At 53.6% G+C, this 57,671-nt stretch carries 50 protein-coding genes and 1 tRNA gene (1 of these 51 running past the window's edge); 31 read left to right on the top strand and 20 right to left on the bottom strand.

The window, feature by feature from the left end:
* The 3 genes from ACP5D4_RS04120 to proC form a co-directional block, all read left to right on the top strand.
* Positions 1-60 carry the end of a YggS family pyridoxal phosphate-dependent enzyme gene (locus ACP5D4_RS04120; RefSeq protein ID WP_428010359.1) on the top strand. Its footprint begins 618 nt before the window's first position, so the window shows 60 of its 678 coding nt (coding positions 619-678); the start codon falls outside the window, past its left edge; its stop codon occupies positions 58-60.
* Between the two features lie 169 nt (positions 61-229).
* Complete coding sequence (locus ACP5D4_RS04115; RefSeq protein ID WP_428010358.1) at positions 230-877, top strand: cell division protein SepF; 648 nt, start codon at positions 230-232, stop codon at positions 875-877.
* A 43-nt stretch (positions 878-920) separates the two neighbouring features.
* On the top strand, positions 921-1,727 hold the full coding sequence (gene proC, locus ACP5D4_RS04110) for a pyrroline-5-carboxylate reductase (RefSeq protein WP_428010357.1): 807 nt from the start codon (positions 921-923) through the stop codon (positions 1,725-1,727).
* A 9-nt stretch (positions 1,728-1,736) separates the two neighbouring features.
* On the opposite strand, the gene mnmA is transcribed toward proC, so the two are convergent.
* Positions 1,737-2,798, bottom strand: coding sequence for a tRNA 2-thiouridine(34) synthase MnmA (gene mnmA / locus ACP5D4_RS04105; protein WP_428010356.1), 1,062 nt, complete (start codon positions 2,796-2,798; stop codon positions 1,737-1,739).
* A 62-nt stretch (positions 2,799-2,860) separates the two neighbouring features.
* Here mnmA and ACP5D4_RS04100 point away from each other — a divergent pair, with 62 nt between their 5' ends.
* Together ACP5D4_RS04100 and ACP5D4_RS04095 are read left to right on the top strand one after the other, a co-directional pair.
* Complete coding sequence (locus tag ACP5D4_RS04100) at positions 2,861-3,583, top strand: hypothetical protein (protein WP_428010355.1); 723 nt, start codon at positions 2,861-2,863, stop codon at positions 3,581-3,583.
* Positions 3,584-3,929: 346 nt separating this feature from the next.
* Positions 3,930-4,658 (top strand): DUF928 domain-containing protein, encoded by a 729-nt coding sequence (locus ACP5D4_RS04095; RefSeq protein WP_428010354.1) that lies wholly within the window; start codon positions 3,930-3,932, stop codon positions 4,656-4,658.
* Between the two features lie 130 nt (positions 4,659-4,788).
* Here the strand turns inward: ACP5D4_RS04095 and ACP5D4_RS04090 are convergent, their stop codons facing one another.
* Together ACP5D4_RS04090 and ACP5D4_RS04085 are read right to left on the bottom strand one after the other, a co-directional pair.
* The gene (locus ACP5D4_RS04090; RefSeq protein ID WP_428010353.1) at positions 4,789-6,105 is read right to left on the bottom strand and encodes a four-carbon acid sugar kinase family protein; all 1,317 of its coding nucleotides are present in this window, start codon (positions 6,103-6,105) and stop codon (positions 4,789-4,791) included.
* A 68-nt stretch (positions 6,106-6,173) separates the two neighbouring features.
* Positions 6,174-6,845, bottom strand: coding sequence for a hypothetical protein (locus ACP5D4_RS04085; protein ID WP_428010352.1), 672 nt, complete (start codon positions 6,843-6,845; stop codon positions 6,174-6,176).
* A 321-nt stretch (positions 6,846-7,166) separates the two neighbouring features.
* Between ACP5D4_RS04085 and ACP5D4_RS04080 the strand changes: the two genes are divergently transcribed.
* Both ACP5D4_RS04080 and ACP5D4_RS04075 read left to right on the top strand, forming a co-directional pair.
* On the top strand, positions 7,167-7,544 hold the full coding sequence (locus tag ACP5D4_RS04080) for a hypothetical protein (RefSeq protein WP_428010351.1): 378 nt from the start codon (positions 7,167-7,169) through the stop codon (positions 7,542-7,544).
* 252 nt (positions 7,545-7,796) lie between these two features.
* A complete protein-coding gene (locus ACP5D4_RS04075; RefSeq protein WP_428010350.1) occupies positions 7,797-11,387 on the top strand; it encodes an AAA-like domain-containing protein in 3,591 nt (1,196 codons plus the stop codon).
* Positions 11,388-11,396: 9 nt separating this feature from the next.
* Here ACP5D4_RS04075 and ACP5D4_RS04070 read toward each other — a convergent pair whose 3' ends face one another.
* Positions 11,397-12,905, bottom strand: a complete 1,509-nt coding sequence (locus ACP5D4_RS04070) for a sulfatase (RefSeq protein WP_428010349.1) — start codon at positions 12,903-12,905, stop codon at positions 11,397-11,399.
* 129 nt (positions 12,906-13,034) lie between these two features.
* Positions 13,035-13,262, bottom strand: a complete 228-nt coding sequence (locus ACP5D4_RS04065; protein ID WP_428010348.1) for an indolepyruvate ferredoxin oxidoreductase subunit alpha — start codon at positions 13,260-13,262, stop codon at positions 13,035-13,037.
* 218 nt (positions 13,263-13,480) lie between these two features.
* Here ACP5D4_RS04065 and ACP5D4_RS04060 point away from each other — a divergent pair, with 218 nt between their 5' ends.
* From ACP5D4_RS04060 to ACP5D4_RS04025, 8 genes are all read left to right on the top strand, one after another.
* The gene (locus ACP5D4_RS04060) at positions 13,481-14,107 is read left to right on the top strand and encodes a hypothetical protein (RefSeq protein WP_428010347.1); all 627 of its coding nucleotides are present in this window, start codon (positions 13,481-13,483) and stop codon (positions 14,105-14,107) included.
* Positions 14,108-14,182: 75 nt separating this feature from the next.
* Positions 14,183-14,503, top strand: coding sequence for a 2Fe-2S iron-sulfur cluster-binding protein (locus ACP5D4_RS04055; protein ID WP_428010346.1), 321 nt, complete (start codon positions 14,183-14,185; stop codon positions 14,501-14,503).
* Positions 14,504-14,620: 117 nt separating this feature from the next.
* Positions 14,621-14,803, top strand: coding sequence for a hypothetical protein (locus ACP5D4_RS04050; protein ID WP_428010345.1), 183 nt, complete (start codon positions 14,621-14,623; stop codon positions 14,801-14,803).
* Positions 14,804-14,819: 16 nt separating this feature from the next.
* A complete protein-coding gene (locus tag ACP5D4_RS04045; RefSeq protein WP_428010344.1) occupies positions 14,820-15,881 on the top strand; it encodes a DUF3326 domain-containing protein in 1,062 nt (353 codons plus the stop codon).
* 6 nt (positions 15,882-15,887) lie between these two features.
* Positions 15,888-16,475, top strand: coding sequence for a CPBP family intramembrane glutamic endopeptidase (locus ACP5D4_RS04040; RefSeq protein ID WP_428010343.1), 588 nt, complete (start codon positions 15,888-15,890; stop codon positions 16,473-16,475).
* Between the two features lie 62 nt (positions 16,476-16,537).
* On the top strand, positions 16,538-17,401 hold the full coding sequence (locus ACP5D4_RS04035) for an inositol monophosphatase family protein (protein WP_428010342.1): 864 nt from the start codon (positions 16,538-16,540) through the stop codon (positions 17,399-17,401).
* A gap of 69 nt (positions 17,402-17,470) precedes the next feature.
* Positions 17,471-18,406, top strand: a complete 936-nt coding sequence (locus ACP5D4_RS04030; protein WP_428010341.1) for a J domain-containing protein — start codon at positions 17,471-17,473, stop codon at positions 18,404-18,406.
* A 513-nt stretch (positions 18,407-18,919) separates the two neighbouring features.
* Entirely contained in the window at positions 18,920-20,149 is a 1,230-nt protein-coding gene (locus ACP5D4_RS04025) for an ATP phosphoribosyltransferase regulatory subunit (protein WP_428010340.1), read from the top strand.
* Between the two features lie 210 nt (positions 20,150-20,359).
* Here the strand turns inward: ACP5D4_RS04025 and ACP5D4_RS04020 are convergent, their stop codons facing one another.
* The 3 genes from ACP5D4_RS04020 to ACP5D4_RS04010 all read right to left on the bottom strand — a co-directional run bounded on the left by ACP5D4_RS04020 (position 20,360) and on the right by ACP5D4_RS04010 (position 24,954).
* On the bottom strand, positions 20,360-21,808 hold the full coding sequence (locus ACP5D4_RS04020) for an aminotransferase class I/II-fold pyridoxal phosphate-dependent enzyme (RefSeq protein WP_428010339.1): 1,449 nt from the start codon (positions 21,806-21,808) through the stop codon (positions 20,360-20,362).
* A gap of 334 nt (positions 21,809-22,142) precedes the next feature.
* The gene (locus tag ACP5D4_RS04015) at positions 22,143-23,957 is read right to left on the bottom strand and encodes a hypothetical protein (RefSeq protein ID WP_428010338.1); all 1,815 of its coding nucleotides are present in this window, start codon (positions 23,955-23,957) and stop codon (positions 22,143-22,145) included.
* Between the two features lie 43 nt (positions 23,958-24,000).
* Positions 24,001-24,954: a hypothetical protein gene (locus tag ACP5D4_RS04010; RefSeq protein WP_428010337.1), complete on the bottom strand. Its 954-nt coding sequence runs from the start codon at positions 24,952-24,954 to the stop codon at positions 24,001-24,003.
* Between the two features lie 274 nt (positions 24,955-25,228).
* Between ACP5D4_RS04010 and ACP5D4_RS04005 the strand changes: the two genes are divergently transcribed.
* On the top strand, positions 25,229-28,267 hold the full coding sequence (locus ACP5D4_RS04005) for an alpha-mannosidase (RefSeq protein ID WP_428010336.1): 3,039 nt from the start codon (positions 25,229-25,231) through the stop codon (positions 28,265-28,267).
* Positions 28,268-28,428: 161 nt separating this feature from the next.
* Here the strand turns inward: ACP5D4_RS04005 and malQ are convergent, their stop codons facing one another.
* Positions 28,429-29,934 carry a 4-alpha-glucanotransferase gene (gene malQ, locus ACP5D4_RS04000; protein WP_428010335.1) on the bottom strand — a complete coding sequence of 502 codons (1,506 nt, stop codon included), beginning with the start codon at positions 29,932-29,934 and terminating at the stop codon, positions 28,429-28,431.
* 126 nt (positions 29,935-30,060) lie between these two features.
* On the opposite strand from malQ, the gene ACP5D4_RS03995 reads away from it, so the two are divergent.
* Positions 30,061-30,495, top strand: coding sequence for an NUDIX domain-containing protein (locus tag ACP5D4_RS03995; protein WP_428010334.1), 435 nt, complete (start codon positions 30,061-30,063; stop codon positions 30,493-30,495).
* A 137-nt stretch (positions 30,496-30,632) separates the two neighbouring features.
* On the opposite strand, the gene ACP5D4_RS03990 is transcribed toward ACP5D4_RS03995, so the two are convergent.
* Positions 30,633-30,935, bottom strand: a complete 303-nt coding sequence (locus ACP5D4_RS03990) for a hypothetical protein (protein ID WP_428010333.1) — start codon at positions 30,933-30,935, stop codon at positions 30,633-30,635.
* A gap of 93 nt (positions 30,936-31,028) precedes the next feature.
* On the opposite strand from ACP5D4_RS03990, the gene ACP5D4_RS03985 reads away from it, so the two are divergent.
* Positions 31,029-31,514 (top strand): orange carotenoid protein N-terminal domain-containing protein, encoded by a 486-nt coding sequence (locus ACP5D4_RS03985; RefSeq protein WP_428010332.1) that lies wholly within the window; start codon positions 31,029-31,031, stop codon positions 31,512-31,514.
* An 11-nt stretch (positions 31,515-31,525) separates the two neighbouring features.
* On the opposite strand, the gene folP is transcribed toward ACP5D4_RS03985, so the two are convergent.
* The 3 genes from folP to ACP5D4_RS03970 all read right to left on the bottom strand — a co-directional run bounded on the left by folP (position 31,526) and on the right by ACP5D4_RS03970 (position 33,909).
* On the bottom strand, positions 31,526-32,488 hold the full coding sequence (gene folP / locus ACP5D4_RS03980; RefSeq protein WP_428010331.1) for a dihydropteroate synthase: 963 nt from the start codon (positions 32,486-32,488) through the stop codon (positions 31,526-31,528).
* A gap of 88 nt (positions 32,489-32,576) precedes the next feature.
* Positions 32,577-33,077: a ribonuclease HI gene (gene rnhA / locus ACP5D4_RS03975; RefSeq protein WP_428010330.1), complete on the bottom strand. Its 501-nt coding sequence runs from the start codon at positions 33,075-33,077 to the stop codon at positions 32,577-32,579.
* Between the two features lie 211 nt (positions 33,078-33,288).
* Entirely contained in the window at positions 33,289-33,909 is a 621-nt protein-coding gene (locus ACP5D4_RS03970; protein ID WP_428010329.1) for a class I SAM-dependent methyltransferase, read from the bottom strand.
* Between the two features lie 419 nt (positions 33,910-34,328).
* Here ACP5D4_RS03970 and nblR point away from each other — a divergent pair, with 419 nt between their 5' ends.
* Entirely contained in the window at positions 34,329-35,036 is a 708-nt protein-coding gene (gene nblR / locus ACP5D4_RS03965; RefSeq protein WP_428010328.1) for a response regulator transcription factor NblR, read from the top strand.
* Positions 35,037-35,133: 97 nt separating this feature from the next.
* Here the strand turns inward: nblR and ACP5D4_RS03960 are convergent.
* Positions 35,134-35,207, bottom strand: a tRNA-Arg gene (locus ACP5D4_RS03960).
* A 58-nt stretch (positions 35,208-35,265) separates the two neighbouring features.
* On the opposite strand from ACP5D4_RS03960, the gene moaC reads away from it, so the two are divergent.
* The 7 genes from moaC (at position 35,266) to ACP5D4_RS03925 (ending at position 43,257) form a co-directional block, all read left to right on the top strand.
* A complete protein-coding gene (gene moaC, locus ACP5D4_RS03955) occupies positions 35,266-35,763 on the top strand; it encodes a cyclic pyranopterin monophosphate synthase MoaC (RefSeq protein ID WP_428010327.1) in 498 nt (165 codons plus the stop codon).
* A gap of 42 nt (positions 35,764-35,805) precedes the next feature.
* Positions 35,806-36,708, top strand: a complete 903-nt coding sequence (locus tag ACP5D4_RS03950; protein WP_428010326.1) for an alpha/beta fold hydrolase — start codon at positions 35,806-35,808, stop codon at positions 36,706-36,708.
* Positions 36,709-36,786: 78 nt separating this feature from the next.
* Positions 36,787-37,944: an S-layer homology domain-containing protein gene (locus ACP5D4_RS03945; RefSeq protein WP_428010325.1), complete on the top strand. Its 1,158-nt coding sequence runs from the start codon at positions 36,787-36,789 to the stop codon at positions 37,942-37,944.
* A gap of 221 nt (positions 37,945-38,165) precedes the next feature.
* Entirely contained in the window at positions 38,166-38,423 is a 258-nt protein-coding gene (gene acpP, locus ACP5D4_RS03940) for an acyl carrier protein (protein ID WP_428010324.1), read from the top strand.
* Positions 38,424-38,568: 145 nt separating this feature from the next.
* The gene (gene fabF, locus ACP5D4_RS03935; RefSeq protein WP_428010323.1) at positions 38,569-39,822 is read left to right on the top strand and encodes a beta-ketoacyl-ACP synthase II; all 1,254 of its coding nucleotides are present in this window, start codon (positions 38,569-38,571) and stop codon (positions 39,820-39,822) included.
* Positions 39,823-40,334: 512 nt separating this feature from the next.
* Positions 40,335-42,341: a transketolase gene (gene tkt / locus ACP5D4_RS03930; protein WP_428010322.1), complete on the top strand. Its 2,007-nt coding sequence runs from the start codon at positions 40,335-40,337 to the stop codon at positions 42,339-42,341.
* 574 nt (positions 42,342-42,915) lie between these two features.
* Positions 42,916-43,257 (top strand): translation initiation factor, encoded by a 342-nt coding sequence (locus tag ACP5D4_RS03925; protein WP_428010321.1) that lies wholly within the window; start codon positions 42,916-42,918, stop codon positions 43,255-43,257.
* Positions 43,258-43,263: 6 nt separating this feature from the next.
* On the opposite strand, the gene ACP5D4_RS03920 is transcribed toward ACP5D4_RS03925, so the two are convergent.
* Positions 43,264-43,803 (bottom strand): tetratricopeptide repeat protein, encoded by a 540-nt coding sequence (locus ACP5D4_RS03920; RefSeq protein ID WP_428010320.1) that lies wholly within the window; start codon positions 43,801-43,803, stop codon positions 43,264-43,266.
* Positions 43,804-44,312: 509 nt separating this feature from the next.
* Between ACP5D4_RS03920 and ACP5D4_RS03915 the strand changes: the two genes are divergently transcribed.
* From ACP5D4_RS03915 to ACP5D4_RS03905, 3 genes are all read left to right on the top strand, one after another.
* On the top strand, positions 44,313-45,839 hold the full coding sequence (locus tag ACP5D4_RS03915) for a YifB family Mg chelatase-like AAA ATPase (RefSeq protein ID WP_428010319.1): 1,527 nt from the start codon (positions 44,313-44,315) through the stop codon (positions 45,837-45,839).
* Positions 45,840-45,987: 148 nt separating this feature from the next.
* Positions 45,988-46,467 (top strand): J domain-containing protein, encoded by a 480-nt coding sequence (locus ACP5D4_RS03910; protein ID WP_428010318.1) that lies wholly within the window; start codon positions 45,988-45,990, stop codon positions 46,465-46,467.
* 36 nt (positions 46,468-46,503) lie between these two features.
* Positions 46,504-46,767 carry a DUF3143 domain-containing protein gene (locus ACP5D4_RS03905; RefSeq protein WP_428010317.1) on the top strand — a complete coding sequence of 88 codons (264 nt, stop codon included), beginning with the start codon at positions 46,504-46,506 and terminating at the stop codon, positions 46,765-46,767.
* Here the strand turns inward: ACP5D4_RS03905 and ACP5D4_RS03900 are convergent.
* The 3 genes from ACP5D4_RS03900 to ACP5D4_RS03890 all read right to left on the bottom strand — a co-directional run bounded on the left by ACP5D4_RS03900 (position 46,764) and on the right by ACP5D4_RS03890 (position 49,538).
* Positions 46,764-47,774: a DnaJ C-terminal domain-containing protein gene (locus tag ACP5D4_RS03900; RefSeq protein WP_428010316.1), complete on the bottom strand. Its 1,011-nt coding sequence runs from the start codon at positions 47,772-47,774 to the stop codon at positions 46,764-46,766. The two genes, ACP5D4_RS03905 and ACP5D4_RS03900, sit on opposite strands and share 4 nt — an antisense overlap.
* Positions 47,775-47,973: 199 nt before the next feature.
* Complete coding sequence (locus tag ACP5D4_RS03895; RefSeq protein ID WP_428010315.1) at positions 47,974-49,263, bottom strand: glucose-1-phosphate adenylyltransferase; 1,290 nt, start codon at positions 49,261-49,263, stop codon at positions 47,974-47,976.
* 95 nt (positions 49,264-49,358) lie between these two features.
* Positions 49,359-49,538 carry an RHS repeat domain-containing protein gene (locus ACP5D4_RS03890; RefSeq protein WP_428010314.1) on the bottom strand — a complete coding sequence of 60 codons (180 nt, stop codon included), beginning with the start codon at positions 49,536-49,538 and terminating at the stop codon, positions 49,359-49,361.
* A gap of 56 nt (positions 49,539-49,594) precedes the next feature.
* Between ACP5D4_RS03890 and ACP5D4_RS03885 the strand changes: the two genes are divergently transcribed.
* Complete coding sequence (locus tag ACP5D4_RS03885) at positions 49,595-51,043, top strand: MFS transporter (RefSeq protein ID WP_428010313.1); 1,449 nt, start codon at positions 49,595-49,597, stop codon at positions 51,041-51,043.
* A 227-nt stretch (positions 51,044-51,270) separates the two neighbouring features.
* Here ACP5D4_RS03885 and ACP5D4_RS03880 read toward each other — a convergent pair whose 3' ends face one another.
* Positions 51,271-54,012, bottom strand: a complete 2,742-nt coding sequence (locus tag ACP5D4_RS03880; RefSeq protein WP_428010312.1) for a GAF domain-containing protein — start codon at positions 54,010-54,012, stop codon at positions 51,271-51,273.
* 210 nt (positions 54,013-54,222) lie between these two features.
* On the opposite strand from ACP5D4_RS03880, the gene ACP5D4_RS03875 reads away from it, so the two are divergent.
* Entirely contained in the window at positions 54,223-55,437 is a 1,215-nt protein-coding gene (locus ACP5D4_RS03875; RefSeq protein ID WP_428010311.1) for a TPM domain-containing protein, read from the top strand.
* A gap of 680 nt (positions 55,438-56,117) precedes the next feature.
* Here ACP5D4_RS03875 and ACP5D4_RS03870 read toward each other — a convergent pair.
* On the bottom strand, positions 56,118-57,671 hold a 1,554-nt coding region (locus ACP5D4_RS03870; protein WP_428010310.1), incomplete at its 5' end, for an iron uptake porin.

Raw genomic sequence — 57,671 nt, 5'->3', positions numbered from 1 at the left:
GAATGCGGTGCAACAATGGTTCGCTTGGGGCGCGTAATTTTTGGCGAACGACGCCCGTAATTCCTTTCGCGACAATGCTAGTATGAATGCACTCAACCAGTCGATATCGGATAGGTTGCCTCGTCGCCACCTGCCGATACAATGAGGTCGAACCGTCCGAGTTTCGGCGAGGAACGGATAAGCCGCCTGCTGAGTTTGAGTTTAAATTGGGTTTCCCACAAAAGCCGCTATGAGTAATATTTTTTCCAAACTACGGGATTTCGTAAGTTGGAGCGAACCCGTCGATTACGAATACGAATACGACGAGATGGAGGGGGGCAACTACCAAAACCTCTATCCCGCCGAAACGGCCGCTCCGTCTCCGACCGATTCGAGTGTCGATCGCACTCACTTACGCGATCGCTCCGTTCCCAGCAGCTCCGCTGCATCCTTCAGTTCTACCCCCACCGAACCGGGGGCCAGTGTGAATTCAACTTTAAACAACGTGATTGGATTACCCGGCGCTACAAACGGCATTTCCGAAGTCGTGGTCATGGAACCCCGTTCCTTTGAAGAAATGCCCCAAGCGATTCAAGCTCTCCGAGAACGCAAATCCGTCGTTCTCAACCTGACCGTGATGGACCCCGACCAAGCTCAACGGGCGGTAGATTTCATCGCTGGAGGCACTTTCGCCCTCGACGGCCATCAAGAACGCATTGGCGAAAGCATTTTCCTGTTTACGCCCAGTTGCGTGCAAGTCAGCACCCAATCCGGCGTGGTTCGCGATGTGATGCAGCCGCACCTCCGCGCCCCCCGTCAAACGCCCCCCGCACCGGGAACGGGAACTGCCGCCGCGCCGAGTTGGCCGACGGATTTGGGCCGCATGGCACAGTCCTAGACTGCAACTCTACCGTTCTGCGTAACGTTATTTCCAAGAAACCTTGTCCGAGTCACTAGGAATTATCGGAGGGGGAGCGATGGCCGAAGCCATCCTCTCGCGCCTCCTGACCCAACAGGTGTATCACCCGTCTGAGGTTTGGGTCGGCGAACCCAAGCCTCAGCGTCGCCGCGATCTGGCCGAAACCTACGGTGTCCGCACCAGCGACGACAACCGCCAGGTCGCCGAGAACGCCGACGTTCTCTTACTCGCTATCAAACCTCAAGTATTCGAGGCCGTCGCCGCCGACCTCCGAGCAGCCGAAACCGCTGCATCTACTCTCGTGCTGTCGATTTTGGCCGGCGTACCGTTACAAAAACTCGAAGCCGCCTTTCCCCAACATCCTGTAGTGCGCGTGATGCCCAACACCCCGGCTTTGGTGGGGGCGGGAACCAGCGCCTTGGCGGCGGGTCGTTTCGCGACGGATGAAACCTTGGAAACCGCCAAACGCATTCTCGGCGCGGTGGGATCGGTGGTAGAAGTCTCCGAATCCCTGATGGATGCCGTAACGGGACTGTCTGGGTCGGGGCCGGGATACGTCGCCCTCGTGGTGGAAGCCCTGGCCGATGGCGGTGTGGCGGCCGGACTTCCCCGCGACGCGGCCACTCAATTGGCGATCGAGACGGTGCGCGGTACCGCCCAGCTTTTGAGCGAAACCGGACTGCACCCCGCCCAACTGAAAGACCGCGTGACCAGTCCCGGCGGCACGACCATTACCGGAATTGCCGAACTGGAAGCCAAAGGCTTGCGATCGGCGTTGATTTCGGCGGTTCGCGCGGCGGCCGAGCGATCGCGCCAACTCGGGAGTTAAGTTCGAGCGTCAGTCTTTCGCTTCCGGTTCGATGAGGCCGCCCCCTAAGAGGATGTCGCCGTCGTACCACACCGCCGCCTGTCCTGGCGTAATGCCGAACTGGGGTTCGTCGAAGACCACTTTCGCCCGGCCGCCGTCGAGGGGAACGATACTCGCTTCGACGGGACGGGTGCGGTAGCGGACTTGTACTTGAGCGCGAATTGGTGCGTTGGGGGGCGCGATCGATACCCAGTTCACCCGTTGTACCGTACAGTCGGGGCTGTGAACGCTGGCGCGATCGCCGACCACCACTTGATTGCGTCCGGCGTCGATGGACACCACGTAAAGCGGGTGTGCGGCGGCGATACCCAACCCTTTACGCTGGCCGATGGTGTAGTTGTGGATGCCCTTGTGTTGTCCGAGAACGCGGCCGTCCACGTGGACGATATCCCCGGGTTTCGGTGCTAAGTATTTTTCTAGGAACGTCTTCATCGACCCGTGAGATTCCACTAAACAGAGGTCTTGACTTTCCGGTTTCTCTGCTGTTTGTAAGTTAAATTCGGTGGCGACCCGGCGCGTTTCGCTTTTCGGATAACGGCCGAGGGGAAACAGACAATGGGCTAGAACCTCTTGTTCGAGATCGTAGAGAAAATAGGTTTGGTCTTTACGGCGATCGACCGCCCGTCGTAACTGATAGCGACCCGTGGTCTCGTCGAATTCCACCTGGGCGTAATGACCCGTGGCAATATAATCGATACCGAGTTCCGTTTGGGCGTAGCGCAACATGGGGCCGAACTTCACGGCTTTGTTGCACTGCGAACAGGGGAGCGGCGTCACCCCCGAACCGTATCCCGAGACTAAATAATCGACGATGTATTTCTCGAAAACGTCTCGACTATCGACAATATAATGGGGTACGCTGAGCTGTTCGCAGATGCCCGCTGCATCCACCATCCCTTCCGAGCAGCATTGACCCTTACCCTTCATCAACCAAAGGGTCAATCCCACCACATCGTATCCTTCGTGGTGCAAAATGGCGGCAGATGTCGAGCTATCGACCCCACCGGACAGACCGACAACGACTTTCTTCATGACTCTCAAATGTCGAGACGCTTGCGACTAAAACAACATGACCCGTTCTTATATGCTAAACGATGACTCTCGAAACTACAGGGGTCTCGATCGAACGGTTTGCCAACCCCAGCCTATCGTCTAACTACAATCGGAGTACCATGCTATCTCAGATCGCCCGTACCGTCGCCTCTCTGTTCGGCTCGATCGCCGCTATGGCGAGCGCCGCGCCTCTGTTCGCTCAAACCATCGACGTACCACCGCCGATTGATGTACCGCCGCCGCCTCCCCCTCAGTCGAATTTCGGCTATCCTGAGAGCGATACGGTTCCCACCGAACAGTATCTCGTGTACGTTCTCAGTGGCGACGATAGCGTGTTGAGACGGGTTCGAGCCATCGACGCTAACGCCGCCTACGGACTGTTTCAGGGACAGCAAATTATCCAAGCGGGGCTGTTTCCCTCTCGCACCGCTGCTGAAGAACGCGCTCGTCTTCTGGCGGGTCAAGGGATCAGTTCTGCGATCGCCCTCGTCGTCGTTCAAAGTCCGAGGGGATCGTCTTCCGATACGGCTTCTGAGGACGCCCCTTATTACGTGGTCGTTCCTGGCGATCGCGACGACCTCAGCCAGTCTGTCAACAGTGTTCGAGCTGTGGTCAGTCCCAACGTTCCCGTTGTCTTGCGCGATCGACCCCTCGGACCTCACATTGCTATCGGCCCGTTTTCCGATCGAGATGATGCTGAAGACCTCTCGAGAGAACTCCGCCGCCGAGGACTGCGGAACGCCCGCGTTTATTACGATCGATGATGTTGTTTTGACGAGTCGATCGCACCTTGGCGGTATCTCAAGATTGCTTCGTCTCAGCATTGACACCCGATTTTTCAAGTTTCGCACCCTACGGATACCTTCTTTGGAAAACAAGTGTTGATTAAAAAATCAACTAGTTTCGCATATTTCCATTATATTAAAATACATTTATGATATCGCAAACAACCCTCTTGAGTCAACCCTCAAAAATCGCCGTTGATTTTTTAGTCAACATCTTAAATAAAATAGAAAATATAGATAAATTGTAACTGCCGATCTTTGTCGGGAACCGATCGATCGAGCCAGTAGATCGTATAACCAATAGAAGTTCTACGAGTTGGGTATTATGTTTCGATCGTTTCGTTTTCTCATTTTAGCGGGAATGGCGCTCTCGACCCTGCTGTTGACGGGGTTGTTATCGATCGAGCCAGCGCGATCGATCGATTTTACACCGCCCGATCGCGGCGCACCGGAACGAGTTGACGCGGGAGGAACCCGCTACGCCGAGTTTGAAATTCCTGGAGAACGTCACACTCCAGTTGTCGTCAACGGCGAACCCCTCGAATGTCCGCTAACGGCGATCGTTCCGCAGCAAAACTACGGTTTGACGCTGCGGGAATATCCCACGATTTACGTCCACGTTCCCGATTTACCGGGGGCTAACCTGCGCTTTACCTTGCGCGACGACAAGGACGAAGTTCTCTATCAAAGCCGTTTTCGTCTCGGACACCGTCACGGAACCTTTGGGATTTCCTTACCCGAACGCGCCAATTTCGATCCCTTAGAACTGTATCGTTCCTATCGGTGGACGGTGGAGTTAGTCGAGGGTGACGAAAGCGTATCTGGTGCGATCGTGCGCGTGTCGCCAACGGAGGAATTTCAAAACCAGATCGATCGCGCCACTCCCGAAGAACAGCTACAACTGTACGCCGACACGGGAATTTGGTACGACGCCATCGACAGCCTCGCCGCCTTACATCGCAACCATCCCGAAGATTCCCAATGGATGGAGGCTTGGCGAGAAATTACTGAATCCGTCGAATTAATGAAAGTCGGAAACAAACCGTTACTTTGAGGTGAGGGGATGAAGGGATGATGGGATGATGAGGTGAATTTCTCCGTAGCGACGTTGCATCAACGCCGCTACGGGATGTCACTTCAATCGCGCGATCGACGAACAATTCTCAATTAACAATTATCAATTATCAATTGACAAATCGTTGGTACACTGTGACCAAACCCTCTGCATCGCCGACGTTACCGGGAAACAGAACCACGGGGAGATTGGGGAACTGCGGGTGCGTTTCGGGAGTGCGAACCACAGAACATCCGGCGAGGATTTGTCCCAGCAACCGCGCCGTTTGTAAGGCCAATCCCGTACTCAAAACGTCGTTGGAGGTAATCCCCCCTTTACTGATTAAGAAACCGATATCCTTCGGTAAACCGCGTACCACGTCCATCAACAGGGAGGAAACGCCGATTCCAAAGCGCAGTCGCGTCGGCGTGTCGGGGAACTGCAATTCTTCGCGACTGGTGTAGATGGCGGGGGTTTTTCCGGAATTCCAAATGTCGTGAGTTTTGGCCAACACCGACTCTAACAAGGCGTTGCGTTGTTCCTGAGAATCTTGGAGGAGGTGCGTCACGTCCACTTCAACCCCTTCAATTCCCGGTTCTTGTAGCAACCGTTCCAGTTGTTGGGTACTTTTTTTAACGTGAGATCCCACCAACACCGCACCGGGTTTTCCGCCTCGGACGTATTGCGCCATATCTTCAGCGGCGATGGGTTGTTTTCCTAAATTAGCGAGGGAAGTGAGTAAACTCGCCGCACTGCGGAAGAGGAAGCGTTTCCCGTGGCTGGCGGCTTCGCGAACGTCGGCGGCGAAGCGATCGAGATCGGCTTGGGTTTCCGCATCTACGACGCCGCAGCGGTTGTTGGTCAGATGTTGCAGACGATCGAGACAACCCGATCGCAGGTCGTCGAGAAGGAACCGTTCCACCTGGTCAGTTTTAATGCGTCCCTGGGTTTTTTCTTCCACGTAATCGGGAAGATAGCTGTGATGGTAGCCGAATACCGAGTCTTTGGCGAATTCCGTTTCGTGAACCGGAGTTTCGACGCCATCGACGAGGAGATAGTGAACGCTGTCGCGGGTGAAGCGTCCTCCTTCAAAAAAGGCGGGGGTGAGGAAGTGAGCGTCGAAGGAACCGAGTTCTTCAGCGATCGCGTCGGTTTCGATGGGATAATGTCCCCGCAACGTCGAATCCGATCGACTCACCACGAGAAAATCGTCGATTCCCGTTTCATCGATCGCCTGTTTGAGATTTTGGCAGACTTCCCGCGTAATTTGGGCGGCGTCTTCGGGGGTACGGGCGCGAGTGTTGGTAAGAACGAAGAAAATCGGCGCGTCGTCTTGGAGTCCGATTTTGAGGGTATCGACATCCCATTTCGTCAGTAACAAGCAGCTATGGACGGTTTGGGAACCGGTGGGATCGTCATCGAGAACAATGATTTTCGGCTGACTCATATTAATAAGGATTGCGATCGTTGTCTCCAACTCCCATCATCCCATCATCCCCTCACCCCATCACCCCATCATCCCATCACCTCATCATCCTGTTGCAATTTCTCCATTTCCTCGCGGATACCGATCCCGATTTGTAGGGTGTCGTAGAGGAAGCGGGCGTATTCTCCCGCTTGGTGGTTGGTTTGAATGGCTTTGAGGGCGGTTAGGTTGTTGATGAAGAGTTCGGGGCGGTTCGCCAGGAAATCGCGGTTTTCGCGGAGGATGCGCTCGGTTTTGAGGGCGCGACAGATATCGTCGCGGGTGAGTTTTAAGGCGCGGAGGAGGGCTTGGCGTTCTGGGTTATCTTGGGGCGGTGCGTCGGAGAGACGATCGCTGATATCGATGGCTTTGAGGGTGGCGTGGTAGCGATCGACATCTTCGAGGAGTGCCACGAGGGTCTCGGGAGTGGTAGACTGTCGCCACAGCCAGCGTCCTCCCACGATGAGGAAGGGCATGACCAGCAAACAGGCGATCGCTGCGGTGAGGGAGTCCCCCAGGGCGGGACGGATGAGGAACAGATAGACGAATCCCACCAGCAACGGGGTGAGGGCGAGTCCGGTGAGGAGTTCTTGCAGGAAAAATTGGAGTCTCGTGTGGCGATTCTGAAACAGGCTCGCTTGAAAGACTTCTGAGGGATCGATACCGCTTAAACGTTTGAGTTCTCCATAACTGAGTTCCAAGCCTTCTAAGTCTGACTGCACGGCGGTTTGGTCTCTCCTGGGGCGGTACTGTGGATTTTCTTCATTTTAGCCGCCGCCGTTTCCGCAGGATTTCTCGGTCGATGTCGGCTGTTTTTTACAAAATTTAATAAATTGTATTAATTCTTAATTTAAAATCTACCGGGGTAGCTGTCGATGGAATCCGGTTGAAAACCGCAATCTTTGGTAAACGAGGCGGTTTGGTCAATTGTGACCCGAGGGGGCGATCGATAACGCGATCGCATTTATGAGTTTACAAAGCGCAATCTTTGTTATTATTTATATAACGTAATAAAAACACACAAAGCTGGGTAGGGTACGCAAATGACTGGATTCATTCGCGGGCTGTTTGGTCGCAAAAAGGAACAGCCCGAACAACAAACAGTAAAATCGGAAGGCTCCTCTCAAGCCTATTTCCTGAACCAGGACGACGCGAAAACCTTGGGAGACATCGACTATATGCGGAAATCGCGGCAAATTCGCCGCACCTTCCCCAAAGTTGAAGGAGCCCCTAGCGAGCGCGTCCGTCAAGTGTCGGCGATGGAAGAGCGGGATTACACGAGCGAACCCCAATCCTCCACGGGAACGAGTCAAACGAGTTCCACCTCGAGCAGTTCCTCAGATTTCCAACGGCGCACCGCCAACACCGACACGAACATGGATATGTTCCGGAACATGGCGAAAAATATCAAAGGCCGCTAAAACGGCTTTTGGCGCGATAGCTGGACTGCGATTCTTGTAGCTGCAACACAGTTATCAATACGGTTATCTCAAAAATAGCAGGGGTGGTAGGTTTGTTTTTGGCTAAAAAAAACAAACCTGCCGCTTTTTGGTGTCGGAAAACGGTAACGTTGAGGGGAGAAAACAGACGACGATAGAAAAGAGAATCTCTGTCGGTTGTTTCGATCGCCAAAGAAAAAAAGAAAAAGCATTCCCACGCCACCCCAGTTCAGAATGTCTTGGAGTTCCGATCCCTACCAAGTTGGTGGAAGTCTCGTCGCCAACGCCCCCTGTTACGTCGAGCGTCAAGCGGACAGCCAACTCTACAACGCCCTAAAAAACGGCGAATTTTGCTACGTTCTCAACAGCCGTCAAATGGGCAAATCCTCCCTACTCGTGCGGACGCGCCACCGCCTAGAACAACAAGGATGTCGCTGCGTCACCGTCGATTTAACGCGACTGGGGAGCCATAGCGTGACGCCGCTGCAATGGTACAAAGGCTTCGTCACCGAACTTTGGCGCGGCTTGGGACTCATCGGCAAATTCAACCTCAAAGCCTGGTGGCGGGAGGTAGAAGATTTACCCTTACCGCAACGGTTGAGTCGGTTTTTCGAGCATTTATTGCATTTACCCGAAATAGACGATCGACTGTTTATCTTTATCGACGAAATCGACAGCGTATTGAGTGTACCCTTTTCCGCCGACGACTTCTTCGCCGTAATTCGCCACTGCTACAACCAACGCACCGTCGATCCCGCTTACAAACGCCTCGCCTTCGCCATTTTCGGCGTCGCCACCCCCTCCGATCTCATCGGCGATCGCAGCCGAACCCCCTTCAACATCGGCACCGCCATCGACCTAGCGGGGTTCCGACGCGAAGACTTAGCGCCTCTGCAAGCCGGATTGAAGCTGCGACAGGGGAACGAAACCGCCGTATTGCAGGAAATTTTTAACTGGACCAAGGGACAACCCTTTTTAACCCAAAAACTCTGTCGCCTAGTACAAGAAGAATCTTGTAACCGGGAAACCGGAGACTGTGAAATTCCCCCAGCAGAAGAGGCGGCGTGGGTGGCGGCGGTAGTGCGAGAGCGGATTTTGACCCATTGGGAAAGCCAAGACGAACCCGAACACCTGCGAACCATTCGCGATCGACTGCTCTACGACAAACAGCGAGCCGGACGAGTCATCGGCTTATATCAACGGCTGTTGCAGGGACAAGCGGTGGGACGGGACGAGAGCCGCGAATGCGTGGATTTGTTGCTCTCGGGAGTGGCGATCGACTCAACGGGTCAGTTGGCGGTAAAAAACCCCATTTACCGAGCTGTCTTCAACCTAGACTGGACGACGCAGCAACTGCGACAACTGCGGCCCTATTCCGAAGCCTTAGAAGCGTGGTTGGACTCAGGAAAAACCGACGAATCGCGCCTGTTGCGGGGACGAGCCTTGCAGGACGCGCGGAGTTGGGCGAAAGAGAAAAGCCTCAGCGATGTAGACTATCAATTTCTCGCCGCCAGTGCCGATCTCGATCGCCGAGAGATGCAACAGCGACTCGAAGCCGAACGCAGTTGCGCCATCGAAGAAAAACTCGAAGCCCAACAACTCAACGCCCAACGACAGAAATGGTTTATTGGAGGATTGAGCAGTGCCTTGGCGGTGACAGTGGCGTTAGGAAGCATTTCCCTGTGGCAGTTTTCCAAAGCTGTGGAAAGCGAACGCCAGGCCAGACTCCGAGAAGTCCGGGCCTTGGTGGCCTCCTCAGACGGTCAGTTCGCGTCCTATCAGCGTCTCGATGCCATGTTAACTGCCATCAAAGCGCGTCGTCAGTTCGCCTGTACCCAAAGGCGTAAGATAAACCTCTGTCCCGACCATCTAAAATCCGAGATCGATCGCGTTTTGCGACAGGCCATGTTCGGCACCCAAGAAATCAACCGCCTCGAAGGTCATCGCGGTTGGGTGTTGGGCATTAGCGTCAGTCCAGACGGTCAGCTAATCGCCACCGGGAGCAACGATCGAACCGTCAAACTCTGGAAACCGGACGGAACCCTACTGCAAAAGTTGCCCCACAGCGATACCGTCTACAGCCTCGATTTCAGCGGAGACGGACAAACCCTCGTCACCGCTAGTTTAGACGGCACAATTTACCTCTGGAACCGTGACGGCATCTTGTTAAATCAGTTTCAAGGACAGGAGGGAGCGATTTGGGAGGTGGCCTTCAGTGGTAATGGAAGCCAAATTCTCGGGGGAGGTTCGGACGGCACCGTACACCTGTGGAATCGCGACGGCGATGAGGTAGTAACCCTGAACGAGTTTGCCGTTGCAGTACGAGGAGTTGCCTTCGACCCAAAGGGTCGGTTTTTTGCGGCCGGTAGCATGGATGGAGCGATTGCCATTTGGACGCCAGAGGGCCGATTAGAGCGGAAATTTGCGGCACATGACAGTTCGATTTGGAACCTGAAGATCGCACCGTTAACCATCAACGGAAATCGCGAAACCGTCGTCATCACTGCGGGTGCTGATGGAACTGTCAAACTGTTTCGCCCTGACGGAACGCTGCTGAATATCCTTACAGGTCATACGGCGGAAGTATTTGAAATTTCCGTAAAGACTGCCGACAATACGATCGCTTCTAGTAGCGGCGATCGAACCGTTCGGGTGTGGCAACCAGACGGAACGCTATTACAGGTTTTGCGAGGACATCGATCGGCAATTCGCGGTGTCGCCTTCGTTCCCCACACTGGGCAGATCGTCTCGGTCAGCGACGACAATACCACTCGCCTCTGGGAACTCGAGAATCCTTTCGTGAAAGTTCTTCAAGCACATCAAAGCACCGTTTGGGATGTAGATTTCAGCGATGACGGTCAGCAGTTTTTGAGTGTTGGGGAGCATACAAAGGTGTGGTCGCCATCGGGACAGTTGCAGATGTCCGTCTCTGAAACATCGATCGTGATGGGCGCGACCTTTGTTAACCTGCTGCCCACCTCTGGCGAACCGCCTTCGGAAACTGACCGAAGACCGATCTTGGTTTCGGGGGGAAACGGCGGACAGATAACGTTGTGGAACGAAGACGGAACCGTTCGCCGTCGCTTCACCGATCGATCGCCCCTGGTCTGGGATGCGACCTTGAGTCCCGACGCTGGAATTTTAGCGTCGGCGGGCGAGGATACAACAGTCAAACTCTGGAGCCTCGACGGGAGGTTACAGCACACCCTGCGAGGTCATCGATCGCGGGTGTACGACGTTGATTTCAGCCCCGACGGAAGCTATCTCGGGTCTACCAGCGAAGACGGCTATTTAAACTTATGGACGCTCGAGGGGCAGTTGTTCTCTTCGATTCCCAGTCACCAAAACGGCGTTTGGGAACTGGATTTCAGTCCCGACGGTGGAACCATCGCCACCGCCAGTTTGGACGATACCATCAAGTTTTGGACGCCGGAGGGGGAACTGCTGCAAACCCTCGTCGGTCGTAGCGGCGGCATGACCTCAGTAGATTTCAGTCCTGACGGTCGGTTTGTCGTCGGCGGCGGCGCTTTCGGTTACGTGCAACTCTGGCACCGGGACGGCAGGCCGTTGATGACCTTGGGCGGCCACGAGAGCGTTGTTTGGGACGTGAGCTTTAGTCCTGACAGTAAACTTATCCTGTCCGGCAGCGACGATCGCACCGTGAGACTGTGGAATTGGGAACGCATTCTACAAACCGATCCGTTGGTCTACGGCTGCAATTGGATAGGGGATTATTTAGCCACGAATCCCCATCTCAGCGACGAAGAGCGTCAGTTGTGCGATGGCATCGAACCGGATTCGCCAGCAGCGACGCCGGAACCCTAAATCCCTTGGCTACGCTGTGGGTTGAAACGCCGACCAACCCTGTTGGAGTTTTTCGCTCAACTCGGCGACAATATCGGCCATTTCCGGCTGTTCGGCGATATTGACATTTTCGCCGGGGTCTTCAACGTGGTCGTACAGCATTCTGGCGTTGAGGTTGCCTTGATTGTTTCGCCACTCCGTATAGCGATAGCGATCGCTCTTAATCGATTCGCCGCTGTTATACCGACTGAAGACCGCTTCTTTCCAGGGTAAATCGGGGTTTTGAAATAAGGGAACGAAACTCGCTCCTTCAAGGTGGTCGGGGCGATCGATACCGCACAAATCGCACAGGGAGGGATAGATATCCACGAATTCCACCAAGGCTCTCGTCCGTTGTCCGGGGGGAACGCCGGGACCGCGAACCAACAGCGGCGAGTGTAGGGACGTCTCGAAGTTGGCGTGTTTGCACCACAGACTATGTTCGCCCAGTTGCCAGCCGTGGTCGCCCCACAATACGACGATGGTATTGTCGCTCAAACCCATGTCGTCGAGAGCGTCGAGAACTTGACCGATTTGAGCGTCAACGTAGCTGGTACAGGCGTAGTAGCCGTGGATGAGGGTTCGCGCCGTTTCGTCGGAAACGGGGCCTTCTTGGGGAATACCGGAGTAGGAGCGCAGTTCGCCCCAGTTGTGGAGGGCTTTATCGGGGGCGCCTTTGGGTCGAAAGGGGTTGTCGGCCAGGTCGATTTCGTCGCGATCGTAGAGATCCCAGTATCGTTTGGGAGCGTTGAAGGGAAGGTGGGGTTTGAAGAAGCCGACGCCCAGGAAAAAGGGTTTGGGTTTGTCTTTGAGGCGATCGAGGGTTTTGATGGTGCGATCGGCAATTTTGCCGTCAGCATAAACGTTATCGGCGACTTCGGCCATTTCGACGGGGGGACCGAAGGGGCCGCCGTTGGCGATCGCAATTTCTTGATTTTCTTGTTTGACGTAGGCGTCTTTTCCCCACATTCCCCAGGGACGCCAGGAAGGCTCTACCCAACTCTCGCTATCGTCGTTTTGCGTGTGGTATACCTTGCCGTAGGAAATCGTCCGATACCCGTTCCGTTTGAAGGTCATCGGCCAACTGGGGACGTCGGGCAAATCTTCGTCTTTGCGGGCTTTGTAGGTGACGAAGCGGGTGTCTGTGGGACGCGCCCCGGCCAGGGTGCTGGCTCTCGATGCGCCGCAGACGGGAACTTGGCAATAGGCTCGCTCGAACAGCATTCCTCCGGCGGCCAGGCGATCGATATTCGGCGAAATCATCTGTTGGTGGCCGTAGCAGTTGAGTTGGGGGCGCAAGTCGTCTACGACGATGGCTAGGACGTTCGGCGGTTTGTTGGCTTTGTTGGGTCTAGAAGTCCCACTGGGTCGGTTTTCACATCCCGCAAGCCAACGGGTACTCGCTCCGAATGCTGCGGTTGCGAACAATCCTTGTAGTAACCGACGCCGCGATATAGAAGAAGGAGAGCGATCGCCTTGCATTTCCCACCAATTGAACACGACTCACCCGATTTTAGCGGTTTTTTACCCAATTGACGTTTTCTCCCACCCATGCCAGATCCCCGGCATCTCCAAGATGCCGGGGATCTTTGCGAGGATGTTTACAGGGAATTTTCGAGGTTTTGGGATCTACTGGGGCGTTCTTTGCAGATCGGGACGTTCTTCGTCCACGATCGCCCCTTCCACCGGGCAAACTTGCAGGCAGATGCCACAGTCGATACAGGTGGCAAAATCGATCCAGTACCAATCGGTACCTTTGGTGTTTTTGCCGGGGCCTTCGTGAATGCAGGCCACGGGGCAGGCTTCTACGCAGTCGGCAATGCCTTCGCAGGTGTTGGTGACGATGGTATGTGGCATGAGGTCTTCCTAACGTTCGATCGCTACTAGAATGTAAAGCGTTCTTTACATTCTAACGGTTGTCGCCTCTCGGCTACAGGGAAGAAACGGGCATTTTCTGCTAAAATTCCCTTTTTTTTATGGATTTATTTCTATTTTTTTGTAGCTTTTAATAAAAAACTAGCGAGATTGATTTGCTTTTTATTGATAATTTAAAATATCTTGTACAGCAGAAAAGCATGACATATAAATACAGATTTCTCCAAAAAACCGCCTTAATTATATTACTGCCCCCCCTAGCCTCGAACTTTTTCGGCTGTATTCGCTCCCCTCTCAGAACTGTCAACCAAGAAGGCGTTTACGAATATCGTAGCCTGCACAGTTCCGACGGTATTGGTAAATTTTACATAGGTCGAGAAATCGCCAAAGTCATGGAACATTCCGAAATGTTGTGGCTCGAACGACTCGATCGCCAACGACAAGAACGCCCCGATCTCGCGATGAACTCTGTCGAAAACCTCCAACCCGTTTTAGGAACTGCCACTCATCCCAATTTGCCCGTTTCCAGTTTAGTCCTGGGGTTGAGGGTGGACGCCCACCACGAATTCGAGTGGCCGCGAGAGATGATGGAACGAGCGGTGCAGTCCCTCAAACCAGACGGGCGCGTGGTCTGGGTAGAGTATCGCGGCGAAAATCCCTTGATTCCCCTCACAGGACTGCATAAAATGACCAAAAAGCAAGTCAAACAGGAAATGGCAGCCGTGGGATTGCCGTGGCGATCGACCGACAACGGCCTCCCCAACCAAGATTTAATGGTATTCTTCCGTGCCAACGCCCTCGCAAATCTGAATTTTGTGAAAGAATAAAAGACTGTATCCATTACTCAATCGCGATAAAGATTCCCCGCGCCGAAACCTTGTCAAGGAGGATCGCACCGAACTATGCCTAAGACTTACACTGTCGAAATCCTGCACGAAGGTCAAACCCACACGATCGAAGTTCCGGAAAACGTCACCGTTCTCCAAGCCGCTCACGACGCCGATATCGATCTCCCCAGTTCCTGCTATTCCGGGGTTTGCACCACCTGCGCCGCAAAAATCGTTGAAGGCAGCGTCGAACAGGGAGACGGAATGGGCATCAGCCCGGAACTACAAGAAGAAGGATACGCCCTGCTGTGCGTGGCTTATCCGCGATCGAATCTGAAAGTCGAAACCAACAAAGAAGACGAAGTGTATCAACGCCAGTTCTCTCAACCCGCTTAGTTTGGGGTGATGGTGCGATCGGGGTGATAGGGGAATGGGGAGAAACTGTCAACTGTTCCCCGTTCCCGATTCCCCGTTCCCTGTCTTCAATGTTGACTGTTCACTGTTGAAAAAGCCATGACTACCCATTTCATTACCGCAGAAATCGATTTAACAGAATCTCCCAAACAACTGCACCAGAACATCGAAGCCGAACTCGAAAAACGCGGCGAACCGCTGCGCTGGGCGGTGACGGAAACCCACCCCGAAACGGGTAAAGCGAAGGTCGAAGCGGTGGTCACGCAAGACCAAAACCCTTAACGCAACGCTTAAGTTCGTGACCCGACCGTATACCGTTGTCGCTCTCGTTCCGACGGGAATCGGTGCTGATATCGGCGGCTATGCTGGTGATGCCATTCCCGTCGCCCGGGCGATCGCTCAGGTGTGCGATCGCCTGATTACTCACCCCAACGTCCTCAACGGCGCTCAACTGTACTGGCCGCAACCGAATATCTTCTACGTAGAAGGTTACGGGTTAGACCAGTTCGCCGCCGGACGTTGGGGACTGCGCCCGGTGCGTCAAAATCGGGTGGGGCTGATTTTAGATAAAGCCATCGAACCGGAACTGCGGCTGCGCCACGTTCAAGCTGCTGACGCCACCCGCGCGACCTTGGGACTGGATTTAACCGATTACGTGGTGACGGACAAGCCTCTCGGCGTCAGTCTCCGCACCTCTGACGCCGGGGCGAGTTGGGGAACGCTCGATCGCCCCGATAGCTTGCTGCGGGCCGCGGAAGTCTTAATCGATCGCGCCGGTGCCGAAGCGATCGCGATCGTTGCCCGCTTCCCCGACGAAAGCGGCGAAGCCCTGGAGAATTACCGCAGCGGACAAGGGGTCGATCCCATCGCTGGGGCTGAAGCGGTTATCAGTCATTTAGTGGTGCGTCAGTTCCGCATTCCCGCCGCTCACGCTCCCGCCCTCTCGCCGCTTCCCGCTGACCCCAGCCTGTCCCCTCGGGCGGCGGCCGAAGAACTCGGCTATACTTTTTTACCCTGCGTGTTGGTGGGTTTGAGTGGCGCTCCGCAGTTTTCGGAGGTGTCTGATATTTCCGACGGGTCTGAAAACGGTACGATGCGATCGCGCGATGTGGATGCCGTCGTGGTTCCCGAAACCGCCTGCGGGGGCAGTGCTATCCTGAGTTTGAGTCAAACTGCCGCGCGAATCCTGGCCGTTCGCGACAATCGCACGAAGATGCGGGTTCCGCCGGCCGCTCTGGGAATTTCAGCAATTACGGTAAATTCATATTTAGAGGCGTTGGGGGTTTTAGTCGCGCATCGGGCGGGAATTAGTCCCGCCGCCCTGAGTCCCCATCTGCCTCCGAGCCGTCAACTTTCTTAATCTAGCGTGACCGATCGTCCTCCTCCGCCCGAGACCGAATCCCTCACTCGCACCCAAATTTTAATCGCGATGGGCATTACGGCCATCGTCTTGCTGGGCGTGGCCAAATTGTGGTTGCGATTTGGGACTGTCGAGTTGTTACCTCTATACTGGAATCCGAACGCTATCCTTTGGGGCGCTGCTCTGAGCTTGGCGATCGTTGCGGCCAGTTCGCTGCTCTATCGCCTGTGGCCGGCTTACCGCGAAAGCGCCCAATTTTATTTAGAACTGGTCATCGCGCCCTTGGCTTGGCCGGATTTGCTCTGGTTGGGTCTGCTGCCGGGGATGAGCGAGGAACTGCTGTTTCGCGGCGTCATGTTGCCCGCCTTGGGCTTAAATCCGTTTGGATTAGCTCTCTCGAGCGTCTGTTTCGGGGCGCTGCATTTGAGTAATGCCAAGCAATGGCCCTATACGATTTGGGCGACGGTCGTGGGAGGGCTGTTAGGGGCCAGTGCGTGGCTCAGCGGTAATCTTTTGGTTCCGATCGTGGTTCACGTGCTGACCAACTGGATGTCTGCCTGTTTGTGGAAGTTTCGCCAGTTTCAGGGCAGCTAAATGACGGGTCTCTTGAGAAGGATTTTTAAGCACTGTAAATTATTCGCGAACGCTAAAGTCTGATGAGTTCTAATCGTTTCGATCGCCTGCCCGTTCTGCTCGATATCGCTACGGAAGCTGCTTTGGCTGGAGGCGCGGTGTTGAAAGCCTATTGGGGCAAACTCGATGGCGTGGAGGAAAAAGGCCGTTCGGGGGATTTGGTCACGGCGGCCGATAAAGCGGCTGAAGCCCGCGTTCTCGAGGTGCTGAACCGTCACGTTCCCGAACACGGTATTTTGGCAGAGGAATCGGGCAACCTGGGACAACAGGAAAGTCCCTTTCTCTGGGCGATCGATCCCCTCGACGGAACCACTAACTACGCTCACCAATATCCCCTGTTTGCGGTGTCGGTGGGGCTGTTAATTGAGGGAACTCCGGCGGTGGGCGTGGTCTACAATCCCGCGACGGAGGAACTGTTTCGGGCGGCGAAGGGATTGGGGGCAACCCGCAATCGCGTGCCGATGCGGGTTTCGACCACCGGATCGCTCGATCGCAGTCTCTTGGTAACGGGCTTTGCATACGATCGACGGGAAAGGGACGATAATAATTACGCGGAATTTTGTTATTTGACCCATCTCACGCAAGGGGTTCGACGCAGCGGCTCGGCGTCGGTGGATTTGGCTCACGTGGCTTGCGGTCGTCTCGATGGCTATTGGGAACGGGGTCTCTCCCCCTGGGACATTACTGCTGGCATCGTTCTGGTGGAGGAAGCGGGCGGGCGCGTCACGGCTTACGACGGTTCGCCCCTGGACGTGACCTCGGGGCGACTTCTGGCCACAAACGGACGAATTCACCAGGAAACGAGCGATCGACTGCTGGAAGTGCAGCCCCTGGCGGACCTGCCGGGGGTCGGACACTTAACTGGACGCTCCCCCGTCTCCAATTAAAAGGTCTAGAGTATAGAAAGATAACACCAGATAAGTATTGATAATCGTAACGGAGGTGGTGACGACACGATGTCGTTGTCTTTTGAGATCGAACGCGGACTGTTTCACTTCGACTTTACCGACCACCACGCCATTTTGGGAATTTCCCTCGACGCTGAGCCGAAAGCGATTCGCAAACGCTATCTCAGCATCGCGCGGCGGTTGCATCCGGACGTCTGTAAAGCCGACAATCGAGAACTCGCGCAAGCGGTTCTCTCGAAATTAGTCAACCCGGCTTACGCCAAACTGTCCAACGAGCGGGAATTGAACGATTACGGGGTCTTGTTGCGGATGACCGCCAAACGACTGCTGCAAGAACATCAGTCGGTGACGCTACAGAGCGAACAGGCTCGGGCGCTCATGGCAGGGGACGGATATGAAGCTCAGTATCGTGCGGCGGTGGCACAACTGGCTCAGGGCCAGTACGAGAACTTGGAAACGGTGGCCGACACCATCAGCGAACTGAGCGAACTCAATTTCGCCTATTTGTTTCGCCGGGAACAACAAAATAAAGGCTGGCCGAAATCTAAGGAGAGTCGGGCCGACCGGCCGGCGCCGCCGCCTCCTCCCCCTCGCTCTTCGACGGATGCGTTGGTGGACAAGTATTTTCAACGGGCGCAGTCGCTTTTGGAGAAAAATCTTTGCCCCCAAGCTCGCAAGGAACTGCAAGACGCGATTAAACTCGACCCCAACAGCAGCCGCTGTCACGGTTTGATGGCGTTGGTTTACGTCAAACAACAGGAGAAACAACCCTCCAGCCTTAATTTGCGGATGGCGAACAATCATTTGACGAAGGCGTTGAAACTTGACCCCAAAGACCCTACCGCCCTCGAAGCACGCAAGCAGATTACTCATATCATGGCGCGATCGGGAGAGGGTAAGGGCAAACCGAAAACGAAACCGCCGAAAAAATCCGATCGCGGCGGCGGTGGGTTGTTCGGACTCTTTGGGGGGAAGAAAAAATAACCCAATCTTAACTTGCTTTCGTGACCAAAGATTGAGGGTTTCAAGCCCCGCCCTTTTAGGGCGGCATTTGAATGCTAAACTGAAGTCAGTCCGGTGCCGGGTGATTCGTCGGTAGCCCAGCCCGTAAAGGGTCTTTAACGACCATTGCGACACCGGTGCTGAGGTGCGAGAGACCTCTTTAAAAACGCAAGCACTCAAAAGAGTCGCGAGACCCGAAAAGTCGAGCATTTGCTCAAATACTTTCTAACGTACCGTGGGGCGCACGGAAACGTAAAGCCTGGGGAGATCAGACCTCTGGGGTCTTCAGCCATTGTCTTAAAAGCATCCAGTCGGAGAGTTGAAGGGGAATGGGTTCGAGTCAGCAAGTTGGCTTCTGGAGATTTAAAGGTGGATCGACGAACCAGGAATCCTCCTGCCTTCAGGCGGGGGAGAACGTCAACCTCCACCCCTGAGAATAAAGATCGACCAATTTCACGATTGCGTCGGATTTGGCAATTGCAACGGCGAACCAACATGACCGTACACCAACCTCCGGCCGGGGCGCGGGATTTACTGCCCCTCGATGTTACACAGAAACAGTGGATCGAACGACGCCTACAGGACGCTTTTCGGCGTTGGGGCTATCATCGGATTATTACTTCGACCCTGGAACGACTCGATACGCTTATGGCAGGGGGCGCCATCGACCGCTCGACGGTGATGCAGTTCCCCGACCCCGACGATGAAATGTTGGGGCTGCGTCCGGAGTTGACGGCTTCGATCGCTCGGGCTGCGGTGACGCGGATGGCGGAGTTATCTCTCCCGCAACGACTTTATTACAACGCCAACGTTTTTCGCCGCAATCGCTCTAAGGCTTACGGCGGACAGCAGGAATTCTATCAAGCCGGGGTCGAACTCCTCGGCATTGATGGGGCGATGGCTGATGTGGAAGTGTTGCTATTGCTGGTTGACTGTTTGCGAAGTGTGGGGTTGCAACGCTGGACGCTGGTGTTGGGAGAGGCGGAACTGACACGATCGCTCCTCGACCCGTTTCCGGAGGCTCAACGCGATCGCGTGCGCGAGGCCATCGCTGGGCTCGATCGCGTGGCGGTGGAAACGATGGACTTGTCGCCGCAATTGCGCGATCGCGCTCTGATGTTGTTCGATTTGCGCGGACGTCCCAAGGATGTTTTACAGCGCTTGGCGACCCTCGACCTCGACGACGACCGACGCCGCGTCCTCGATAATCTTAAGTCGATCGTCTCCCTCGTTGAAGCGATCGACCCAAAACTTCTCGAGTCGGTGGTTCTCGATTTGAGCCTCATCGAAACCTTTAATTACTACACGGGGATCGTCTTTGAGGTGGTCTGCGAGTGCGACTCGGGAACTCGCCTCCTCGGTAAAGGCGGACGCTACGATCGCCTTTTGGAACTCTACGACCCCCAAAATCGCCGCTGTCCCGGTATCGGCTTTTCTCTCAATTTGGAAGATTTACAACAAACGCTGTTGACGGGCGATCGGCTCCCTACAAACACCCCCGCCAGCGATTGGTTGGTCGTCCCTTCGACTCCCAGAGCGCAAGGGACGGCTTTCTCCTGCGCTCGCCAGTTGCGGCAAGACTCCCAGGTGGTACGGGTGGAGTTACTCCTTGAGGACTTCTCTGACAGCGATGAGGTGCGAGAGTACGCTCGCCGTCGCCGTATTTCCCATTTGGCTTGGGTCACGGAACAGGGTGAGGTACAGCGAGAAACTCTCGAGCCTTGACATCGGGAGGGCGTTAGGCGATGAGGGCGTAACGGGGTTGCTATTCACCCCGTTACGCCCTCGAATTGTTCTAGATTTAAAATGTTGACTAAAAAATCAAGTAAGTTGATATATTTTTATTATCCTAGATTACTCTCAAAGTATCAGAAAAATTCACCGAAGTCAAGTTTTAAAAATGCCGCGAGCGACTCGGATTCGCCACAGAGAGCGTTAGGCGACGACGGTTAAACGGGGTTCGGTTCCCGCTGCTAACCCCGTTATGCTGCCGCCGAACTTGACAATTTTCTCAATATATGATATAGAGGCAGCAGAAATTCGCTCTCCTGGTATTAAGGCGGGAATTCCAGGGGGGTAGGGACAAACGATTTCAGCACAAATGCGATCGATACTATGTTGTAACGGAACGGTTTCGGTGGCGGAAAAATGCGCGTCTCGGGGGGATAACGCCAACAGCGGAATCGGTGGAAACGTCACGGAAGAGACGGGTTCGGTGTTGTGGGGAAGGCGACGGAGTGAGTCGAATCCCCTGACGAGTCGATCGATATCTTCGAGGCTATTTCCTAGAGTAATAGCAAAGGTCAAATGTTGCAGTTCGGGGAGTTCGCAGGTGACGCCGAACTGTTCGTGAAGGGATTCGTCGGCGGTATATCCGGTAAATCCCCAGTTGGCGACGCTGACGGTGAGGCGAGTGGTGTCGAAGGGTGGGGAAGTCTCGAAAATCTCTAAATCGGGAAGTTGCGACAGTCGTTGTCTGGCGAGTTTGGCGAGGGTTAAAGTCTGTTGGAGTAAGTCGAATCCTTCGGTGGCGATTTGATGTCTGGCGGTGTCGAGACTGGCTAGAAGTAAGGCGTTGGGACTGGTAGATTGGACGAAGGATAACGCGCGATCGATCCGTTTGGCTTCGACACGATTTCCCTTCAAGTGCAACATCGACGCCTGAGACAGCGCACTGAGGGTTTTATGGGTCGATTGAACCACGATATCGGCGTCGGCGTCGAGAGCGGATTTCGGGAAATTTGGGTGAAAGTGGAAATGTGCGCCGTGCGCTTCGTCTACGATCAGGGGGAGGTTACGGCGGTGACAGAGTTGAGAAATTGCTTCGATATCGCTACAAACGCCGTGATAGGTAGGAGAAACAACTAAAACGGCGCAGATGTCGGAATGTTGGTTTAAGGCAAATTCTAGAGTTTCTGGAGTCGTTTTGAGGGCGATATTCCAATGGGGATGGTATTCGGTTTCGACGAATATCGGAACCGCTCCCGCGAGAATCGTTCCCGAAATCACCGATTTGTGAACGTTGCGGGGGAGAAGGATTTTATCGCCAGGGGAACAGGTGGCGAGGATAGCGGCGATAATTCCGGTGGTAGAACCGTTGGCGAGAAACCAGGTTTGAGATGCACCGAAGGCGTCGGCGGCGAGATGTTGCGCCTCTTGGATGACGCCGTCGGGATTGAAGAGGTTATCGAGTTCGGGAAGTTCGGGTAAGTCGGCTTGGAAAACAGTGTTTCCCCACCAGTTTTTAAGGAGTTTGGAAATTCCCCTTCCCTGTTTGTGTCCTGGTAGGTAAAAGGCGGCGTTGAGACGTTGAGATTGTTGTTTTAAGGCGTTAAGAAATGGGGTTTGGTGTTGCACGCTGTCCGGATTTTTGAGGTTTTTCAATCTCGAGTTATTAAATTATGTCAAGCAATCGGTATAATCCGAAATTTTAGTTATAAAAGATATAGCAATCCTAAGTCAATTGTGGCAATTCATAGAAGTGAAACTCAAGATCGAACGAAGATCGGATTGTCTCTAGATCTGTCTCTAGATCCCCGGCATCTTGGAGATGCCGGGGATCTCGCACAGCCCTGGATCGATCGGGGATTTGGCCACGAATCATTTCCTATGGCTATAGAAACACCCGATTGCAACAAGTAACTTTAGGTTGTTTTTTTAATCCTAGAGTTTTAAAAGTTACTTTTTGCAGCCAAACTTGAAGATTTTCTAACCTGATTTATTTCAGCCGCTCGAACAGCCAATTCCAGAGTTTCCCAATCCACAATTCAACTTTCAACATCACTCGATCGAGCCATTCTAACACTACTTCTAACGGGTGTTTCACATAACTGGAATCTTCCACTTGCGCCTCGAGCCAATCGGGATGGAATTCTGGCGCGTTGGAAGCCTTAGCGTTAGCAGAATTGATAGAGTCTCGAGTTCGAGACACTGTCGCTGTTTTCGGGGATTCGATCGCTCCCGTTTCCGTTTGACGCCGAACTTGACGCGATTGGCGAGTTTGGAGATTTCTCGATATGGAGGTTTGAGTTTTGGAATTGTGAAAGTTCGAGGTTTGAGTGTTTGAATTTTTCAATTGGGGAGTTTTAAATTTCGACGGTTGCGTTGGGAGACTTCTCGATTTCGCACCGTTCGATGGGGAAACTTGAGATTGACGAGAAGGAGATTGAGGCGATGCTACGGATTTCGGCGTCAATTCTGCTGTTTCCGTCGTCGAAATCGTCGTTTCGCGATTCGGGAACGAGGGTTTTGTCAGAGAACCTGTCGCCATCCAACGATCGATCTGTTGGGAAATCTGACGGAATGGATTTGACGGTTTTCCTTCCGGTAACGCCGTCGGGGATTCCACTTGGGAAAATTCGGCTTCTCGAGAGGAAGAAACTGACGTTTCGGAACTTTCAATTTCAAAATTCCAGGGATCGGGTACTGGAGACGCCGTCGGAGTGGCGAAGGATTTTCGCGGCGGTTGGCTGGGAACGTTTAAAGGATCGTCGAAATTGAAGAAGTAGGCGATCGCAGCTTCGATAAGGGCGCCTACTCGTTCGTATACGGTAGACTCGTCTAAGGTGGAATCGTCAAGTCTCAAGTTAAAGGTTGGAATTTGGGAAGGTTGAGATGCGATCGCACGGGTTCCGGGTAAGGCTGCGGTTTCGGAAAAACCCGACAGCCAAGGATCGACTTCTGAAAACTCTGGATTTTGGGGATTGAGAAACTTCCGATTTTCTGACGGCGAATTCAGAGTCTCTTCAACACCCAATTCGGAACTTCGGAATTTGCCCTCGCCGAAAAAGTAATCGATCGCCGCTTTGAGGATATGACGCAACTTCTCCAACGGCGGTTCGGGAGATTCGGCGATGGGGAGGAAATACTCGCTTTCTAAGGTGGCGAGACGACGATCGATCTCGTACACTGCCTGAGATGAAACGATCGCTCGGGTGTCGGAGTTTGTAAATTCTGAATTTACGGTTGTCGCCGGAAGTGCAGCTTCGTTAAACCAATTGAGACGACGGGCGATCGCACTCCCTCGAACCCACGTCATCAGTCGATCGAAGTTGTTTCTAGATTTTGATTTGACGGGTGGCGAAGACAGCGACGGCGACAACTGCGGAATTCGAGACAGTTCTGCTACAACGCAGTTCTCGAGTTGTTGTTGTTTTTCCGGGGAGAGAGGTTCGAGAATGCGATTTTCTGCGGCGACGAGAACCAGTTTTCCGTCTTGGCGAGAACTGGCAATTCCGCAAACGGGCGTTTCGCTAACTTCTAATCGATCGAGGGTTTCTAAAACGCTACGAACCGGGGTGTCGGATTGTGGTAACGCCTCCGCCGTCGCCGCCGAACCCGACGCTACTTGTCGATCGCTACCTCTGGCGGTTTGGAAAATGGCGTAAACCGGATACAGCAGGGTTTGTGTGGCGGTTTGTACGGCGAACTTGGCGTGACGAAAGGCTTTGGCTGCGGCGTCGCCAAATCGCAAGGTGCGATCGGCGATAAAGTTAAACAGGCGACTTTGGTAAGGACCGGTGTAAGCAGACACGATTCCGACTCCCCGTAGTTCGGTTATCCCTTTATTTTACCGTTCAACGGGAACCTTCGGAACGCAAGGCATTGGGAGAGTCCGGTAAAACACCCGCTTCGATATCGTCGCCGAAAATCTCGAAGGTGTACTCCCATAGCTGAGGGTTGCTGATTAAGTGTCGATAGTGGGGATCGTCGGCGAACTGTTTCCAGCGATGGCGTACTTTCATTTTGGAGGGGTTTCCGTGATGTTGAAGTCCGTCGAAGGAACTTCCGCCGCCGCAACCACTCACTTGGTTTAATCCGCGATCGCAAAATTTCAATCCCAAACGTTCGGCGATATGTTTTCGGTACGCCCTATTTTTCGTCCAGCGATTGTAATTGATACAGACTTTTTGAGAACTGAGATAGTTCGTTTCTCCCCTGAATTCTCGAGCGTGTTCGATCCATAAATCGACTAAGGTTTTTTGACGATCGCGCAGCGATAGCATATTGCTTTTGAATCGACTAGCCAACCAATTAAATGGGTCTCGCAAAATCAAAACATCCTGTCGGACGTTGCTTTTGCCTACATATAAGTCTCTATTTTTCTCGAACCGGGGATGGCAAATTTTAGGAAGGCTACAATCTTCATGGTTGTACACTAACAACGCTTTGGGCGTGAAGTTGCCAATATATTCTCCTTTATACCGTTGGATGGCGTCTTGGTATTCAGGAAAATGCTCCTCAAGATTTTGATATTTGTTCCGATAGGGATTTTCTCCAGGTTCTACGTTGTTGAGATGCCACACTTCCCCTTCGACTTGCGATCGCAGCCAGTTGATGATGGCGTGGTTGCCAATTCGACGCAAACCTACAACGCGAATTTCGGTTTGGTTGACGATGGGAGCGGTTTCCCTTTGGTATGCAAGGCGACACAGTTGGTCTTCGAGATGATTTCTGACGAGACGTTTCGTTCGTCGAAATGCCAGTCCGGGCTTTTGAATGGCTTTGATAACGAGAGGGCGATCGGACATGATTTTACAAAGCTATACAGCAATATTTTTTAGCGGTTACATTCTGTTTTTATCCAAATCAAACCGTTATCATCAATGAAATCAGAGCGATTCTAGCTTAAGTATACTCAATTTTTCTGGATTCAGACAGGAATTTTGCCTCGCTTAAAAATTGAGGACATCGCTGAATTTTCAACTTGTTATGACGGGCAAGGGTGACGAAGCGATCGTATTTGAAGTTCCCGTCTGTTTCGCGATAGGATACAATCGACTCGAAATTTGATGGAAACAGCCAGTGGAAAGACTCGCACAGGCGATCGCGCGGTTAAAACAACTTTGTCGCCTCGATATTTTAGAGAATTGGCGATTTTGCGATACCGATATCCAAACCGAACGAGCAGTTCGTCCGGAAACTTGGCAAAATTGGCATCCCGTCACCTTGAATTCCCGGCGACATATTCCCTGGAAACGAGGAAAACGGGTTTTGTGGCTGAGTCAAACCCTCGTCGTCCCCGACTTTTTAAACGATTACGACGTGACGGGCTTGGCGTTGCGGTTGTCGCTGCGCTGGTGGGCGGAAGACGCCCAAATTTTCGTCAACAAAAGATTGGTTCGAGAAGGAGATTTGTTCGACTGTTTCGGACGAGTGTTGCTAAAGGAATCTGTCAAACCGGGCGACTGTTTTAATCTGGCGATTCGTCTCGTCAGTCCCGGTCACGACGACGGCGCCTTAGTCACCTCCGAGTTAATATACGAAGCGGAGGAAATCGACCCCGGATTTGTCGCCGACGAACTGGCCGTTTGGGGAATTTTCCAGCGAGAGGTTCGAGATTTCTCTATATATATAGATGTCATCGACTGGGAGTCATTACCGGGCGATCGCGATCGCTTCCATCGTTCTCTCTCTCGACTTCGCCAAATCCTCGAAACTGAATTTCCCAAACCTCCCCTGACAATCTCTCTTCTCGGACACGCTCACCTAGACATGGCTTGGTTGTGGCCGATATCAGAAACCTGGGACGCCGCCCAACGAACCTTCGAGTCCGTCTTGTCCCTTCAACAAGACTTTTCAGACCTGATTTTTTGCCATTCCTCCCCGGCATTGTACGATTGGATCGAAACCCACCGCCCTGACTTGTTCGCCGAAATTCAAAACCGCGTTAAATCGGGAGTTTGGGAAATTGCAGCGGGATTGTGGGTCGAACCGGAATTCAATCTCGTCAGCGGCGAATCCATCGTCCGTCAAATTCTCTACGGACAGCAATATACCCGAGAGAAATTCGGCGAAATTTCTCGCGTGGCTTGGCTTCCCGACAGCTTCGGCTTTTGCTGGCAGCTTCCCCAACTCCTCAAAGCTGGGGGAATCGACTATTTCGTGACTCAGAAACTGCGCTGGAACGATACCACTGAATTTCCTTACGAGTGGTTTCGCTGGCAGTCTCCCGATGGGTCGGAAATCCTCAGTTGGATGAGTTCTCCCATCGGACAGGATATCGACCCCCAGCAAATCGCCCGCTACGCCAAAACTTGGCAGGAGAAAACGGGATTGTCTGAAGCCCTTTGGTTGCCGGGAGTGGGCGACCACGGCGGCGGTCCGACTCGGGATATGCTAGAAGTGGCGAGACGCTGGCAGCGATCGCCCCAATTTCCCCAACTCCAGTTTTCCAAAGCCACCGATTTCCTCGATCGCCTCGCCGCCGCTTCCCCTCAACCCCCCGTTTGGCGAGACGAACTCTATCTCGAATACCATCGCGGCTGTTACACCTCTCACGGCGATCGCAAACTCGCCAACCGTCGCGGCGAAGGCGGTTTGTACCAAGCAGAGATGTTAGCCTCCGTCGCGTCGAGATTGGCGAAAGTCCCCTATCCCAAAGCCCAACTCGATCGTGCTTGGAAACTCCTGCTCTTCGACCAGTTTCACGATATTCTCCCCGGTTCCGCTATTCCCGAAGTTTTCCGAGACGCCGATCGCGCCACGCAGGAGATCGATCGCACCGTCGCTGAGGTTGTCGAAACCTCCCTAAACTCCCTCACCCAACTCCTGAAACTCCCACCACCACCGCATTCTGAGGCTGTCCCGGTATATTGTGTTAACGTCGCGGGAGGCGATCGCTCTGAAGTGGTGGTTATACAGGTTATCGACCCCAGTAAAACCTGGATAGCTCGAGATATCGAGGGTAAAACGCTGCAAAGTATATCGTTTCGCGATACATTGCGAGTTTATATTCCCAAATTACCGGAAATGGGAATTACGACCCTCTGGATCGAGCCATCCTCACTTCCGGCGCGGAATTATGACATACCCAATTATGTCATAAAACTTCAAAACACACAAATTCGCGTAAAAATTGACAAAATTACCGGAAATTTAGCTTCAATCTTTCACGTCGAAACTCAACAGGAAATCCTGAACAGTTCCGGAGGCGATCGATTACAATTCTTTGAAGATAAAGGACAATATTGGGATGCTTGGAACATCGACCCCAACTATAAAGAAAAGCCTCTCGAAGCCGCTACCTTAGAATCGATAACCTGTCTAGAATACAGCGAAATCCGTCAGCGAGTGCGTGTCGTCCAGCGATTTCGCAACTCCCGCTTTATCCGCGACTACATCCTCGACATCGACTCCCCCATCCTCAAAATCGAAACTCGCGTCGATTGGCGAGAACCCCACGTCCTCGTCAAAACCGCCTTTGGCTTGAATCTCAACGCCGAAAGCTTCACCACCGAAATGCCCTTCGGAGCGATCGCACGTCCGACGCGACCCCAAACCGAGGCCGAAAAAGCCAAATGGGAAGTTCCCGCCTTCCAATGGGCGGATCTATCGGGAGACCGATTCGGCGTCAGTCTCCTCAACAATTACAAACAGGGTTACGACGCCAAACCGAACCAATTACGACTGACCCTATTACGGGGTTCCACTTGGCCAGACCCCGACGCCGACTTCGGCGAACATCGATTTTCCTACGCCATCTATCCCCATCGTGGCGATTGGCGAGACGCCGAAACCGTCCGATGGGGATATCGCTTCAACCAACCCGTTTTCGTCCGTCTCGGAAATTCCCAAACCTCCAGCGGACATCTTCCCCCATCAATGTCTTGGTTGACCGTCAAACCCAAACACTTCATCGTCACAGCGTTCAAACAAGCTGAAGATACCTCTCGGGGCTGGATTCTGCGAGGATACGACAGTATTGGAAACGCCGCCAAAGTCGAATTCGACGGTGTTTTAGGCGGTGCGATCGCCTCTCGCGTCGATGGTTTAGAACGGGATATCGAGGGAAGCGAAAACCTCAAACCCTGGCAAGTAGCCAGTTTCCGAATCCAGCTTTAAGACTTGCTTGAATTCTAGGTTTGAAAAGATTTGCTCCTCAAAACCCCGGCATTTTCGAGATACCGGGGTTCAGATATGAGAATGACAGAACCTCTGTGTTCTCTGCGTCTGGTGTGGTGAAAATTGAAACGCTCAAAAACCGATTTTCAACTTCCCAAAAACTACGGATTGCGACCGTAAACGCAGGTATAAAACAGCAATCGATCGCGCAACTCCTCCGTCAACATTTCCGGGTCGTACCGCCATTCCCAGTTTCCTTCCGCCTTACTGGGTTCGTTCATCCTGGCATCTGCCCCGAGTCCGAACAAATCCTGTAACGGAAACACCGCTTGATTGGCGTTCGTACTCATGGCCAAGCGAATCAAATCCCAGTTGAAACCTTCGCCGCGACTACAGCCGATATAGTCCCAAACCCGTTGGTTTTCGTCCTCAGAACGCGCCTCGTACCACCCAATTGTCGTATTGTTATCGTGGGTTCCCGTATAGACCACGAAATTTTTAGAATCGTAATTAAACGGTAAATAGGGATTGTCGCGACCGGAATCGAAGGCGAAGTGTAAAATCTTCATTCCGGGGAATTTAAAATGGTCTCGCAAGGCTTCCACTTCCGGGGTAATAATCCCCAAATCTTCGGCAACGATGGGCAGTTCTCCCAACTCCTCTTTCAATCGATCGAAAAATTCGTACCCCGGCGCTTCGACCCATTCCCCGTTCATCGCCGTCTCTTCGTCGCCAGGAACCGCCCAATAGGCTTCAAATCCTCGGAAATGGTCGATACGAATCAAATCCAAGCGATCGAGAACCGCGTGGAACCGTTGCATCCACCAGCGAAAATTGGTTTTCTTCAACGCCTCCCAATCGTAAATAGGATTTCCCCAGAGTTGACCCGTCGCACTGAAATAATCTGGCGGAACCCCTGCCATCAACGAAGGTTTTCCCGTTTCCTCGTCCAAACAAAAGATATCCCGATGGGCCCAAACATCGGCACTATCGTGAGCCACGTAAAACGGAATATCGCCGAACATTTGAATGTTGCGTTCGTTGGCATATTCCTTCAACGCCGACCACTGCCGGAAAAACTCGAATTGTAGGTATTTCCGAAACTCAATTTCTGGGTGAAGCTCTTCCCGCCACTTCTTCAACGCCTGGGGATCGCGTTTCGATACCTCGTCGTCCCAGGTATTCCAACTCGTTCCGTTGTAAACCTGGGTTTTGAGGGAAATAAATAGAGCGTAATCATCGAGCCAGTGGGCTTTATCCTTGCAAAACTCGACGAATTCCTTCTGCTGGTCGGTGGTGGCGACGCTGCGGAAATTGCGGTACGACTTTTGTAACAGCGGAGTTTTCACCTGTTCGACGCGATCGTAATCCACGCGATCGCTCTCGAATTCGGGAACCTCCGCCAAATCCTCTGGTGAGAGTAACCCATCGTCACACAGCCGTTCCAAACTAATCAGCAGCGGATTTCCCGCCATCGCCGAATAGGACAAATAGGGAGAATTCCCGTATCCCGTCGGTCCGAGGGGTAAAATTTGCCAGAGTTGCTGTCCGCTTCCGGCGAGGAAATCCACGAAGCGATAGGCTTCCTGTCCTAAATCGCCGATTCCAAACCGGCCGGGAAGGGAAGTCGGGTGCAGTAAAATTCCACTAGATCTCGGAAACGGCATAACTCTCGCCACTTGCTACAAGGTTGAATTTAACACGGGATTTCTCCAGTCCGGTCAATTTTTCGGCTTAAGTTCAACATTGACGCCGTCGCAGCGTCTTTCAACTCCCGGTTCATTTCTTCATTTATGACTTACCGCAACCCCGTCCCGACTGTCGATATTTTGATTGAATTGGTCGATCGCCCTCCCGGTGCGATCGTCCTCGTCGAACGCAAAAACCCCCCTCACGGCTGGGCCATACCTGGCGGTTTCGTCGATTACGGGGAAACCGTCGAAACGGCGGCGATTCGCGAAGCCAAGGAAGAAACGGGGTTAGACGTAGAACTTATCGAACAGTTTCACGTTTACTCGAATCCCAAACGAGACCCTCGCAAACATACCCTCAGCGTCGTGTTTCTCGCCACCGCTACGGGAAACCCCCAAGCGGGAGACGACGCCAAGCATTTAGAGGTGTTTTCGGTGTGGGAACTTCCCCAAACTCTCTGTTTCGACCACGATCGCATTTTGAAGGACTATCGCCACTATCGCTTTTACGGAAAACGTCCGAGTTTGGAGGTTTGAACCCAAAAATAGCGACGTCCAAACCCCCACCTCGAAACAGGTGGAGATCGGTCAAGGACTGCAATGTAATTGTCTCGGGAAGCGAAACCCTAAAACTTCTGTGTTTTCTGTGCTTCTAGGCTGAACGTTCTCGACAATTACCTCGGTTCGGGAATCGGTTGCGGAACCGGAGTCGGTGTCGGTTGAGGTGACGGTGTGGGAATCGGTTGCGGAACCGGAGTCGGTGTCGGTTGAGGCGACGGTGTGGGAATCGGTTCAGTCGGAATGGGAGGTTTTGGCGGTTTTGGCGTGGTGATGGCGTAACACATAAAACGGGGGAGTTGTGGCGGCTTAACTCCACCTCTATCGAATCCATCGCAGTCCTGGCGTCTCTCTGTCGATAGAGATGTCGCAATTTCCCATTCCCCCTCAATCGTTAGATGTTGTCGGGCGATCTCCATTGTTAAGTTTTATAACAGAAGCGACCGTTACGACGTTACGACTACGACATCGTAAAACCTCGCTAAATTGACGCCACTCAAAGGAGTTTATTTATGGTTACGTTTGCAGAAATCGACACCAATCTCGACGCGGCGATCGAACAATTTTATCGACTTCAAACCGACCAACAATTAGCCTTACTGTGGTTTATTTATAAGGAAATGGGCGATTCGATTACCCCCGCCGCTCCCGCCACAGCCTCTCGCGATATCGCTGGAGGACTGTACGAACAAGTTCAAGCCACGCCCCAGGAAGAACAACTACAAATTATGCGGGATATTGCGAGAAAATCCAGTACGCGATTCAGTCGAGAATACGGGGCGTTAAGTGCGAATACGAAACTAGCGTTTTGGTATTACTTAGCCCAAGGAATGGACGAGGGAAGCGTTATTCCCATGCCGAAAAACTATCAACTTTCTGACCAAGCCCAAGAGTTATTTAACGCCATAGTTCGGCTGGAATTTCAACAGCAAATCACCATTTTACGGAACGCTGTGGTGAATATGGGAAGCGAACCTGCCGAAGGCGCCGCCGTGTAATCGATGGGTCGTTACACCTGGGTTGCATTCAGATTTAACACCCGTTCTTCTCGGGGAGTAGAGGCGTTTTCTGTAACGTCTCTACTCTCGTCTTTTTGTTCTTGAGAAATCGGTTTTCGAGAAATGGGTTCTCGAAACATGGCATCGGCGACGCGAGCGACATCTCTCATTTCTGCGACGTCGTGAACTCGTAAAATATCTGCTAAATTGGCGATGGCAGCGGTACAAGCCGCCGCCGTTCCCCAAACCCGATCTTTGGGATTTTGACGATCGAGGATTTTTCCGATGAAACTTTTTCGAGATACTCCTACTAACAGGGGATAGCCTAACTCGCGAAATTCCGGAAGTCGGCGCAGCAATTCCAAATTCTGCTCGTGTGTTTTGGCAAAACCAATCCCCGGATCGAGTAGAATGCGATCGGGCGATATACCGCAGGCGGTGGCTGCCGTGACGTGACGGTTTAACACTCGGCAAATTTCCCCGACTAAATCCTCGTACTGCGTTAAAGTTTGCATGGTTTTCGGGGTACCGCGCATGTGCATTAAAACGATCGGAACCTGTCGTTCTCCCACCAGGGGAAACATTTCCGAATCGGCGATTCCTCCGGTGACGTCGTTGACGATATCCGCCCCCGCATCGAGTGCGGCTTGCGCCACGTCTGCACGGTAGGTATCGATGGAAATGGGAATCGAACTGCGCGATCGCACCGCTTCGATAACGGGAACCACGCGATCGATTTCTTCCCTGACAGCCACCTCTTTCGCCCCTGGACGAGTCGATTGTCCGCCGATGTCTAAAATGTCTGCCCCCGCCGTTTCTAGCTGCTTCGCCTGGGACATCGCCGCTTCGAGATTGTCGAAATCTCCGCCGTCGCTGAAACTGTCGGGGGTGACGTTGAGAACCCCCATGATATAGGTGCGATCGCCCCAAACGAACCGACGATCGCGGACTTGCAAAACTGAACTCACTTCCATTTCTTGACTTTTCTAACCTACTTATCTAAACTTTTGGAAAGATAAGTTGTATTTTGGGTTTAAATAACAACGAATTAAATTAATATTACTAACTTAAGGGCGATTTCGTAGAACGATCCCAAACTTTTTCGTACTCTGTATCGACCCGTAACTCGTTCTGTTGGGACGCCGCCACCGCCAATCGATCGCAGCGTTCGTTTTCCGGATGTCCCGCGTGTCCTTTGACCCAGAAAAACTCAACTTGATGGCGATCGCACAACTCAAGTAACTGTTGCCACAAATCGGGATTTTTCGCCATTTCCTTCTTATTGCGCCGCCAACCGTTAGCTTTCCAGCGTTTCGCCCATCCTTGCTTCATCGCATCGACGAGATATTTCGAGTCCGAATACAGCGACACTTGACAAGGTTGTTTGAGGGCTTGCAATCCTACAATGGCGGCCATCATTTCCATGCGGTTGTTGGTGGTTTTTCGGAATCCGGCCGACAGTTCCTTCTGATGTTCGCCGTAAATCAAAAGCGTACCGTATCCGCCAACACCGGGGTTGCCGCTACAGGCGCCATCGGTGTAAATCGTAACGTGCTTGTTCATAGGTATTGTGTAAGGGTGTCGCCAAAGTTGCGAGCATCTGGTTCGTGAGAAGGTCTCTTATCAGAATGCCGATTTCTGAAAGAGCCACCCCCCGAAACCGAGTCTATCTCAGATAGCAGCTTTTTCGACTTAATTTTCCCGGTCAGCCCCTCCCAACCCCAATCTTATCGAGATCCCGAGTTTTTCGGACGGCTTCTCTAATTTTCCGGCTTTAATGTTCCGGCTTAGAAAATATCGTCAAAACGATCCGAAACAGTAGGTGATGGTGTCCCTGACACCGCCAACCGATGGGTTTGGCGAAATCTTCCCGCTGCAACTTTGTATACAACCGCAAGCCACCGGGAGACACCGGATAGATAGAATTGTCGCCGAAGCCTGGAAAGGGAAGATAATCGACCCAATAAAACCGTCCCCCGGGTTTCAACAGGCGATCGATTTCCGCGATCGCCACCTCGGGGCGAGGATAGTGCAGAAAGCTGACGGTACAAAATACCGCGTCGAACTGTTCGGCGTCAAAGGGGAGACGTTCGACGTTTCCCACCTCGAAGTCAAGGCGATCGCCAAAGGCGTTTCGCTTCCGGGCTTGTTGTATCATTTCCGAAGACAGATCGAGTCCCGTTCCCTGCAAATCGGGATAGGTTCTCGCGAGGCGATCGAGCAATCGTCCCGTTCCGCATCCCAAATCCAGAACCCGAGGCGACGGCGGAAGTTCGACAAACTCCAACAGTCGTTGGTGAACCGCCTGATACACCACCGTCGTCAGCAAAAAATCGTAATTAGACGCCCAGATATCGAAGAACTGACGTTTTCCCTCGAAGAACGAAGAAGTCATCCAAATTTCCGTTCGATAGAGTTAAACGAACCCAAATTCACGCAGGTTTCCTGTCTCTATTTTAAGTCGAAGCGGTCAGCAACGGCAGCACGGTAACAGTTGGCGACGGTTCTCGAAAATTTTGAGTCCTTTGCCCCGCCCGAGAAGGGCGGCTTTAACTTAACATGGTAGACTCGAACGGGGTGGGAAAACGAACTCACGAAAAGCCAGTTAGTCAGTTTGCCTAACACTCCAATCGACTTGAACTTTTGGCGGTGGGACACACCGTTTCAGTCTGTGGAGCGAACATGAGACTTGAAAGGCATTGTGACCTCGAAAGCAGTTGCGAAAAACCCGCAAGGGACAGAAGCAGGAACCCAGAGCGTGAGGTTTGGGAATCACTGTCCTTCCCGGGCGGTGAGGAGGTTAAGGATACTGCTTTGCTCGATCGCCTCGATTCAACCGGATTCGGCTGTCAGTCTTGCGTGTTAGTCGTCGAATCGGACGTCACCCTCGCCCAACGGATCGCCCTAGACTTGAAAGAGGGAGGATACAATCCGATTGTCGCCCACGACGCCAACAGCGGTTTGACGCAAGCGGACGAGGTGCAACCGGGACTGATCGCCATCGATCGCATTTTACCGGGAAATTCCGGGCTGTGGCTGTGCAAACACCTTCGCAGTACGGGACATCGCGTTCCCATTTTGATGCTTCTCGCCAGCGATACCGTCGACGATCGCGTGGCTTGTTTGGAAGCGGGGGCGGACGATTACGTGATGAAACCCTATTCCGGCGAGAAATTCCTCGGCATGGTGGAATTTTACTTGAAACCGGAACGTCAGGATACCAACCAATTGCGATTTGTCGATTTGGTTTTGGATTTATCCTCTCGTCAAGCCATGAGAGGCGGACGGGCGATCGATCTCACCATGAAGGAATTCGAGTTACTCAAGTTTCTCATGGAGCATCCCCGAGAAGTTCTCACCCGAGAGCAAATCCTCGAAAACGTCTGGGGATACGAATTCATGGGCGAGTCGAACGTGATTGAAGTGTATATTCGCTATCTCCGCCTAAAAATCGAGAACGAAGGCGAAAAACGCCTCATCCAAACCGTTCGCGGCGTCGGTTACGTCTTGCGAGACAGCTAACGGAGTTGATGAGGTGAGGGGATGAGGGAGAAACTGTTACCTGTTCGCTGTAAAAAAGGAGTCGTTCCGAAACGGAACGACTCCTTTACAATTAAAACGGGCTAGGAGGGATTCGAACCCCCGACACCGTGGTCCGTAGCCACGTGCTCTAGTCCACTGAGCTACAAGCCCTTTCGTGAGGCGCAAGCAGCGCTCGTCACTAGATTTACATCTTAACAGAGATTTCTGGATGAGACAACCCCCCGAACCCAAAAAAAATCTAACGCATCTCGACGAGGGCGGAGACGCCCGCATGGTGGACGTTTCAGAGAAATGGCCGACGGTCAGAGAAGCGATCGCCGCCGGAGTCATTCGCATGAAGCGGGAAACCCTCGAGGCGATCGAATCGGGAAACGCCCCCAAAGGAGACGTTCTCACCACCGCCAAACTGGCCGGAATCCTCGGTGCCAAACAAACGGCTCAACTGATTCCCCTGTGTCATCCGCTTCCGTTGACGAAAATTGACGTGCGAATTACCCCCGATTGGGAAATTCCGGGGTATCGCCTCGAAGCCACCGTCAAAACCAAAGCGGAAACGGGGGTAGAGATGGAAGCCCTCACCGCCGTCTCCGTCGCCGCCCTCACGCTGTACGATATGGCCAAAGCCCTGGAAAAAACGATGGAAATTGAAGGGATTCGTTTAGTGAAGAAAACTGGCGGAAGGGGAGAGGGGGGGATGATGAGGTGATGGGGGGATGAGACCGTTGTTATCAAGGTTTAAGGGTCAATTATGTTAATTCCACCTGGATTCGAGCAAAAATCGATCGAAACGTCCCTCGGACGTATGGCGTATTACACGGCGACGGGGGAAATGTGGGCGATCGCACAGTCGGAAACCGCCTCGCCCACCCTCGTGTTTCTCCACGGTTTGGGGGGCGGTTCTTCGGCTTACGAATGGTCGAAAGTCTATCCCGCCTTTGCGTCGCGATATCGGATTCTCGCGCCGGATTTGATTGGCTGGGGGCGATCGAACCACCCGGAACGAGACTATAAGCCAGAAGATTACATTAAAACCATCGGTGAGTTTTTAGAACAAACCTGTGAGGAACCCGTGACCGTTATCGCCTCCTCCTTAACGGCGGCGTTTACCATCCGGGCGGCGATCGATCGTCCCGAACTCTTTAAATCCCTGATTCTCACCAATCCCAGCGGCTTGTCCGATTTCGGCAACGACTACAAAAACAGCTTTTTCGCCCAACTGGTGAAAACCCCCATACTCGATCGACTCCTGTATACCACGGCGATCGCCACTCCCGGCGGAATCCAGTCGTTTCTCGAACAACGTCAGTTCGCCCAACCCAAGCGAATTTACAACGAAATCGTCGAAGCCTATCTCGAATCCGCCACGCAGCCAAACGCCGAATACGCCGCCTTGTCCTTCGTTCGCGGTGACTGCTGCTTCGACTTAGCCCGATATATGCCTCAACTCACCGTTCCCACCGCCATGCTCTGGGGCAAACAAACCCAGTTCGTCAGTTACGAGGTGGGGAAACGTCTGGCCGACCAAGCCCGCGACGCCGTTCAACAGTTTGAAGTCCTCGAAGACGTGGGTTTGACGCCCCAGCTAGAACTACCCGCCGTTACCATTGGAATCATCGAGGGATTTTTGCAGGAGTTGGCAACGAATTCTTAACAATGGTCGATCGACGAGCGATTTTGGAGTCTCGCTGATAGTATCGTAGGAAGACGGAAGCAAGAGAAGGCGATCGGCATGGTCAATCCCACTCCCCCCGAACCTCCCTCCTCCCGGCGCGTCACTCGCGACGAGTGGATGGCGATTTTTATCGCTCTCGGCGTCATGGGTGGTATTGGAGCTTGGGTCGCCAATCGGGGCGATCGCGCCTGGACGATCGACCGGTCTCCCTCACAGGCGATCGAAACGGCGACCGAATCGCTCCAGACGGGAGCGTTAGAGAGTCAATCCGACGCCGAGGCGGAAACGGGGCTGTTTTCCTTCGATTTCGCCGGTGAGTCCTCCGAAGCCCCCAACGGCGAAACGGAGGCCCGAGTCGAGCGGGAAACCGCCTCAGCGGCTTCGCTCGAGCCGGTCGATGGCGAACCTTCTTCGACTCCCGTCTCCGACCGGAGGACTGTTCGAGAAGCCATCAGCGAGAGGGAGGACGAAACCGACGAAACCGCTCGCGAGACCGAACCCGCCGCGACCGCATCTCCGACGCCGGCCACAGGCGAGACGACCGAACCCGCCGCGACCGCATCTCCAACGCCGGCCACAGCCCCCCCGCCTCCAGCCCGAGTCGATCCGAACTTACCGGAAGCCGAAACCCCGGTAAACTTTACAGACGTTCCCGAAGGCTACTGGGCGAAACCCTACATCGACGCCATGTCCGCCCGGAACCTCGTCGAAGGCGTCGAAGGAAATCTCTTTCTTCCCGAAACAGCCGTCACCCGAGCGCAGTTCGCCGCCTTAGTCGAACAAGTCTTTGAAGAACGGAACGCCACCCGAGACCCCATTGACTTTAACGACATCTCTAACCAATACTGGGCGGTCGATGCCATTAACGAAGCCGTGCGACTGGGATTTCTAAAAGGCTATCCCGGTCAGAAGTTCCAACCGGACAAACCCGTGACGCGCTTTGAAGTGTTGCTGTCGTTGAGTTCCGGATTAGGGTTCGAGACCCCGGAAAATCCCGACGCCGTTTTAGCCGCCTACGCCGATGGGGATACCGTTCCCCAGTGGGCGAAAACCGCCGTGGCCGCCGCCGCCAACGCCGGATTGCTGGACGCCTATCCCAACCAAGGCCAGCTCGATCTCGATCGCAGTGCTACCCGAGCCGACGTCACAGCCATGACCTACCGCGCCCTCGTACAAGCCGGAGAAGCCGAACCGCTCGACTCGGCGAATCCTTGAATCCGTAGTCAGATCGGGAATCGTGCCGAATTTTACAGAATCGATCGAGATCGACACTGCGTATCCCGTCGCGCTTTCCGATAATATAGGACAGGACTAGCGCGAGCCAGTCCGAGTCAAACGGTTGTGTCGGTTGTCTGAAACGGGGAACCCACCGAATACTCGGAAGTGCCTCAGTTGAGTTCGGACTGTGGCTGCGCCAACTATCGAGGACGTAACAGATGAGTCAAGAAACAGTTTTTGAAAAAGTAAAAAGCATTGTCGCCGAGCAACTCGAAATCGACGATTCCGACAGCATTAAACCCGAATCCCACTTCGCCAACGATTTGGGAGCCGATTCCCTCGACGTCGTAGAATTGGTGATGGCGTTAGAAGAAGAATTCGATATCGAAATCCCTGACGAAGACGCCGAAAAAATGGAAACCATCCAAGCTGCCGTCGATTACCTCTGCGAAAAATCCCCCGCAGCCAAAGCCTAAAAACAACGGTTGTCCGCGATCGCCAGGGCTGAGTTCTAAGGAGTTGCTGTCCCGACTCGTCTCAGTTCTCGATCGCTCCTCTGTTTTCCCCTTTTGGGTACAAGGAATTTGTTGGGTGTAAAATCCCTCGACACTGACTGACATCATGACAAACTTCAAACCGAAACGTGTTGTGGTAACAGGTCTCGGTGCTATCACGCCGATTGGCAACACTGCTGAAGAATTTTGGCAGGCGGCGATCGATGGGCGTAACGGCATCGGGCCGATTACCCATTTCGACCCCTCCAAACACGCTTGTCGCATCGCCGGAGAAGTCAAAGGGTACGACCCCCACGACTATATCGATCGAAAAGAGGCGAAACGCATGGCGCGTTTCGCTCAGTTTGCGGTGTCAGCCAGTCAGCAAGCACTTGCCGACGCAAACTTCACCATCGACGACTTGAACGCCGAACAAATCGGCGTCATCATCGGCACCGGCGTCGGCGGGCTGAAAGTGATGGAAGACCAGCAGGAAACCTACCTCAACCGCGGTCCTTCTCGCGTCAGCCCCTTCACCGTTCCCATGATGATCGCCAACATGGCCGCCGGACTGACTGCTATTCACACCGGCGCCAAAGGTCCGAACTCCTGCCCCGTGACTGCCTGTGCCGCTGGTTCCAACGCCGTGGGAGACGCATTTCGTCTGATTCAGCAAGGCTACGCCCAAGCCATGTTGTGCGGCGGAACCGAAGCCGCCGTGACCCCGCTGGCGGTGGCCGGATTTGCCTCGGCTAAAGCCCTCTCGACGCGCAACGACGATCCCAGTCGCGCCAGCCGTCCCTTCGATGCGGAACGCGACGGATTCGTGATAGGCGAAGGATCGGGAATTCTTCTGCTCGAAGAACTCGAGTTCGCCTTGAGTCGAGGTGCGAAGATTTACGGCGAAATCGTCGGCTACGGTATGACCTGCGACGCCTATCACATGACTTCCCCCGTTCCTGGCGGTGCCGGCGCCGCTCGCGCGATTCAGTTGGCCCTCAAAGATGCCGGACTGACTCCCGAACAAGTCAGCTACGTGAACGCTCACGGAACGAGTACCGCTGCCAACGATCGCACCGAAACCGCTGCGATGAAAACCGCCCTCGGAGAAGAATGCGCTCGTCGAATTGTCGTCAGTTCCAGCAAGTCCATGACCGGACACCTGTTAGGGGGCGCTGGCGGTATCGAAGCGGTTCTGTCCGTGTTGAGCGTCGCCCGCGATCGCGTGCCGCCGACGATCAACCTGGAAAATCCAGACCCCGACTGCGATCTCGACTACGTTGCTAACCAAAGTCGATCGCAAACGGTGAACGTAGCCCTGTCGAACTCTTTCGGCTTCGGCGGACACAACGTCACCCTCGTGTTTAAAAAATACGAATAAGATCGCCGCAACCGGTGCAGCAGACTCGTTTCGAGTTGCCTCTTGCCCCTCGATCCCCATAATGGGATGATGGGGACGATAGAACTTTGTCCGGTATCGCGATCGAGTTCGTTGAGACCGCCCGCTCGGGCTTTAGCGATGCGATCGCAGCGGCGAAACCTCGAAACCGTTTAATCGAACTTTCGTGCGAAACGGCACGTCGAATCGGTGTATCGCTGGCGACTCGAAACCGCACGGAGCGCCCTCGGAATCTCGGAAATGTCTCGAATTTCGATCGCCCCAGCGGTGGCGAACGTCCTGCCAGCCTTATCAATAAAACTGCGAGATCGAATCGATGTGAAATCGGGAAAGGTCTTGGGGAGTTTTGGGGAAAACCGGGCGCCCATGCCTGAAAAAAACCCGAAAACCTCTCCCAAACCGACAGACCTGCATCCCATTTTTCATAACTCTTAGGAACCAACAAACGGGTCGTACCCAGCCTCGAGCAAACCGTTGTCAAGAAGATAGAAACTATGGCCGTAGCCACCCAATCCCTCGAAGAACTCTGCATTAACGCCATTCGCTTTCTCGCCATCGACGCCGTGGAGAAAGCGAAATCCGGCCACCCCGGTTTACCGATGGGCGCAGCGCCCATGGCCTTCGTGCTGTGGGATCGCTTCATGCGGTTCAACCCCAAAAACCCTCAGTGGTTCAACCGCGATCGGTTCGTCCTCTCCGCCGGTCACGGCTGTATGCTGCAATACGCCCTGCTCTACCTGACGGGCTACGATAGCGTCGGCCTCGACGATCTCAAATGCTTCCGTCAGTGGGGATCGGCCACGCCGGGACACCCGGAAAACTTTGAAACCCCCGGCGTAGAAGTCACCACCGGCCCCTTGGGACAGGGGATCGCTAACGCGGTGGGTCTGGCCATGGCTGAAGCGCACCTGGCCGCTCGCTTCAACAAACCCGATTGCCCAATTGTCGATCACTACACCTACGTCATCCTCGGCGACGGCTGCAACATGGAAGGCGTCTCCGGCGAAGCTTGCTCTCTGGCCGGACACTTAGGGCTGGGCAAACTGATCGCCCTCTACGACGACAACCACATCTCCATCGACGGTTCTACCGATATCGCCTTCACCGAAGACGTATCGAAACGCTTTGAGGCTTACGGCTGGCACGTTCAGCACGTGGAAAACGGCAACACCGACCTCGATGCCATCGACAAAGCCATCGAAGCCGCCAAACAAGTGACGGACAAACCGTCCTTGATTAAAGTCACCACCACCATCGGCTACGGCTCTCCCAACAAAGCCGACACCGCTGGCGTCCACGGGGCTGCCTTGGGGTCTGACGAAGTGGCCGCGACTCGCGAAAACCTCGGTTGGGATCGCGAACCCTTCGACGTTCCCGAAGACGTACTGTCTCACTTCCGCAAAGCGGTCGATCGCGGCGCCAACGCCGAGCAAGAGTGGAACCAACTGCTCGAAACCTATCGCAGCAAGTACGCCAACGACGCCGCCGAATTCGAGCGGATGCTGCGCGGCGAACTGCCTCAAGGATGGGATGCCGACCTGCCCAGCTTCACCCCCGACGACAAAGGTATGGCAACCCGCAAGCACTCTCAAGCTTGCCTCAACGCCATCGCCCCCAACCTGCCGGAACTCGTTGGCGGTTCGGCAGACTTGACCCACTCCAACCTCACTGAACTTAAGTGTTCCGGTAACTTCCAAAAAGGTCAGTACGAAAACCGCAACCTGCGTTTCGGCGTGCGGGAACATGGCATGGGTGCCATCTGTAACGGTATCGCCCTGCACAACTCCGGCTTGATTCCCTACTGCGCCACCTTCTTGGTCTTCGCTGACTATATGCGGGCGGCGATTCGCCTGTCGGCGTTGTCCGAAGCCGGTGTGGTTTACGTGATGACCCACGATTCCATCGCTCTGGGCGAAGACGGTCCGACTCACCAACCCGTCGAAACTCTGGCGTCCCTGCGGGCAATCCCCAACCTGGTGGTGATTCGTCCGGCAGATGGTAACGAAACCTCTGGCGCCTACAAAGTGGCCGTAGCCAACCGCAAGCGTCCGACGCTGATGGCGTTCACCCGTCAAGGACTGCCCAACTTGGCGGGAAGTTCTGCCGACCAAGTGGCTAAGGGCGCTTACGTCCTCTCCGATTGCCAAGGTACTCCCGATCTGATTCTGATCGGTACTGGTAGTGAAGTCTCGCTCTGCGTGGAAGCGGCTGAGAAACTGACCGCTGAAGGTAAGAAAGTGCGCGTCGTCTCTATGCCCTCCTGCGAACTGTTCGAGGAGCAAGAGGAAGCCTATCGCGAATCCGTGCTGCCGAAAGCGGTCACCAAGCGTCTCGTGGTGGAAGCGGCAACCCGCTTCGGTTGGGAACGCTACATTGGTGCTGAAGGCGACATGGTGAGCATCGATCGTTTCGGTGCGTCCGCTCCCGGCGGCACTGTGATGGAGAAATTCGGCTACACCGTCGATAACGTTCTCGCTAAAGCGAAAGCTGTTTTAGGATAAGTTTCCTTGGCGGCTAGAGTTCTGGTGAAGTACCCGACGCTGATGCTTTGCATACAGCGCGGGCTTCCAGTTTCACCGGCCAGTGCCGCCACCGAGCGAACCCAGTTTTGGACTTACCCAGCCTCTGAAGGTTTGGCTTGCCGCAAGCGACAGCCCTGACTCCCGTAACGCATCGCGTTACCCTGGCAGCAACCCGTCTTCCACAGGTCGATATTTGTTGCTTGTTTCCTTTTGGGCTTACGGATACCGGCCAGTTGAAGGAAACCGCTTTCCCGAGCTGCCGATCTATCTGCGGCAAGAGTCCAAGCTCTACTTTGAAGTTAGCCTGTCTGTTCGATACGGTCGGGCGGGTGCACCGCACCACCTCGATTATACCTTGCCGCTCGGCTATCCCAAGCGTCGCCGACCCTATCGGCTACGGCGCGGGGCTTCCCGCCGAGGGAGCTAAAAGCCCCGGTATCTTCGCGATACTGGGGCTTTTGCCGCGAACAGCCAACAGTTGCTTCCCTATCACCTCCTCATCCCATCACCTCTCTTGCGTTAGTCTGGGTGTAGATTGAATTCGACTGTTTCAATGGCCAAACGTAAATCTAATCGCGATCGCCTGGTGTATTCGGAGTTCGGTAACGACGCCACGGCTCGAGTACCGGATGAGGTGCGGGAACTGCCCCCGCAACAGCAAAATTTGCGCGTGCAGGCGACGCGCAAGGGACGTAAGGGAAAAACGGTTACTGTGGTGACGGGGTTTCAGGCGAAACCGGAAACGTTGAAGGCGCTGTCGAAAGACCTCAAGAGTAAGTGCGGGGCTGGGGGTGCGGTGAAAGATGACACGATCGAAATTCAAGGAGAGTTGGTCGATCGCGTCGTGGCCTTTTTGAAAGAGAAAGGCTATCCGGCTAAGCGCAGCGGCGGTTGACACCCGTTAAAATTCCAGCATTTCCCGCAGTAAATCTGCTTGTTTTTGAGCTTGCGTGTCGTTGGGATTCAAGCGAGCCGCTTCTTCAAAGGCTTCTAATGCCTGTTGGTATCGGTTGAGTTTGACGAAGACGATGCCCATGTTATACCAAATGTTGTAGTCGTTGGGTTGCAACTGCGAGGCGTAGCGCAGTACCGTCAGGGCGTCTTCGTAGCGTCCGACTTGTTCGAGGACGGCGCCGAGATTATCGAGAAGGATAGCGCATTCGGGAGCGCGATCGACCTCTTGGCTGCCTTCGTGACAGCCTCGCATCTGAACCGCCAGGGAACAGGCGTCGATCGCATCAACGGGGTTGGCGGTCGAACATAAATCCGCCAGTTCTTCAAAGTCGAGATTTTGCAATTCCGGGGCGATGTCTTGCCGCTCTAGCGCACTGAAGTACTTCGATAAATCCACAGTCCAAGCGGCTGTGGTCAAACTCGAACACCATACAGCTAATGAGGGAATCAAAACGCGAACGATTTGAGTTTTGAGAAAACCGTTCATGGTCAACTGAATAAGTAAAACTTCAGGGGATAAGAGATTCAAGTGAGTTTGATTTAACTTCCAACTTCCTACGATTGATAAAAAAGAGGCGGGTTGGGGGACTATCGATCGAAGCTCCGACAGTACGATACTTAACTTCTAATTAATAGTTTACTGCGATATTTTTTCGGATAAAACCGTATCCATACAGAATATTATACCCGTGAATTTACTGAAATATGTCTTTGGGGGGATGATAATTGAGAAAAAATGGTCTGGGTTCGGATTTTACGAAGTTGTTTGGTCGGGACGTTCGCCAGGATAAGGGAAGCTTTCTCGGCATTCCCCTCGATCGAGAGACGCTCAAATTTAAGTAAATTTACGGTCAGCTATGTAAAACCACGAATATGTGGCAAGGAAAGTGTATATGGCTCGAATTAAGCCATGTGAGCGAAATCACGCCCGATATGATTCCAAAATAGGAAAATAAACAGTCGATCGCAACAGCAACACATTCAGGGAGCGAGTTCGTGTTAGCCAGAGTTTGGAGTGCATCGCTATACGGTCTCGAAGCGGTGCGCGTCGGCGTAGAAGTCGATGTGGGGGGAGGACTGCCGCGCACCACCGTCGTCGGACTGCCGGACACCGCCGTACAAGAATCCCGAGAACGGGTCAAATCCGCCCTCAAAAATTCCGGTTTTGCCTTTCCCCAGCGAAAAATCGTCGTCAACCTGACTCCCGCCGACTTACGCAAAGAAGGTCCCAGCTTCGACCTCCCCATCAGCCTAGGCATTCTCGCCGCCTCCGAACAAGTCAACCCGCAACTGCTCGGCGACTATCTGTTTCTCGGGGAAGTCTCCCTCGATGGCAGCCTGCGCCCCGTGACGGGGGTTCTCCCCATCGCCGCCGCCGCCCCGGACATGGGGATTCGCGGTTTAGTGGTTCCCGAAGCCAACGTGCGGGAAGCGGCGGTGGTGGAAAATTTGGACGTATACGGCTGCAACAGCATTACGGAAGTGGTGGAGTTACTGAACGACCCCGACGTGAAAGACCCCGTAACCGTCGATCTCGATCGACTCTTCAGCCAATCTCGCGCCTTCCAACTCGACCTCAAAGACGTAAAAGGTCAAACCCACGCTCGCCGCGCCCTAGAAATCGCCGCCGCAGGCGGTCACAACCTGATTTTCGTCGGACCTCCCGGCAGCGGTAAAACCATGTTGGCGCGGCGCTTACCGGGAATTCTGCCGCCGCTGTCGTTTTCCGAAGCCTTGGAAGTCACCAAAATTCACTCCGTCGCCGGGTTATTGCGCGATCGCGGCACTCTCGTCAGCCAGCGTCCCTTTCGCAGTCCCCACCATTCAGCCTCCGGCCCCTCTCTCGTCGGCGGCGGGAGTTATCCCAAACCGGGGGAAATCTCCCTGGCTCATCGAGGCGTTTTGTTTCTAGACGAACTGACGGAAGTGCAACGGAGCGTTTTAGAATTTTTGCGCCAACCCCTCGAAGATGGCTTCGTCACCATTACCCGAACCCGTCAGTCCGTGAGATTTCCGGCTCAGTTTACCTTGGTCGCCAGTACGAACCCCTGTCCTTGCGGGTATTACGGCGACCCCATTCAACCCTGTACCTGTTCCCCTCGCCAACGAGACCAATATTGGGCGCGGTTGTCGGGGCCGTTGATGGACCGCATCGATTTGCAGGTGGCGGTGAATCGTCTGAAACCGGAAGAAATCGTGCGTCAGTCCCTAGGGGAAGACTCGAAAACCGTGCGAGAGCGGGTGTTGCAGGGGCGCAAGCGATCGATCGATCGCTTCGCCAACGAATCGATTCAATGCAACGCCGAAATGCAAAGTCGTCATTTACGGCAGTGGTGTACGTTAGACGACGCCTCGCAACAGTTGCTAGAAGGGGCGATTCGCAAGTTGGGACTCTCGGCCCGTGCCACCGATCGCATTCTCAAAGTCGCGCGGACGATCGCCGATTTAGCCGGAGAAGACGACATTCAAAGCCATCATATCGCCGAAGCGGTGCAGTATCGGACGATCGATCGAATGCAATAATCCACCCCTTCGGCGCCACCTCCAAAACCCCCCTGTAGCCTTTCCTGAAATGCCACAGCGGGGAAATTTTGCAGCTTAACGCTGCGAAAAACTCTCGTTAAAATAGTTAAAATGCTCGCCCGAAAGACCTTCGCCACAGAAAAGCCGCGTGACACAGCAAAGAGCCAGTACCAACCGAGACGCCCTGCGCGAAACCGTCTCCGCCGTGGGGAAAAACTATTACGTTCTCTTGGGATTGCATCCCTCCGCCTCCGCCATCGAAATTCGGCGGGCTTATCGGGAATTGAGCAAACGCTATCACCCCGATACCACAGAACTGCCCCACGCGGTAGCCACCTCGAAATTCCAACAGTTAAACGAAGCCTACGCCACTCTCAGCAATCCCGAACGGCGAGCGGCTTACGACCTGCAAATTCGCTATTCTCGCCTTCGCGTCGTGCAACCGTCTCGCGACCTCGATCGCCCCGCTACGAAGTATAACTCCCGTCCTTCTTCAGCGTATCTCGATCCGGTCGATCGACCCCTCTCGGCGGGAGAAGTCTTTTCACTGTTTCTCCTGTGCGCCTCCTTGGGAGGAAGTTTGTTTCTGGCGATCGCGATTGCATTGCTCAGGGGCGATCCGTTGTAATAGAGAGGTTCGAGTTTTACATTTCGTAAAATAACGATGACACCGCCCGCTACTGCGCCCCTTTACAACCATCCCCTACCGGACATCGAAGACTGGCTTCGCGCCCAGGGATGCCAGCAAGACCGCGACGAACTCAATCACTGGTGGCTCGATCGCGACACCTGGAAAGCCGAACTCTGGCTCGATGTCGACCAAATCGTCGTCTGCTATCGCAAACCCGACGAAGAAGACATCCAGCGATCGTTCAAATATTCCCTCAGTCGAGAAGACGTAGAAAAGGCCGTCTTCGGCGGTCCCTAGAGGGCAATACCTTGTAAATCTTGCCGGGGGTTACTGCTGCGCTGCTCCCGCAGTTTCTCGTAACACTCCCGTTCGGTGGCGCTGAGGGATTTCGGCGGGACGATTTCGACCTTCACCAGTTGGTCGCTGCGGCCGCCGGTTTTCGGCAAGCGCCACCCTTTCCCCCGCAAGCGCAACATTTGCCCGGAACGGATACCGGGGGGAACGCTCACCGTCACCGAACCGTCGGGAGTCGGCACGTCGATTTTCGCCCCGAGAACCGCTTCCTCCGGAGAAATCGGCACTTGGCAAACTAAATTATCGCCGTCGAAGCAGAAGAAGCCATGGGGTTGCAGTTCGATGTTGAGATACAAATCCCCTTGTCGTCCGAAGCCGTCTTTTTTGCCTTTTCCTTTCACGCGCACGCGGCTTCCCGACTTGGCGCCGGGGGGAATGCGAACGGAAATCACTTCGCTACCGATGTTGAGGCGTTTTTGCACGCCGTGAAAGGCTTCTGAAAAGCTCAAAGACAAGGTGGCTTCGCGATCGAGTGACATTCCCGGTTGGCGGCTGCTGTAGCGAGAAAAATCGTCAAATCCGCCGCCAAACCCAGAAGAAGCGCGACCCGGGCCGCTTTGATAAGACCAGCGACTGCGCGTCCGGCCGCCACCCATGCCTCCGAGGAGAGATTCGATAAACTCGTCGAAATCCGCGTACTGACTGAAATCGAAATCGAAGCCGTTGGGGGCGCTGCTGGCACCGCGGCCGCCCCAAGGGGAACCGCCGTTGGCGGCTTGTTTCCAATATTGACCGTATTGGTCGTATTTGCGGCGCGTCTCGGGATCGGAGAGAACTTCGTAGGCTTCGCTGACTTCCTTAAACTTAGCTTCGGCTTGTCGATCGCCGGGATTCATATCCGGGTGATACTTGCGGGCCAAGCGACGAAAGGCACGTTTGATCTCGTCGCTACTGGCCGTTTTGTCCACGCCGAGAATCGCGTAATAGTCTTTGAAGTCCGTTGCAGCCATTGCACTTTAAAATCCGTATCGCGATCGCATTTGTTCCTTGCGTACCTAGTGTAATGGATTTTTTTCACCCGTCGAGTTCGGGTATTGCCTCTGAAAACGATGGCAATATCCGAACTCGAGCGTATCCCGGCGAAGTCCGACCCGCGATCGATCGAACTTGCCCGGTCAGTATTGGGCGAAAAATGGGCGTTCCCGAACCTCAAATAGTAAATCCATCGGGAATCACTGCGTTTTTCAACACGACCACGATGCCGCTGCGGATGTAAAATCCGAGGTTTTCGCGATCGGCTTCCTCAATGTTTTCTTTATTGAGAATGCGAACGTTTTTGCCAATGCGAGCGTTTTTATCGACGATGGCGCGGCGAATCGTACTGTTAGCGCCAATGCCCATCGGAACCTTACTTTCGTCGAGTTCCCCTTGTCGTTCGGCAAAGGGTTGATAGTAATCTGCACCCATAATCAGGGTATCTTCGATGACGCACCCGGCGTTAATGCGGCTGCGAATGCCCAACACCGATCGATCGATCCGACATTCTTTCAAAATACAACCTTCCCCGACGATGGACTCCGTCACCTGACAGTCGAGGAGTTTGCTCGGCGGCAGGTAGCGAGCGCGGGTGTAAATCGGCGCACCCTCGTCGTAGAAGCTAAAAGGCGGCTGCGGTTGCTTCGTCAGCGCCAAATTCGCTTCGTAGAACGCCTGAATGGTTCCGATATCTTCCCAGTAGCCATCGAACAGATACGCCTGAACGTTGTAGTCCGAAGCCGCCCCAGGAATAATTTCTTTCCCGAAGTCCGTTTGGTTGGGGGAGCGTTGCAGCAGGTCGTGCAACACTTCTTTTTTAAAGACGTAGATGCCCATCGACGCGATGTAGGGTTTTTTTACCGCTTGTTCGGCGTCGAGACCCAACGTCGTCGTATCGACTTGCATCGCTTTGAGGGCGTCGCCTTTGGGTTTTTCAGAAAAATCGATCACCCGACCGGAATCGTCGATTTTCATCAAGCCGAAATCCGACGCCCGCTGTTCGTCAATGGGAATCACCGACAGAGTAATATCGGCGTTCGTTTCCCGGTGACGTTGCACGAATTGGCTGTAATCCATGCGATACAGGTGGTCGCCCGAGAGAATGAGATATTCGTCGATATCCCATTCTTGCATCAGCCAGATGTACTGACGCACGGCGTCGGCAGTGCCTTGGAACCAACCGGGGCTGTCAGACGTTTGCTGGGCGGCGAGGATTTCCACGAAATCGTCGCTGAATCCCGAAAAGTTATACGTCCGCGAAATATGGCGGTTGAGAGACGCCGAGTTGTACTGCGTCAGAATATAGATCTTTTGAATGTCGGAATTTATGCAGTTGCTAACGGGAATGTCAATCAGGCGATATTTGCCAGCCAGGGGAACAGCGGGCTTCGCTCTGAGCTTCGTGAGCGGATAGAGGCGCGTCCCTGCGCCTCCTCCGAGAATAATGCCTAAAACTCGTTTCACCGGAAAACCTCCATCGGCTGTAGGGCGGACAAACCCGCCCCTACTCTCAGAATCAAGTGTCCGATTGTCTGGGTTTCTTGGCAAGGGGGAGTTTTTCAGGGAAGTGGGAAGAGGGGTAGGGGGTCTGTCAATCCGTCAAGAGTGAAGAGTGTAGAGTTTTCGTTCTGGGGCGTCTGGGAGGTGAGGTTTCCGTTATCGTCGTACTGATACGTCGTCACGATTCCGTTAGCGGTCGATCGTGAATCCTTCGCCACCGCCTGACTCTCCTTGGACATGACAGAGCCAAAACTAGCTCTTAGAATAGGGGTCGTGTTGTAAGGGGATCGATCGAATGACTGGAAACTCGGCGTCTGAGTCTGAGTTACAAGGACGAAAGTTGAGCCTCCCGACGAAGTTGGCCTTCGGCGCCGGAGATATGGGCGCCGGAATTACCGCCACTTTGTTGGCGTTTTCGTTTCTTATTTTTCTAACTAATGTTGCCCATCTGCGACCCGCCCTGGCGGGGACTGTCTTGCTGATTGGTAAGATTTGGGACGCCATCAACGACCCCATCGTAGGATTTTTGAGCGATCGAACCCGCTCCCGCTGGGGACGACGACACACCTGGATGATTTGGGGCGGCATTCCCTTCGGGGTCTTCTTTTTCTTACATTGGCTCGTCCCCGGATGGGCGAGTCCCGACCCCGCCAACCAATGGGGGTTATTTTGGTATTATGTCGTCGTCAGCATCCTCTTCAACACCGCCTACACCGCCGTTAACCTGCCCTACACCGCCTTAACCCCGGAACTGACCCAGAATTACAACGAACGCACCAGTTTGACCGGGTATCGCTTCGTCTTTTCCATTGGCGGAAGTCTGCTGTCTCTGGCGTTGGGCGTCGTCTTAGCCGGATCGATCGACAACCCGCAACAACAATATCTGTGGCTGGGCGGCATCTGTGCCATCTTAGCCGTATTACCCCTCTACTGGTGTATTTGGGGAACCACCGATCGCACCGCCTACGACCCCAACCGCCCCGAAACAGCAGAAGGTGCGGAGAGCGGAACCGAAACCTCCCTGTCATTGCAACAACAACTCAAAATTGCCTTCAGCAACCGACCGTTTTTATTCGTCATCGGAATTTATCTCTGTTCCTGGCTGGCCTTTCAACTGACCGCCGCCGTCATCCCCTATTACGCCATTGGCTGGATGGGCTTAGAATCTTACTTTATGGTGGCGTTGGTCGTCCAAGGCGTGGCCATGGTCGCCCTGTTAGTCTGGAGTGCCATCAGTCGCCGTTACGGCCGCAAAGCCGCCTATTTCTCGGGGATGATCCTGTGGATTGTCGCCCAAGGCGGTTTGTTTTTCTTACCGCGCGATCGCGTGGATATCCTGTATTTCCTCTGTGCGATGGCAGGATTGGGTGTCGCCACCGCCTATCTCATCCCCTGGTCGATGTTAACGGACGTGACCGACTTAGACGAACTCCAAAGCGGCCATCGTCGAGAAGGTGTATTTTACGCCTTTATGGTGTTGCTACAAAAAATCGGTCTCGCCTTGGGATTGTTCCTCGTCGGTCAAATGTTAGAACTGGCGGGATTCGTCGAATCGACGCCGGGTCAACCGCTACCCCCGCAGCCGGATTCGGCGTTGTTAGCGATTCGTTTAGCCATCGGACCGTTACCGACAGCACTGTTAATTATCGGTTCGATTCTGGCGTATTTCTATCCCCTGACGCGAGAGGTTCACGAAGAAATTTTGCTCAAACTCCAAGAACGTCAAAAAACCGTTGATAGTTGAGAGAGCCATCCTATTTTATGGGTCGTGAAAACCTCGAAGGCCAACCCGTAGCATCCTTGCAGACAACGCGGCTACGGGATATCGATGGTAATTCTGTCTGCCTATCAAAGGGGATGGCTATGTCCTGAAAACCCTTGACAAAAAGAATGCTATATGTTAATAAAATAGAATTCGATTCCGAGCTAGGGCGAACACCGTTCGCCCCTAAAGATATCAATTCTCAATTCTCAATTCTCGTTGTTGAGCTTGTGGCGCTGGTTGAGGAACACGAGGGAGAAAGTCGTCCAACCGTTTTGGCTTTCGACGTGAATTTCCCCTTCGAGTTGCGTGACGAGTTTTTCGACTAACGCCAAACCGAGACCGGTTCCCCCTTGTTTCCAAGGGTCGGCGTTGGGAATTCGGTAGAATTTATCGAAAATCTTCGGTAACTCTTCCGGAGGAATGTCCGCTTGGTTAGATACAGCAAATTCGAGAGTGGGAATAGTTTGGCCGCGGTCTGGGTCGGTTTTCTCGGATTCGCGAACTTTTAAGTGAATTTCCCCCTGATTGGGGGTGTACTTACAGGCGTTGTTGAGCAGTTCGACGAGAATTCGTTCGAGGTTGATGCGATCGCCGACGAAGGGCGAAAACTTTTCAGGACGATCGACCTTCAAGGATTGCTGGCGTTTAGCAATTCGGGTATAAAACGGCTGCAAAATCGACGGAATCCACTCGTTAAGGTCGATGAGCGACATGGAAATCACATAAGCGTTGTTTTCGAGTCGCTGGAGGTCGAGGAGGTCTTCGACGAGTTCTTCTTCCCGCGTGCATTCAGTGGAGAGAATATTGAGATACCGTTGAATGCGCCCGATTTGTTCGCCATCGAGCAGTTCGGGGGCGGCGGTGGGTTCCCGACCGGGGGCGAATATTTTCAGCATTTCAATGGCCAGTTTCATATTGGCGATGGGCGTCCGCAACTCGTGAGACACGGCGCTGAGAAAGTCGTCTTTGAGGCGATTGAGTTTTTCGAGTTCCGCTACTTGGGCTTGAGAGGCTTGATACAACCGCGCCTGACGGATGGCGATCGCACATTGATTGGCCACCTGTTGCACGAGGCGAATTTCTTGGTCGCTGAAAATATAATCGGGGTGGTGAACGAGCCAGAGGTCCCCCAGAACCCCTTGGTTGTCGAACATGGGACAAGCCAACATGGCCACTCGCCCTCGCTTGGGATTGTGAATCAGCGAGCAAAATTGAAAATATTCCCCAGTCAGGAGTTGGGTGTAAATTTCAGGAAAGTTCCCCATGCGAGACACGCGACCCTGAGAGGTGGGAATCAAGGGTGCCGATTCGTAGCAGATGGTGGAGGTTCCCCGTTCTAAGTCGTAGAGGGCGGCGTTGCAAGATTTGACTCCGAGTCCCACGGCCACTTCGCGAACGGCGGTTTCGACGATTTGGCTTTCGTCGAGGCTGTCGCGCACTTTGTCGGTGATGCGCTTGAGCATGGCCTCGAATTCCAGGGCTTGTTGGAGTTGTTGGGTGCGTTCGCGAATTTGTCCTTCGAGTTCGACCCCCTGTCGCTGCACTTGCTCGAACAGGTGAGATTGTTGGAGGGCGATGGCCACTTGGGTCGCCAGTTGTTCGAGAAGTTCGATTTCGATCGCTTGCCAGTGACGCTGTTCTCGACACTGATGGGCAACCAGCAACCCCCACAAGCGGTTGGTTTCCAAGCTTTCTGAGGATTGCAACAAAATGGGAACTACGAGACTCGATTTGACTTGGAAACGTTCCAGGAGCGGATGCAAGCCCAATTCGACATCGGTTCGCACGTTGTCGAAGGTGCGAATTCGACCTGTGAGATAGTATTTGAGTTCTTCGGCGGCCGAGTCTACGGGAATGGAGGTGTCCAACATGGGCGGCCAGGGGGCATCGACGGATTCGACCGCCACGACGCCGGGACAGTCGGGATCTTCGGCGGGATCTTCGTCGAAGCGATAAATGAGAACCCGATCGCTTTGCAGGAACTGTCTGACTTCGGTAACGGTGGTTTGCAGAATGTCTTCGAGGTTGAGAGATTGGCGGATGCGTTGGGCGATGGCGCTCACCAGTCGTTCTCGTTCGGCCTGTTGGCGCAGGGCGAGTTCGCTTTGACGGCGTTCGGTAATGTCCCGCAGGATGCCTTCGATGGCGATGCAGTTACCTTGGCGATCGTAAACGCGCACGTCTCGCTGTTCGGTCCAGACGACGCGCCCGTTTTTGTGAAACCAACGCAAGACGACCGGGGCTTCTGAGGCGCAGGGCGATCGCAGTAAGTGGCGGAGAATGTCGCGATCGTCGGGGTGGACGCGCTTGAGAGGGAGTTCGGGATCGGTGTAATAGTCGCCAGGTGCGTATCCGGTAATGGTTTCGATCGAAGGGCTGACGTACTCAAACCTCGCTTCGGGGACGAGGCTGTAACAGTAAATGGCATCGCGGCCGTTGTCTGCCAGGTGTCGGAAGCGATCGCCGTTACCGTCGTCTGAGGCGGAACGGTAGGTGATGGATGCGGACAGACAACAGTAGGTGCGATCCTCCACGTCGATGCTATCTAAGCGCAGGGTGACGGGGATCGATCGATCCTGGCGATCGCGCAATCGCGCTTCGAGACAGACTTCTTTCCGCGAAAGCGCGGTCTTCCATAAGTGTTTCCACGTGGCTTGGTTCCAGTCGGCCACGACTCCCTCGATCGATTGACCGATCGGATCGCGATCTGAGTCGCCCACAATTTCACGTGCTTTTGGGTTAGCTGCGACGATGCGACCAGTGGCATCGACCCACAACAGGACATCGGCGAGTCTGTGGAAAGGAAGCTGAAACGGCATGAGGGTTTTAGTGCGGACGGGGTCGTTCCCTTTATATCTATTTTGACCGATTTCTTCGTGAGACCCAACTTGCGCGATCGCGATGGGTGATGTTGAGGTGGGCTGTTCGCTCTCGTCGGTTTTACTCAATTTATTCCTCAATTCAATTGTCCCGCTTGGGTGAGGCGGCGGTCAAACAGTTTGTGGTTTTGTGTATTTTTGCGGAGTATTGTTCAAGTTCGAGAGGATAATACTGAATAGGAGTTAACCCCTCGTCGGTTTAGAAACCCGGTTTCTGCATCAGTCTGGCTAGATTCGATCGACGAGATGAGTCGCCGTTTCGTGAGGGAGACCCCATCGGTGAAAGGTTCTGGAATTCGACTTATCGGTTTTCTGTGTTCGGGAGTCTTATCGCTGGCGTTGAGTGGGATGTTTGCGTTGGCGAGTTTCGCGGTGGAAGTCTCGGAGGTTCCCAATCCCCGCGTCGTTTATGGCGGTTGGGTGACGGATATGGCGAACCTTCTTTCGCCAGAGACGGAAACGCAACTCAATCAGTTAATTTTTCAGTTAGAAGCCCAAAACGGCACGGAAATCGCGGTGGTGACGGTTCCGGAAACGGCGCCGTCTCCTTCTCCGAAAGCCTTTGCCACGGCGTTGTTTAACGAGTGGGGCGTCGGTAAAGAGGAGGCCGACAACGGCGTGTTGTTTTTGATTTCCCACAGCGATCGCCGAGTGGAAATTGAAGTCGGTTACGGACTCGAGGCGACGTTACCAGACACTCGCGTGGGAGGGATTATCGAGACGGCGATCGTACCTCAATTCAAACGGGGAGAGTTCGATGGGGGTACGTTAGCGGGAACTCGCGAACTGGTGGCGATTTTGCAATCGGAGGGATCGATCGTCGCTCTCGATTCGGAGGGCGATCGAAACTCCCGATTTCCCTGGGGATGGATTGCGCTTGGCGGTGGCTTAACCACCGTGGCGGCGGTCAGTCTGGGCTTGTACGCTCGTCGGCGTCGATTTCAGAGCTTTCTTAAACCCCAAGGTCGATCGCATCGGAAACCCGGTCGTGATGTCTTTTTCTGTGCCGATTGTAAAACCCCGATGAAAGCGGTCGATCGAACCACTTTAGAAGCCGCTCTCAGTGACGCTGAACGAAGAGCCGAAACACTCAAATTTATTGAATTTAAAGGATGGCAATGTCCGAATTGTAGTCCCCACCTCAGCGACCTCAAATTTCATATCGTGGGCTATCAATTCGTTCCGAGTCACTTTTCCTTTTGTCCGTCCTGTCGCAAATATACAATGACGTTCACCATGAGGAACATCAAAAACAAAAAATTTTTTGACTATACCTGTCTGTGCTGCGGACATTCCGAAAAAAAAGAAATCAAGCTATCCCTAGCTTCTCGTTATAAACCGTCTAAAAGACAGAAAAGCCGCCCGAGAATCCCTTGGACGAATTTCGGTGACAGCGGTGGTGGAGACTATAGCGGTGGCGGTGGTTATAGCAGTGGCGGCGAGAGTTTTGGCGGCGGCGATAGCGGCGGTGGCGGTGCTGGCGGCGACTGGTAATCAGCACTCCTCGTTTCACAGTTCATAAAACATAGCAAACTCCCCGGTATATAGCCATAGGAAATGATTCGTGGCCAAATCCCTGATCGATCCAGGGCTGTGCGAGATCCCCGGCATCTCCAAGATGCCGGGGATCTAGAGACAGATCTAGAGACAATCCGATCTTCGTTCGATCTTGAGTTTCACTTCTATGAATTGCCACAATTGACTTAGGATTGCTATATTTTCTGTCGGGGTTTTGGAAATTATCCTCCAAGCGAACAGTTTGTAGTCCGTAGTCTGTAGTCCGTAGGTTGGGTGAAGCGATCGCGAAACCCAACGCACTTCTCATCGGTTTTCAAAAAGTCTTCACCCTATCCCCCCTTAGCAAGGGGAGTTGGGGAGATAGAGGCGATTTTTGGATTATAAAAAAACACTATTTTAAATTCAAATTTTGCATTAAATACCACTATAAAATTTTAAAAAAATACATAAAAATCCCATTTCTTTAATAAAAAATAGCAAAAAACTGATTTTTTTATACGACAAAAAACTCTCTATATTCTCTGTATTTTTGTAGCAAAAAACTCCAATAAAAAACCCCGTAAAACTATCAAAAAAGTTTTACGGAGCAATATTTAAAAGTCTTGAAAGCCAAAGATACCTCAATAGGCTCGACTCTCGAGAAACCGCCTTAACAACTAGAACGTAAACGTGGTACGCAAAACACCGTAAACCACATCTTCATTATCCTGGTCGCCGCCCGGCGCCGTAATCCAAATCAACGCAGGCGTAATCGAAATATTATCGCTCAACTGAAAACGATAGAAACTTTCCAAATGAATCGCCGTATCGTCGGACAGCACGTCGCTGACAATACCGCCAATATCTTGACCCTCATAGCCGCCCACATAAGGCTCTGCCCCAGCCGTAATACCGAGCAAATTACCCGGAAGCAGAAAATCGGGGAACGCCAAACCCAAACCGTAATACCAAATCTCAGCTTTGGCGTTTTGTCCCGCCGCTTGAGCGTAGGTAAAACCGCCGTAGGCGTTGACCGAAATGCTGTCGCTGACTTGATACGCCGCTTGCAACCCGTAAGAGTTAGTAAACGTCGATTCGTCAAAGAACGGATTGCGGGCGCGAACCGTTCCCACTAAAGTATCGAACAGAGCATCCCCTTCGTCTTGGAAATTGTTGAAATAACCGTGGTGGAACGTGGCCGCCAGTTGTAAATCGCCCGAGGTGAAGGTGAGTTGTCCGAGGGTCGAGTAATCCCCGTTGAACAAACCGTTTTTCTCCGTGGGGTTGAAGGAGTCGCCGCCGAAATATCCACCCGACAGCATCAACTGGTCGGTAATTTCCACATTGACGCCAATACCGCCGCCGTTGGACAGTCCCATTTTGTAAATGGGGCTGGATTCTGCCCAACTCGAAACCGCGTTGCTGGCACCGGTAAAACCTTCAAAATACGGGCTAACCGTCGGTACAAAGTCTTGCCACAGGGGATAGGCGGCTGGAAGGTAAACTTGAATGTTGTCGCCGATGGGGAAGTAGTAAGCCAGCCAACCGATACCGACATTGCTTCCAGAATCGGCGGTTTGATAGGTGGTCGCCCCTTGAACGGCGTTTCCGCCAAGTTCCACCAGAGGACCGGCGTTAGCGGCGTCGAGACGAGTCCAGAGTTGGTCTCGGCCGGTGAAGCTGGAAACAAAGGCCAGACGCGCTCGGTATTGGAAGACGCTTTGGGTATTATCTGCGCCAACCTCGTCTCCGCCCCAGGCGTCCGAGAGTCCGAAGACCACTTCTCCTTCCAGTTGGGTGGTGGTGGAGAATTGGTTGGCTTCGAGTTCGGCCACGCGGGCTTCTAAGCCGTCCACTCGTCCCCGCAGGGCTGCCAGTTCGGCGGCGAATTCTTCTTGCAGACGACGAACCGTCGCTAAGTCGGCGGGGTCGATGCTATCGCCACCGCCAATCAGGGCAACGATTTGGTCGAGACAGGCGTTGACCCCGGCGGCGAATTCGTAGCGGGTCATGAAGTTGTTGCCGCGATAGGTTCCGTCGGGATACCCGGCGATACAACCGTATCGTTCTACGAGGGACTGGAGTGCCTGAAATGCCCAGTCCGTCGGTTGCACGTCGGAGAGTTGCGATACGGAAGTGACTTGAGATTGGGAATTTCCGGAGGACGGACGACGATGCTGGCTGAGAGATTGGTTCTCTCGGCCATCGATGAAATCGTTTACGGAAAGCTG

The sequence above is a fragment of the Baaleninema sp. genome (assembly GCF_049974805.1).
GTDB lineage: Bacteria > Cyanobacteriota > Cyanobacteriia > Cyanobacteriales > Geitlerinemataceae > Baaleninema.
This window is presented reverse-complemented; position numbering and strand designations above follow the sequence as displayed.

Excerpts from the sequence above, each read along its gene's own strand:
- ACP5D4_RS04055 (WP_428010346.1), top strand. The coding sequence starts at position 14,183 with ATGCCTAAGACTTACACTGTCGAAATCCTGCACGAAGGTCAAACCCAC.
- ACP5D4_RS04095 (WP_428010354.1), top strand. The coding sequence starts at position 3,930 with ATGTTTCGATCGTTTCGTTTTCTCATTTTAGCGGGAATGGCGCTCTCG.
- ACP5D4_RS04100 (WP_428010355.1), top strand. The coding sequence starts at position 2,861 with ATGACTCTCGAAACTACAGGGGTCTCGATCGAACGGTTTGCCAACCCC.
- ACP5D4_RS04050 (WP_428010345.1), top strand. The coding sequence starts at position 14,621 with ATGACTACCCATTTCATTACCGCAGAAATCGATTTAACAGAATCTCCC.
- ACP5D4_RS03890 (WP_428010314.1), bottom strand. The coding sequence starts at position 49,538 with ATGTCCAAGGAGAGTCAGGCGGTGGCGAAGGATTCACGATCGACCGCT.
- ACP5D4_RS04030 (WP_428010341.1), top strand. The coding sequence starts at position 17,471 with ATGTCGTTGTCTTTTGAGATCGAACGCGGACTGTTTCACTTCGACTTT.
- ACP5D4_RS04035 (WP_428010342.1), top strand. The coding sequence starts at position 16,538 with ATGAGTTCTAATCGTTTCGATCGCCTGCCCGTTCTGCTCGATATCGCT.
- ACP5D4_RS03990 (WP_428010333.1), bottom strand. The coding sequence starts at position 30,935 with ATGGAGATCGCCCGACAACATCTAACGATTGAGGGGGAATGGGAAATT.
- ACP5D4_RS03950 (WP_428010326.1), top strand. The coding sequence starts at position 35,806 with ATGTTAATTCCACCTGGATTCGAGCAAAAATCGATCGAAACGTCCCTC.
- fabF (WP_428010323.1), top strand. The coding sequence starts at position 38,569 with ATGACAAACTTCAAACCGAAACGTGTTGTGGTAACAGGTCTCGGTGCT.
- ACP5D4_RS04075 (WP_428010350.1), top strand. The coding sequence starts at position 7,797 with ATGTCTTGGAGTTCCGATCCCTACCAAGTTGGTGGAAGTCTCGTCGCC.
- ACP5D4_RS03885 (WP_428010313.1), top strand. The coding sequence starts at position 49,595 with ATGACTGGAAACTCGGCGTCTGAGTCTGAGTTACAAGGACGAAAGTTG.
- ACP5D4_RS03920 (WP_428010320.1), bottom strand. The coding sequence starts at position 43,803 with ATGAACGGTTTTCTCAAAACTCAAATCGTTCGCGTTTTGATTCCCTCA.
- ACP5D4_RS03985 (WP_428010332.1), top strand. The coding sequence starts at position 31,029 with ATGGTTACGTTTGCAGAAATCGACACCAATCTCGACGCGGCGATCGAA.
- ACP5D4_RS04060 (WP_428010347.1), top strand. The coding sequence starts at position 13,481 with ATGACATATAAATACAGATTTCTCCAAAAAACCGCCTTAATTATATTA.
- ACP5D4_RS04025 (WP_428010340.1), top strand. The coding sequence starts at position 18,920 with ATGACCGTACACCAACCTCCGGCCGGGGCGCGGGATTTACTGCCCCTC.
- ACP5D4_RS03995 (WP_428010334.1), top strand. The coding sequence starts at position 30,061 with ATGACTTACCGCAACCCCGTCCCGACTGTCGATATTTTGATTGAATTG.
- ACP5D4_RS04010 (WP_428010337.1), bottom strand. The coding sequence starts at position 24,954 with ATGTCCGATCGCCCTCTCGTTATCAAAGCCATTCAAAAGCCCGGACTG.
- ACP5D4_RS04115 (WP_428010358.1), top strand. The coding sequence starts at position 230 with ATGAGTAATATTTTTTCCAAACTACGGGATTTCGTAAGTTGGAGCGAA.
- malQ (WP_428010335.1), bottom strand. The coding sequence starts at position 29,934 with ATGCCGTTTCCGAGATCTAGTGGAATTTTACTGCACCCGACTTCCCTT.
- tkt (WP_428010322.1), top strand. The coding sequence starts at position 40,335 with ATGGCCGTAGCCACCCAATCCCTCGAAGAACTCTGCATTAACGCCATT.
- ACP5D4_RS03905 (WP_428010317.1), top strand. The coding sequence starts at position 46,504 with ATGACACCGCCCGCTACTGCGCCCCTTTACAACCATCCCCTACCGGAC.
- ACP5D4_RS03900 (WP_428010316.1), bottom strand. The coding sequence starts at position 47,774 with ATGGCTGCAACGGACTTCAAAGACTATTACGCGATTCTCGGCGTGGAC.
- acpP (WP_428010324.1), top strand. The coding sequence starts at position 38,166 with ATGAGTCAAGAAACAGTTTTTGAAAAAGTAAAAAGCATTGTCGCCGAG.
- ACP5D4_RS03945 (WP_428010325.1), top strand. The coding sequence starts at position 36,787 with ATGGTCAATCCCACTCCCCCCGAACCTCCCTCCTCCCGGCGCGTCACT.
- mnmA (WP_428010356.1), bottom strand. The coding sequence starts at position 2,798 with ATGAAGAAAGTCGTTGTCGGTCTGTCCGGTGGGGTCGATAGCTCGACA.
- ACP5D4_RS04065 (WP_428010348.1), bottom strand. The coding sequence starts at position 13,262 with ATGCCACATACCATCGTCACCAACACCTGCGAAGGCATTGCCGACTGC.
- ACP5D4_RS04080 (WP_428010351.1), top strand. The coding sequence starts at position 7,167 with ATGACTGGATTCATTCGCGGGCTGTTTGGTCGCAAAAAGGAACAGCCC.
- moaC (WP_428010327.1), top strand. The coding sequence starts at position 35,266 with ATGAGACAACCCCCCGAACCCAAAAAAAATCTAACGCATCTCGACGAG.
- rnhA (WP_428010330.1), bottom strand. The coding sequence starts at position 33,077 with ATGAACAAGCACGTTACGATTTACACCGATGGCGCCTGTAGCGGCAAC.
- ACP5D4_RS03970 (WP_428010329.1), bottom strand. The coding sequence starts at position 33,909 with ATGACTTCTTCGTTCTTCGAGGGAAAACGTCAGTTCTTCGATATCTGG.
- ACP5D4_RS04090 (WP_428010353.1), bottom strand. The coding sequence starts at position 6,105 with ATGAGTCAGCCGAAAATCATTGTTCTCGATGACGATCCCACCGGTTCC.
- folP (WP_428010331.1), bottom strand. The coding sequence starts at position 32,488 with ATGGAAGTGAGTTCAGTTTTGCAAGTCCGCGATCGTCGGTTCGTTTGG.
- ACP5D4_RS03925 (WP_428010321.1), top strand. The coding sequence starts at position 42,916 with ATGGCCAAACGTAAATCTAATCGCGATCGCCTGGTGTATTCGGAGTTC.